Raw genomic sequence first — 57,671 nt, forward strand, 5'->3', positions numbered from 1 at the left:
AAGACCATGTACATCCTGGAACAGCAAGGTTTATATGTTTATTCTTAGGTGCGAAAGTTGAGTGATAAACAAGAGCATGCAAGTTCCTATTTCAACTTATACAGTAAGGGAAATTAATCATAAACTATTCATTTTTATTATAAAAAGAACGTGAGCGTGGGTTTCATAGTTCATTATACTTTCAACGAGTTTACATATTACGCCGGTATTGTCCGCCGACCTCGTAGAGTGCTTTTGTGATTTGGCCCAGACTTGCGTAGCGGACTGTGTACAGTAATTCTGCAAAGATATTTCCATCTGTTACTGCTGTCTGTTTTAATCGTTTTAAAGCTTCTTCTACATTATCTTGATGCTCTGTCTGAAAACGGCGCAGTTCTTTGATTTGATGCATTTTTTCCTCTTCTGTTGCCCGGGCAAGCTCCATTGAGTCAATATCTTCTTCAGATGGAGGATTGGGATTTAAATACGTATTTACGCCTACAATCGGCAGTTCTCCAGAATGCTTCTTCCCTTCATAATAAAGTGATTCCTCCTGAATTTTCCCGCGCTGATACTGACGTTCCATTGCTCCCAGTACACCGCCGCGGTCATTCATCTGCTCAAATTCCTTTAAAACCGCTTCCTGTACAAGGTCAGTTAACTCTTCAACAATAAAAGCTCCCTGTAAGGAATTTTCATTTTTTGCTAATCCAAATTCTTTATTAATAATCATTTGAATTGCCATTGCCCGGCGGACAGATTCTTCTGTCGGTGTCGTAATCGCTTCATCATAAGCGTTCGTGTGCAGTGAATTTGTATTGTCCTGGATAGCCAGTAATGCCTGCAATGTTGTACGGATATCATTAAAATCTATTTCCTGGGCATGCAGGGACCGCCCTGAAGTCTGTACATGGTACTTCAGCTTTTGACTGCGCTCATTTGCATTGTACTTTTCCTTCATGGTAATTGCCCAAATCCTTCTTGCCACTCTTCCAATCACTGTATACTCGGGATCTAAACCATTAGAGAAGAAGAAAGAAAGATTTGGTGCAAATTTATTAATATCCATTCCCCGGCTCAAATAATACTCTACATAGGTAAATCCATTTGCTAATGTGAATGCAAGCTGGGTAATCGGATTTGCACCTGCTTCCGCAATATGATAGCCGGATATAGAAACTGAATAATAATTCCGTACCTTATTATCTATGAAATATGCTTGAATATCTCCCATCATCCGGAGAGCGAATTCTGTCGAAAAGATACAAGTATTCTGGCCCTGATCCTCTTTTAGAATATCAGCCTGCACTGTACCCCGGATTACAGAAACAGTATCTGCCTGAATTCGACCAAATTCCTCCGTCGTAGGCGGGCGTCCGTTTTCTTCTGTAAACTTATCTACCTGCTGATCAATAGCAGTATTAAAATACATTGCCAAAATAATTGGCGCCGGTCCATTAATCGTCATGGAAACAGATGTTAACGGATCTGTTAAATCAAAGCCGCTATAGAGCTTTTTCATATCATCTAATGTACAAATATTTACACCGCTGTTGCCGACCTTCCCGTAAATATCCGGTCGTTCTGCAGGATCTTCTCCATATAAAGTTACTGAATCAAATGCAGTAGAAAGACGTTTCGCTTCTTCTCCCTTAGAAAGATAATGGAAGCGGCGATTAGTCCGCTCAGGAGTTCCTTCGCCGGCAAATTGTCTCGTCGGGTCCTCTCCTTTTCGTTTAAACGGAAACACACCGGCTGTATAAGGAAAAGAGCCTGGAACATTCTCCCTCATTAACCAATACAGACGATCTCCCCAATCCCGGTATTTGGGCAGCACAACTTTTGGAATCTTTAAGCCTGATAAAGACTCTGTTGTTAAGTCCATCGTGATTTCTTTCTCTCTTACTTTAAAGGTAAATGTGTCACCCAGATAACTTTCTTTTAATGTTTCCCAATTATCCAGCAGCTGTTTCGCATCCCCGTCCAATTGCTGTTCATATATTGTAATTGCCCGGTCTAATGAAGCTCCTGCTTCCTCGCCCAAGTCCTCTCTTACTCCTTTTAACTGATAGAGTTTCGTGGCAATCCCCCGCTGTTTCCCAGCACGCTTATCATAATTCCGGACATAGGAAGCGATCTCCCTCAAATAATGCCTGCGCTCATTGGTAATGATTTGATTTTGCTTTTCTGAAATAACATGACGTTGAAATGGAATTTCTGCTTCCCACTGATAATCTTCATTCATCCGATCAATCAATGAAGCAAATAAAGCGTTTGTTCCTTCATCATTAAATTGACTCGCTATTGTACCAAAGACAGGGAATTTGGTTTTATCCTGATGAAATAGCATATGGCTGCGCTCATATTGCTTTCGCACTTGATTAAGCGCATCCTCTGATCCTTTTTGTTCAAATTTATTAATGACGATAAAATCAGCATAATCAATCATATCGATTTTCTCCAGCTGTGTAGGTGCACCAAACTCTGCAGTCATAACATACATAGATAAATCCGTAATATCTGTAATTGCTGCATCGCCCTGCCCTATTCCACTCGTCTCCACAATGATGAGATCATAGTCTGAGGCACGTACCACTTCTATCGCATCCTGAATTGAATCAGAAAGCTCTGTGCCTGAATTTCTGGTAGCAAGAGAGCGCATATAAATCCGGTCGGAAAAAATAGCATTCATTCGGATACGGTCTCCAAGTAAAGCACCGCCTGTTTTTCGCTTGGAAGGATCAATAGATAAAATCGCTATCTTCCGCTCCTGAATTTCATTCAAAAATCGGCGGATAAGTTCATCGGTCAGAGAGCTCTTTCCTGCTCCGCCTGTTCCCGTGATTCCAAGTACAGGAATTTTCTTTTTGGAATGAGCAGAGAACTTTTCTAAAACCTGTTTCTTAGTTTCTTGTTCCCCATTCTCCATTAAGGTGATGAATTTACCGATTGCCAGCCGGTCCCCTTCTTTTAATCGCAAGAAGTCTTTCTCTATATCTATCGGCGGGATAAAATCACATTTTTCCAGCATACGGTCAATCATCCCTTGCAGGCCATATTTTCTTCCATCATCAGGAGAAAACAGCCAGGCAACTCCATATTCATGAAGCTCTTTGATCTCTCGCGGAAGAATGGTTCCTCCGCCACCACCTAAAACTTGAATATGCACCGCATCCAGCTCTTTTAACAAATCAATCATATATTTAAAATATTCGACATGTCCGCCTTGATAAGATGAGATTGCAATCCCCTGTGCATCCTCTTGAATGGCTGCATAGACTACTTCTTCTACCGAACGGTTATGCCCAAGGTGAATAACCTCGGCACCGCTGGCCTGCAGAATACGCCGCATAATATTTATGGAAGCATCATGCCCATCGAACAAGCTGGATGCCGTCACAAAACGAATGGGATGCTTTGGCGAATAACGCTCTTCTGTCATGCTTCATCCTCCCCTTTAACTAGATTCCAAGATTTCTGGACTTTCATATGTTTACAGCCAACAATTCACTTGTTTCATCTGTAATTCTACGTATTCATCAATAGTAAATTCTTTTTGAATCATCCAGCGGCGGAAGCACCACATATGTCCACTGACGACAATATTATTTGCCAAAAAATAAATTTCTTTAGAGCTCAGCTTTTCTTTTAAGGAAACAGTCAAGAGCTCCTCCATCATTCCAACAACCTTACGCTCCTGCTCCAGCACAAACTTGCGCTTTTCTTTATTTAATGATTTCGTTTCCTGATACAGCATTAAAATTTCAGGCTGTATGGTATCCATAAAATAAAGATATTGCCGGATGGCCTGACGCAGACTTTCGTCTGATGGATTATCTACAGAAATCGTTGCTGTAAGCTGATCACGCACTTGATCATGTACAAATTCGCAAACAAGAAAAAGCACATCCTCTTTTGTTCTAATGTATTCATATAATGTGCCAATGCTGAATCCAGATTCTTTGGCAATTTCTCTTGTCGTAGTCCGGTGAAAGCCTTTTTCCTTAAACAGCCGCATGGCCCCTTCAATAATTTGTTTTCTGCGCCGCATTACGAGCTCCTGGTCTTTGACAGAGGAGCGGATCTGATCTTCACTCATCACTCAACCTCCTTTTTGTAAATGAGATTTCATTAAATGGGCGGTTCTCTATGATAAAATCAGTGTTTATTCCTCCATAGCATTCACAAATATTATGTTCAGCTTCAATTACTGAAAGAGAATATATTTATTTTGTCAGCATCCGACCGATAACAAGCCGCTGGATTTCATTTGTACCCTCGTAAATTTGCGTAATCTTAGCATCACGCATGTAGCGCTCCACTGGATAGTCTTTTGTGTATCCATAGCCGCCAAAAATTTGCACTGCTTCTACGGTAATACGCATCGCCGCATCACCTGCGAATAATTTCGACATGGCAGATGCTTTTCCATAGACTTTTCCAGCTGATTCTAGCCATGCAGCCTGGTAGGTTAACAGACGGGCTGCTTCGATATCTGTTGCCATATCTGCCAGTTTGAAGGATATGCCTTGGTTGGCTGCAATCGGCTTGCCGAATTGCTCTCTTCCCTTCGCATAAGCTGCAGCTGCATCCAGTGCTCCTTGCGCAATTCCCAGAGCCTGTGCAGCAATGCCGTTTCTGCCTCCATCTAAGGTGGTCATTGCAATTTTAAAACCGTCTCCTTCTTCCCCCAATACATTTTCTGCAGGTATTCTGCAATTCTCGAAGATTAACTCTGTAGTAGGAGATGAACGAATGCCAAGCTTCTTTTCTTTTTTGCCGAATGTGAAGCCATCTGTTCCTTTTTCAACGATAAATGCAGTAATGCCTTTATGCTTTTTCTCCGCATCTGTTTTTGCAAAAACAATATAGAGATCTGCCACGCCGCCATTTGTGATCCACACTTTGCTGCCATTCAATATATAATCCGTACCGTCTCTTTTAGCTGTTGTTTTCATCGACACTACATCACTGCCGGCCCCAGGCTCTGATAAGGCATAAGCCCCCAGCGCTTCTCCAGTTGCAAGCCGTTGTAAAAAGTTCTGCTTCTGTTCTTCATTGCCATATTTATAAATTGGCCAGCTCGCCAAAGATAAATGAGCCGAAAGCGTTACTCCCGTGGAAGCACAGACACGCGATAGTTCCTCTACTGCAATCACATAGCTCACATAGTCGGAACCTATCCCTCCATATTCCTCCGGCCAGGGGATACCTGTTAATCCAAGCTCTGCCATCTGATTGAAAATCTCCCTGTCAAATCGCTCTTCTTCATCCCTCTCCGCCGCTGTCGGCTCCACTTCATTTTCAGCAAAATCTCTGACCATTTTCCGCAGCATTTCTTGTTCTTCGGTTAATTGAAAATTCATTTCTATCTCCCCTTCAATAGCTCTTTAGATATCACGATATGCTGTATTTCATTCGTTCCTTCATAAATTTCCGTTACCTTCGCATCACGAAACAGCCTTTCAACAGGATATTCTTTGGTATAGCCATAGCCGCCATAAATCTGAACAGCCTCAATTGCATTTTGCATTGCTGCTTTTGTTGCTGTCAGCTTCGCCATAGACGTTTCCTTTATACAGGCTTGATTCATTTCAATCCGTTTTGCTGCTTGATAGGTTAATAGCTTTGCCGCTTCCACCTTCGTCGCCATCTCTGCCAGCTTAAAGGAAATCCCCTGATTTGCTGCAATCGGTTTGCCAAACTGCTCCCTTTCCTTTGCATAAGCAACGGAATAATCCAGCGCTGCCTCCGCAATACCGAGACCCTGGGCCGCAATGCCAATTCTCCCGATATTTAAGTTAGCCATCGCTATTTTAAAGCCCTGCCCTTCCTTACCAAGCAGATTCTCCTTAGGAATCCGGCATTGCTCAAAGGTTAGTTCAACCGTACTTGAACCCTTCAATCCCATTTTCTTTTCATTCTTTCCAATCACCAGACCCGGACTATCTCTTTCAACAATAAAAGCACTGATTCCGTCCTTATCACCACTTGTTCTGGCAAATGTAATAAATGTATCGGCATATTCCCCGTTAGTAATAAATACTTTTGAACCGTTCAATACGTACATATCATCGACCAGCTTAGCCGTTGTTTTTAAACCGCTTGCATCTGAGCCGGAATTTGCCTCTGTTAAAGCAAAAGCACCTAAGTATTCTCCGGAAGCAAGCTTGGGAATATATTTCTTTTTCTGTTCCTCCGTTCCAAAATAAAGAATCGGATTTGTGCCGACAGAGGTGTGTACCGACAAAATAACACCAATTGTTGCACTTGCCTTTGACAGCTCGTGAATCACACGGATATAGGAACTGAAATCCATACCGGCACCCCCATACTTCTCCGGTATAGGAATACCCATTAATCCAAGCTCTCCCATCTTCGCAATAATTTCTTTCGGAAAACGGTCTTCCTCCTCCATCCGCCCGACTTCCTCGGCAATCTCATCGCGGGCAAAGTCTTGAACCATTTTGATTAACATTTTTTGTTCCTCTGTTTGTGTAATAATCAATATGCATACCCCTTCCACGTTCAATACTTGTTCTCTTTTTTAATCACTATATGTGTAAAAGCCTCTGCCTGCCTTCTTGCCGAGTCTTCCTGCCTGCACGTACTGTCTCAGGAGCGGGCATGGACGATATTTACTGTCTCCGAAGCCTTCGTGAAGAATCTCCATAATGGATAAGCATGTATCCAGACCAATGAAATCTGCCAGCTGCAGCGGCCCCATTGGATGATTCATCCCCAGTTTCATTACCTGGTCCACATCTTCTATACTCGCAATCCCTTCAAAAACGGTATAAACTGCTTCATTAATCATCGGCATCAGGATGCGATTGGAAGCAAAGCCCGGAAAATCTTTCACCTCTACATCCTGTTTATCTAAGGCCTCCGACAATTCTTTAACTGTCTGGTAAGTTGCTTCACTCGTTTCCAGTCCCCGAATAATTTCAACCAGCTTCATCACGGGAACAGGGTTCATAAAATGCATGCCGATAAATTGCTCAGCTCTATTGGTGACAGAAGCAATTTCAGTAATCGGCAAGGAGGATGTATTGGTCGCAAAAATGGTATGCTTCGGTGCAAGCTCATCAAGCCGTTGGAATACTTCTTTTTTCACTTCCACTTTTTCAACAACCGCTTCAATAATAAAATCAGCTGTAATCGGATCTGCATCCAGATCAACAACAAGCTGCAGACGATTTAACGCCTCTTTCTTTGTATCCGCTTCCATTTTTACTTTAGCAATATCCTTATCGAATATCTTCTCAATATACTGCTTTCCCCTTTTCAGCGCCTCTATGTTTGTATCATACATTTTCACCTGATAGCCGGAACGGGCAAAAACGAGCGCAATTCCTGCACCCATTTGCCCTGCTCCAATAACCATTACTTCTTTTACAGTCATGATAACACGCTCCTTTTAGAAGTTTTTTTAACGCACACAATTAATCTGCCGGTACTTCAATTAAAACAGCATCTCCCTGGCCGCCTCCGCTGCAGATCGCCGCAATGCCTTTTCCACCGCCGCGGCGTTTTAACTCGTGGATTAATGTTAGGATAATCCGATTACCGCTTGCGCCAATCGGATGTCCCAGCGCGACTGCTCCACCATTGACATTTATTTTTTCCTCATCAATATCTGCAATTTGTCCGCTTGCCAGTGCAACAACTGCAAATGCTTCATTAATTTCGTAGAGATCGATTTCTTCCTGGGATACACCTGTTTTTTCTAACAGACGATTAATTACTAAGCCTGGCGTCTGCGGAAAGTTTTTTGCTTCCACTGCTACTTCCGCATGGCCTAAAATTGTTGCCAGCGGCTTTTTATTTAATTCCTTTGCTTTTTCATCTGACATGACAACTACAGCACTCGCTCCATCGTTCACACCAGGTGCGTTGCCTGCTGTAATGGTGCCGTCTTTATCGAATGCAGGCCGTAGCGCAGCTAATTTCTCAACAGTTGTTCCTTTTCTCGGTGTTTCGTCTTCACTGACAACAATCGGCTCACCTTTACGGACAGGGATTTCTACAGGAACAATTTCATCTGCAAACTTCCCTGATTCGATCGCATTTACTGCCAGCTGCTGACTCCTCGCTGCCCATTCATCCTGGCGTTCACGTGACACTTTAAAGGATGCAGCTGTGTCGTTGCCATAGCTTCCCATATGGTTTCCTGTAAAAGTGCAGGTAAGACCATCATGAATCATTAAATCCTTTACCGATTTATCACCCATGCGGTTTCCCCATCTGGCATCAGGTAAAAAATATGGTGCATTGCTCATGCTTTCCATTCCGCCGGCAACAATTATATTTTCTTCGCCTAACCGGATTAATTGATCTGCCAATGTAACACTGCGCAGCCCGGAAGCACAGACCTTATTAATTGTTTCTGTTTTTACCTCCCATGGAATGCCTGCCTCCACTGCAGCCTGCCTTGACGGAATTTGTCCCTGTCCACCCTGCAGAACGGTTCCCATAATCACTTCATCTACATCTGCACCATCAAGTTCAGCTCTTTCTAATGCTGCTTTAATTGCTGCTGCTCCCAGATTTACTGCTGTTAACGGTGTTAATGCTCCCCCAAATTTCCCAAAAGGGGTGCGCGCCCCCGCAACAATAACCGATTTTCTCATAATATATAGCCTCCCTTTATACTTCGAACGAACGCTCGTTCAATGAACAGTAGAAAGTATAGAGAGGACACCCGCCCTCTCTATACCTTTATGCTGTTTTTTCTTCATTTTGTTCAAAAACAGATAGTGCCAAAATCTCAGCAACATCCATTGTACCAATATCCTCTTCTACTTCTTTTGCTTTTGTGCCATCACTCAGCATTGTTAAACAATATGGACATGCACTTGAAATCATTGACGGCTGTACTTGTAATGCCTGCTCTGTACGCGCAACGTTAATCCGGTTTCCAGTCGTTTCTTCTGTCCACATTAAGCCGCCGCCCGCGCCACAGCACATTCCATTTTCACGGCTACGGTTCATTTCCACCAGCTCCAGGCCTGGAATAGCCTTCAGTATTTCCCGAGGTGGATCGTAAACGCCATTATATCTTCCTAAATAACAGGAATCATGATAAGTTAATCTTTCATTTATTGCTTTTTGCGGCTTCAATTTTCCTGATATAATCAGGTCATAGAGCAGCTGTGTATGATGATATACCTCTGCCTCAAATCCAAAGTCAGGGTATTCATTCTTAAATATATTGTACGCGTGCGGGTCTATCGTGACAATTTTCGTGACGTCATTCTTTGTAAATTGCTTGATATTTTTCTCCGCAATTTCCTGGAATAAAAACTCATTACCAATCCGTCTTGCTGTATCACCAGAGTTTGCCTCTGTATTTCCCAGGATAGCAAAGCTGACATCGGCCTGGTTCATTAATTTTGCAAAGCTGAGTGCAATTTTTTGGCTGCGGCTGTCAAAGGAGCCCATCGAGCTGACCCAGAATAAATACTCGAATGTTTTATCTTCCTTCTTCAATTCCTTCACTGTCGGAATATAAACGGATTCATCTTCATCACGCCATTTAATCCGATCCTTCTTGGATAATCCCCAGGGATTGCCCTGACGTTCAATATTCATGACAGCACGCTGAATATCAGAATCCATTTTTCCTTCTGTCATGACTAAATAACGACGCATATCAATAATCGTACCAACATGCTCATTATTTACAGGGCAGGCATCCTCACAGTTCCGGCAGGTCGTACATCCAGACAGCTCCTCCTCTGTGATTACATCACCAATCAAGCTCATACTTTGAACGGATGCAGCAGCTTCCTTGCTTGCAGAAGCCTGGTTGCCTGCAGCTCCTGAAAAGGCGTAGGAAGGAACCCAGGCTGATTTGCCGGTAACTGCCGCTCCTTTTTCCGTTAAATGGTCCCGGACCTTAATCATAATATCCATCGGCGAAAGCATTTTTCCTGTGCCAGAAGCCGGACACACATCCGTACAACGGCCGCATTCCACACAGGCATAGAAATCTATCATCTGATGCTGCTTGAAGTCTTCTACCTTCCCGACTCCAAAAGCAATCTCCTCTTCACTTTCTTCATCCATATCCTCTAAATCAAAATCAAGCTTTTCTAATTTCCCGGGTACCTGCTTGCTCAGGAATACATTGATTGGTGCAGCAATTAAGTGTGCATGCTTGGACTGCGGCACATACACCAAGAATGTAAGCAATGTTACCGTATGTACCCACCAGGCAATATAAAATAGCACCATCGCTGTACCTGCTGAAACACCGCCAAATAAGCTGGCAAAGATACTGGCAACCGGCTCTGCCCATGTTACTTCATGTCCGTGCCAAATCATAGCCATTCCATTTCCAAACAGTACGGAAACCATTAATGTACCGATAAAAATAAGAACAAGCCCTGCTTTAAATCCCCTTTTCAAACGGACCAGCTTCTCCATATAACGGCGGTAAAATGCCCATACAACTGCAACTAAAATCATCAGCGTCACGAGCTCCTGGAAAAAGATAAATCCCGGGTAGAGCACGCCGAACGGCAAATGGTTTCCAGGGGAGAGCCCTTTGATAAACATATCAATAGCTCCGAACTGAACCAGGATAAAGCCATAAAACATCATGACATGAATCGTGCCGGATTTTTTATCCTTTAATAGCTTCGACTGCCCAAATACATTTTTTATAATGCGCTGGATTCTCAACTTTATCTCGCCATCAAACTCTGATTTTTGTCCAAGTCTGATATAAGTAACCCGTGTTGCAATGACTTTGGCAAATAAGAATAGTGCATAGCCCGTCACAGCTAAAAATGCTATCCAATTAATCATCAGAAATGTATCCAATATCATTTCCCCCTCTATATATTATAATATAAATTGTTAGCGTTTTCATATTTTAATAAAAAATAATTCTATCTCTACTTTAAAACATGAATGAACATTCAGTCAACCTATTTCAAGGGAAATAATGATATTTTTTAGATTGATATATCAAATTGAACGTAAATAAATATCCTTTAACAGGAGAGTGAGATATTATTTTCTCTCGTTACCTACTAATCTTAATAGGAATTAAGTTTATGAATAACCTGCATAAGGAATTCCTTTCAATTACGTGTCCTTAATGTAATCAAAAAATCCCACAAAGAAATCAACCATTTCTCTGCGGGATTTTTTTGATCATCTTCAAATTACATTTTCTCCGGAGCAGTTACTCCCAAAATACCTAATCCATTTGCCAATGTTTGACGCACAGCTTTCATTAAAGCAATACGTGCGCCCGTACGCTCGGGATTATCTGCATCTAATACTTTCTCTGCATTATAGAAGCTATGCAGCGTCGATGCCAAATCAAATACATATTGGGTTACTTTATGCGGTGTTTGTTTATCTGCTGCATCTGCAATCACTTGCGGTAGCTCCCCTATTTTTTTAAGCAGATCCAGTTCCTTTTCCGCTGTTAATAGGGACGCATCGAACGCTTCCTCTGTTGCAAAGCCTTTATTTTTTGCCTGTTCAAGCATTGTACAGATACGTGCATGTGCATATTGAACATAGTAAACCGGGTTATCATTGGATTGTGATTTTGCCAAATCCATATCGAAATCCAATTGCGAGTCATTTGAGCGCGCAACAAAATAATAACGTACCGCATCAATTCCTACTTCATCCATAAGCTCTCTTAACGATACAGCTTTACCTGTACGCTTACTCATTTTAACTTTTTCTCCGCCTTCAAACAGGTTTACCATTTGAATAATTTTCACGGAGAATTTATCGACTGGATAACCCATAGCCTCAAGAGCTGCACGCATTCTTGGTATATAACCATGGTGATCTGCGCCCCATACGTTAATAATCTGATCAAAGCCGCGGTCTAATTTATTTTTATGATAAGCAATATCCGGAGTTAAATAGGTGTAAGCTCCATCCTGCTTGATAAGTACACGGTCTTTATCGTCCCCGAATGCTGTCGTCTTAAACCATAATGCCCCATCTTTTTCATAGGTATAGCCGCCATCTTCCAGCACTTTTAAAGCATCATCAATCTGATTATCCTTAAAGAGTGAACGCTCGGAGAACCAGCTGTCAAATTCAACACGGAAATCTTTTAAATCATTTTCAATATTACGCAAGGAGGCTTTAAGTCCATATTCTTTAAAATAATCCAGACGCTCTTCATGTGATCTCTCCGCCCAGATATCTCCTTCTTCTTTCACAAGCGTTTTCGCAATATCAATGATTGCCTGCCCATGATAGCCATCTTCCGGCATATCAACAGACTGTCCTAATTCCTGCAAATAACGAGCTTCTACCGATAAACCTAAATTATTAATTTGGTTTCCTGCATCATTAATATAATATTCTCTCTCTACTTCATAGCCGGCAGCTGCAAAAAGATTACACAAAACATCTCCAAACGCCGCATTTCTTGCATGACCTAAATGGAGATCTCCGGTCGGATTAACGGATACAAATTCGACTTGCACCTTCTCGCCATTGCCGTCCTTCGAAGTTCCATAAGCATCTCCAGCCTCAAGCACCGTTTCAATCACTTCACCTAAGAAATCCTGCTTCATATAGAAATTAATAAATCCTGGTCCGGCAATATCTACCTTTTCAATGGATGCTTTCTGCTTATCTAATTTCGCTACAATATCATCTGCGATTTGACGTGGTGCTTTTTTTGCAATCCGTGCCAGCTGCATCGCAATATTGGTGGCAAAATCGCCATGCGCTTTATCTTTTGGTTTTTCCAGAATAATATTGGGAATGGTGTCCTCTGTTGCAAGCTCCGCAGCAATGACGGCTGTATGAATTTGTTCCTTTAATGTTTCTTCTGCTTGTGCTAATACGTTCATTTCCTGTTTCCTCCTTGTTTCATCCCCCGCAGGCAGTTTAAGGAACACGCCCGTACCGGTGGATTGCTCTTACGCCAGAAAGGGATTCCACTAACGTTCCGTCCCTCCTGTCATGGCTTTACTTTTGGCAATTCCTCCCCCGCTTACTCTCTTTGCATTTCTTGAAGGCAAGGGGAATTCTTACTTATTTTGTTGAAAATTGCAGCTCGAGCTGATGCTTACGTTCTATTTGGCCATTCAGCTTCATTGTATAATTCATATCAAGCACCCGCGGCGTTGTATCCTCTCTAAATGTGATGGATTCCACAAAAGTTTCCATATGAATATTGCCATGCATATGCTGATAAATATTTTCTGTTTTTTGACCTAACTGAAATTGCTGATTCATTTGGATGGCACCTGTGCGCTTTATAGAAACACGCTCTGGACGAATCATAATCATATTCTGGATGGTTCCGGCTTCTTCAACCTCTTCCTTGTATCTCAGCACATCGATGTCGCCTTTTTTTGTCCATTCCCCAGTAAAAGTCTGCTCCTGGGTTTCCTGATCGCCTGAATCCAAATCAAAAATCAGTGTCTTCAACGTAATATTGACATGTTCGGAATTTTGTTGCATAGGTACTCCTTCTATCATTTTTCTTAATTTAATGTATTTGTTTATTATATCTATAAAACACTATGATAAGCAATACTCTTGCTGTTGAAAAACTTTACCACGGCATAAGAGCCCATAGTCCCCCTTACTTTTATAGAAATATCTATTTTAATCTGGATGTCGAAAATCTCTCGCTAAATCAAGTTTCACTTTACAGGTTTATAAAATCATTTCTTTTTCCATAATGAAAAGAGAGGATATACAAACTCCAGTATCACCATTTTAGTGAAGACACATTATTTTTGGAGACGATGAAGGATGAAATCATTAAAAGAACTGCGCCTAATCTACAAGCTGATTGGCGGTATCATTTTACTGATGATTGCTGGAATATTAGCGATCTACTTATTAGCTTATTTAATGGGACCGCCAAATCTCAGTAATCAATCTCCCGCTATTTTTTATGATCAGGAAGGAGAAATCATTGAAGATAGCTTTGGAGATTCTTATGAATGGGTTTCTTTAGACAATATAGATCCTTCTGCTATTCAGGCAACCCTGGTTATAGAAGATAATCGCTTCTTTGATCATAACGGTCTTGATTTCTTTCGTATTGCGAAATCATTGTGGAATAATTTTGTTTCCGGCTCGTTGAAGGAAGGAGCCAGCACCATCACACAGCAATATGCAAGAAATCTCTATCTATCTCCAAAGAAAACCTGGTCCCGGAAGCTGCAGGAAGCTTTCTATGCCATTCGCTTAGAAATGTTTTATTCTAAGGAAGAAATCTTAGAAGGCTATATGAATACTATCTATTATGGACACGGCGCTCATGGGATTGAAGCTGCAAGTAATTATTTTTTTGGAAAGCCTGCTGATCAGCTGTCCCTGGCAGAAGCAAGTATGCTGGCTGGAGTTCCAAAGGGACCTACCTATTATTCTCCATTAAATAATTTAGAAAATGCCACTAACAGGCAGCAGCTTATTCTTAAAAGGATGCTTGATAATGAGCTTATTTCTGAGGCGGACTATACTGCAGCAATAAATGAAAAATTAAATTATCAAAAACAGACCCCTGTTGAAGAGGCGGCATCTTTTTTTAAGGATCAGGCATTAAAAGAAGCTGCGCAGATTTTAAATAAGGACGTAGAAGAGGTAAAGCTTGGTGGTTACCGGCTCCACACAACTTTAAACAGTGATTATCAGCAGGAAATGGAAGCAGCAGCTGCCCAAACCATCGATGAAAAGAGCGACTTGGAAGCTGCCGGCATTTCTATTGTTCCGCAAACGGGTGAAGTAGTAGCAATGGTGGGTGGAATTGATTATCATACAAGCAGCTACAACCGGGCAGTCGATGCCAAAAGGATGCCAGGCTCTACCTTTAAGCCAATTTTATATTATGCTGCATTGGAAAACGGTTATACAGCCAGTACGACTTTAACCAGTGAAGCTACTTCCTTCCAGCTTTCTGATGGTTCTACGTATCAGCCGAGTAATTTTAACGGGTATTATGCAGATGCGCCAATCACGCTTGCTCAGGCAATTGCTTTATCAGATAACATTTATGCTGTGAAAACAGCACTTTATATAGGCGGGGACCGATTTATAGAAGCAGCGAAAAAATTTGGGATTAAAAGCGATTTAAATTCAGTCCCTTCCTTAGCCCTCGGCACTTCTTCTGTTTCTGTGATTGAGTTGACAAATGCTTATGCCCGTCTTGCAAATGGAGGGAAGGCAGTCACTCCTTATCTGATTGAAGAAATTACAGATGCTGATGGAAAATCCCTTTACTCACATAAACCAGAGGAGGGAAAGGCGGTACTGGATGAGAAAAAAGCTTTTATTCTGACACAGCTTCTTACAGGAATGTTTGACGAGACGTTAAACGGCTATACGAGTGTCACCGGGGCAAATGTCAATAATCAGCTGACTGATATTTATGCCGGCAAATCCGGTACGACAGACTTTGACAGCTGGATGGTCGGATACAGCCCCGTTATTTCTACCGGTATTTGGGTCGGGTATGATGACCATAGAGAAATGACTAATGTAGCAGAAACAGCTTTTTCAAAAGAGATATGGGCAAATTACATGGAGAAAATTGATCAGGATGGAAAAAATGTCTTTTCCATGCCCTCTGGTGTTGTTGGCCTCCCAGTTGATCCTGTCAGCGGATTACGGGCAGATGTAAGCTGTGAAAAAAGCAGAATTATGTTTTATGAAAAGGGTACTGAACCGCTTGGATACTGTCATAATGATGAAGCAGAGCAGCAGGATGAAGAAATAGATAAGCCGGACAGAGGGGTTTTGGAAAAGTGGTTTGAAATGTTATTCTAAGATCATATAAACTCTACTCATATCAGAATAGAAAAACCCTCTAAACGAGGGCCAATTATCAAGTATTCATTTTTAATATATTTAAAGCTGATCTTACCGCAGCATCCTGAAGGTCAAATCCCGGATGCTGTGATTTTTTTTATGTCAAACCAGCTCCTGACTTTTTAATTGCTCTAAAAAATAGTCTAATTGCTTTTGCGTCCTATTCAGCATGGCATCATCTAAAATTGGGTTTTCTCTCGTTTTATCAATTTCGCTATCTTGAAAATATAAACCTTTTAAGTTTTGGCTTTTCAGTGTAGCAAGTAATGGTTTTAGAGCATAATCCAGCGCCAATAAATGAGAGAGGCTTCCCCCTGTCATAACCGGCAGTGAAACAGTTCCCCGTAAAACATCCTGAGGCATAAGATCAAATAATGCTTTCAGCACTCCTGCGTAAGAAGCTTTATATACAGGGGATCCGACAATAATTCCCTCTGCTTTTTCCAAATCAGCTGCTATCTCTTTTATTTTTGAACTTTGAAAGTTGGCAAATAATAAATCTTCAGCATCCACATCTCTGACAGATATATATTTCACAGAAAAGCCTTTCTGCTCCGCCTGGTTACCCAAATAATAAAGAATGCGTTCTGATCTGGACAGTGACGAAGGGCTTCCTGATATAATAACAATTGCACTCACATTCATTCTCCTTTCCTTCTTTAAAGAGGATATTCAAACCGCCCAATAAAATAATCCTGTGAATTTCTCTGTTCTCTTTGAACACGTACTTTTAAAACTAAACTCTATCCGGCAGGTTTTCCTAGTTTTTAAAACGATTTTCAGGAACCGATAATCCGAGATTCCCCCGTAAAGTATCGCTTTTACCATCACTTTGAAAGGAACCTTTCCTCTCCAGCAGCGGAAGCACATGCTTCAGAAAATCATCATATTGCTTCCCTAATACATACATACTAATTACAAACCCATCTGCAGCTTCATTCTCTACCCATTCAATCATTTTGTCAGCAATCTGCTCATAGGTGCCGTAAAATTCATTTCTTGGTGTAGCAACACTTAAAGCAACCTCTCTTAATGTTAAATTCTCTTCTTTTGCCCGCTTTTTGATATCATCCGTTGTGGATTGAAAGCTGTTTTTCCCGACATCGCCAATATCCGGGAATGGCTCATCTAATGGAAACTGACTAAAATCAAAATGGTCAAAGAAACGCCCTAAATAGTTGAGTGCTTCCTCGATACTGATTAAATTTTTAATTTCATTATATTTTTCTTCTGCTTCTTCCTCTGTCGCGCCAATAATCGGAGATAGAGCAGGTAAAATTGCAATATCCTCCGGTTTTCTTCCATTTTCTGCAGCCAGCTTTTTCAATGCACGATAATATTCCTGAGAGCTTTCTAAAGTGGATTTATTCGTAAAAATTGCTTCCCCGTGTTTTGCCGCAAATCGTATTCCGGTTTTAGACGATCCAGCTTGAAAAATAACCGGCTGTCCCTGCCTGGAGCGGTTAATATTTAATGGGCCTTCTGCTTTAAAGAATTCTCCTGAATGATTTAAACGGTGCATCTTCTCCGCATTAAAAAACTGACCTGTTTCCCTATTTCTGACAAAGGCATCGTCTTCCCAGGAATCCCATAATCCTTTGACAACGTCTAAATATTCATCTGCCATTTGATAACGCACCTTATGCTCTGGATGATTTCCTTTATTAAAATTGGATGCTGTTCCTTCCAATGGAGAGGTAACGACATTCCATCCAGCTCTGCCTCCTGATAATTTGTCTAAAGAGGCAAATTGACGTGCAATATTAAATGGTTCACTATACGTTGTTGAAACAGTTCCCGCTAAGCCGATTTTTTCTGTGACTGCTGCCAAAGCCGATAATAATGTTAACGGTTCGAAACGGTTGAGAAAATGCGGAATGGATTTTTCATTAATGTGCAGCCCATCTGCAATAAATACAAAATCCATTCCAGCTGCTTCTGCTTTTTTGGTGACAGATATATAATGGTTCAAATTAACGCTGGCATCATCAGGTACTTCCTTTGACTTCCAGGAGTTCATATGTCCACCCGGTCCTTGTATCATTACTCCAAGTTTCATTTATTTTCTCCCTCTCTATTGTTCTTCTGCTAAAAAGTCGACATCAAACCATTTTAAAGATATTTCAGAAAATGTTCCGTCTTCCTTCAATTTTTCAATGGATTGATTAATTTCCGCGATTAATTCCTGATTTTCTTCTGTCTTTTGGAATGGCAGTGCTACCGGCTGATTCCCAAACGGTTCATCAACAATCTCAAGTGGAATATCCCGCTGACTAATCTGTGCCATCAGCTGCTCTCTGCCATAAATAAATCCGTCTACTTTTCCTGTATTAATATCGGTATAAGCTACATCCGTAGATTCATAAATAACTAATTCATAATCTTCTTCCGGGTAATTTTCTTTTAAGACATTTTCAAAATTGGTTCCTAAAATACTAACTAATTCTTTTCCAGCAAGATCATCTAATGATTCTATCTTCGGGTCTTTACTGGAGGTAGCAACAACTGCTTTTGAACTATAGTACGGATCCGTAAAATCATACGCTTCTCCCCGCTCAGGAGTTGCTGCAAAATTAATTGCTGTATCTACCTTTCCAGACTGCAAATTTGCCAGAACACCATCCCATTCTGTTAAAACCCACTCCACTTCATAGCCTATATCATCGAAAATGGCATTAAATATATCTACATTAAATCCAACAAGCTCTCCATCTTCCTGAAAGGTATGCGGAAATCCATCTGGTACTGCCCCGACCTTAATCACCTTCTCTTCCGATGAATCGCTTCCTTCTCCCTGACCGCAAGCCGCGGCAAGAAGTAAGAATGCAGCAGATACAAATAAAAGTAATTTTTTCATTTATTTCCCCCTTCGATTCATTTAAGAACCATTCGTATTTGACACAGGTTCAAGCCTTTGTCATTGTATATTCACCAATCAATTCCAGTCCAGCACTGGGGCTGTTAACTGTCCTAACAGCTCAAATGACTTGAAACGTTTCTTTCTGCTTTGAATCGGTGTATGCAGAATAAACTCATTAATTTGAAAGATATCTGCCAAACGGTCCAGCTCTTCCTTGATACTATCCGTACTTCCTGCAAGCAGCTCCACTTCCTGTTCCTTCACTTCAAAAGATTCATCTGTCTGGCTCCGGAACAATTCTATTTGCTCAGGAGACTGAACAGAAATAGAACGGCCGCTTTCTAATTGCAGCTTATAAATTTTATAATTACTTGTTTCTTTTTCTGCTTCTGCTTGTGTTTCTGCCGCAAAAGAAGCAATGGCAAGTGCAAATACACCTTTTGGATATATGCTTCGATATTCGCTTACTGCCTCTTGCAGAACTTCATCATTACCATTTAAAAATCGTGCAAATACAAAATTAGCTCTCTGCTCTGCCGCAAGTCTGGCACTATTTTTACTGGCCCCCAAAAGATAAATCGACGGGTTCTTCTTCGTTTCCGGTAAAGCCTTTGCGCCGTATAAAGAATGATCTTGCGGCAATTGATCAGAAATAAATTGCTGCAGCGTCTTGAATCTTTCATCAAACAAAATTTCCGGTCCTGCCCCACCATATTGCAGTGCATTCGTTGATAATGAAAAACCGCCGGGAGCTTTCCCTACACCAAGCTCCACCCGCTCTGGTGCCAATGCAGACAGCACTTTAAAGTTCTCTGCCACCTTATAAGGACTGTAATGCTGAAGCATTACACCTCCTGAACCGATTTTAATAGAGGATGTTTTTGCTAATAAATAAGGAATAAGCACTTCTGGCGAACTCCCGGCTAAATCAAGTGATTGATGATGCTCTGACACCCAAAAACGGTTATATCCCCATTCCTCTGCTTTTTGTGCTAATTGCACTGTTGCTTCTAATGCCTCTTCTGTTGTCTCTTCTGAAAAGATAGGACTTTGATCAAGTATTCCCAGCTTATACCCCATTCCTTTCTCCTCCCATGTTCCAAAATTCTATTACCAGTCAACTAAAATCGCTTAATTGATTTCCATTTTCAATATCAAAAATTATTTTGAGTATACCAAGCGTTTTACAATGATTTATAAATTTAATATAGTATAGCATCCTATCAAATTCCCCACAATAGGCGCTGTTATAAATTATTATTAACCTGCTTATAGACAAAACCTATATGGCTTCGTCCAGGTATTCTCTGTTCACATTTTCTTATGTCATCTTCATATCTGATTACTATACTATGATTTGAGCAGCACCATGTTAACAAAATACACAGTAACAGAGAAGCTTTTTTCAATTTTGTATGGCGGGATAATTTCATTTATTATAAATTCCCTCTCTTGTTTTGCTGGATGGCTCAAAACCGCAGAAGTGATATAACTCTCCTGATCATTTGAATATGAATCATAGTGACATTTTCCAACCCAATGTATATAATATTGATAAAATTACTTCGAATTAGGAGGGTTTTCGTTTATGAATATTGAAAACATCGAGGCCTTTGTACTGGTAAATCATTTTGGAAGTATCAATAAAGCTTCCCGTGCACTTTTCTTATCGCAGCCATCTGTCACCGCAAGAATCCAGTCTTTAGAACGGGAATTAGATACTCAGCTCTTTGAACGTGCAGGCAGACAACTCATCATTACAGAAAAAGCAAAAGAATTCCTTCCTTATGCAGAACAGATTATTGAGTTTTATAAAACTGGGAAAAAACAGTTGAAAACACATGAACTATCCGAACAAATAACTATTGGATGCACGCAGCTCATTTCCAATTATCTGCTTACCAGAATCATTCCGGCATTCTCCAGGAGATATCCGCAGGTTCAGGTAAAAGTAATTACTGGCTCAAGCGAAGCAATTCAGCATAAAGTATTAAATCAAGAAATAGACCTTGGTTTTGTCAAAAAAGGAGACCATCATCTCCTCACTTCTGAAATCGTGCTTGAAAGTCCTATTAATCTATTCGTTGAGCCGAATCATCCTTTTGCGGATGCCAGTTTGATTGATATAAATGATTTGGAAAAAGAGACCATCATCTTTTTTGAGTGCGGCTCCCTGGACTGGTCCATGGTGCGCAACCTCTTTCAGAATCTTAGCTTACAGCCAACCATCCAATATGAAGTAGATAATATGGAGCTGGCGAAGGGATTGATTATGAGCGGTAATGGGATTGGTTTCTTACCGGAAATCAGTGTACGAAAAGAACTTCAGTGTCAAAAATTAGTCCATATTCATTTAGATGTCCTATCCAATCTGTCTTTAAAAACAAACATGATTTCCTATACAAATGAAAAACCTGCTTATTATAATGCTTTGCTGGAAATTGCTCAAGAAGAGGGAAAAACATATAATCTTTTAGAACCTGAAGCAAGTGTTCAACAAAGAAGAGTTCCGGATTTTGAAGATTGAGAAGACATGTTTTAGTAAATAAAAGGAACTCTTCTCACATTATACCCCCGCTGCAAGACACAGCCGATTTATGCAGAAGCAATTATGCCCCCATTCAATACATTTGGTGACTTTTGAACATCCTCTTATAGAAAACCTCTATAAGAACTTCTTTAAATTCCTATAAGAAGAGTTATTGTTAGACGCAAATGCGCGTGATATACTAACCGATAATCTTAAAACCGATTAAATAACTAGGAATAGTTCACTTAATAAAAGAAAGGATGAATTACTCATGATAAAGGTTTCAAACTTACAGAAAAGCTATAAAAGCAATCAAGTTTTAAAAGGTATCAGCTTTCATGTGGATGAAGGCGAGGTTGTAGCAATTATCGGTCCCTCTGGTTCTGGGAAATCAACATTACTGCGATGCCTTAATTTTCTAGAAAAACCCAATGAAGGACATATTGAAATTGGCGGAATTTTCGTCGATACCGCCAAAGCTACTAAAAAAGAGATTCATCAATTACGTTTACAAACATCAATGGTTTTTCAACACTATAACCTTTTTAAAAACATTACTGCTTTAAAAAATGTCGCCCATCCTTTGAGGGTAACTAAAAAATTAGATAAGAAAAAAGCAGAAGAAATCGGCCGCCATTTATTGGAACAAGTAGGATTATCAAATAAAGCAGACCACTACCCCATTTCTCTGTCGGGCGGGCAGCAGCAGCGTGTAGGTATTGCCCGTGCGCTGGCGGTTAATCCAAATGCTATTTTATTCGATGAACCTACATCTTCTCTTGATCCGGAATGGGTAGGAGAAGTGCTCCGCGTCATATCAAGAATCGCAGACAAGGAAAAAACAATGATTATTGTCACACATGAAATGAATTTCGCACGGGAGGTTGCCGACAGGGTCATTTTTATGGATGATGGCTTCATTGTTGAACAGGGTACACCAGAAGAAGTTTTTGATTATCCTGCAAATGACAGAACGAAAAAATTCTTACGGGATTATCAAAGACAAATCACAGGGAAGACAGACAATAAAATGGAGAAATTCGCTATTGTCTAACACTTAAATTAGAAAAGATGGCGGTGTCCAAATATGAATTTCGATTTTAAATATATGTTTGAAATTATTCCTGAGCTTTTAACCTATGTGCCAGTTACGCTGTATATAGCGATTGCTTCCATGATTATAGCTGTCATTATTGCTATTTTTCTTTCTTTAATCCTGGTCAACCGAACTCCGGTTTTACATCAATTGGCGCTGATTTATATTTCTTTTTTCCGGGGGACTCCGCCGCTGGTACAGCTCTTAATGATTTATTTCGGGCTGCCTCAGCTGCTGCCTTCATTCAATTCTATTACTGCAATGACCGCTGCTATTCTTGCGTTTAGCTTAAATGTTTCCGCATACCTTGCAGAAATTTTCCGTGCAGGATTGGAATCGGTAGACAAAGGTCAGGCTGAAGCAGCACTGACAACCGGGATGACCTATCCGCAGGCATTAAAATCAATTATTCTGCCACAGGCTGCGCGAAATGCTATTCCAGCTACTGGAAACACCTTTCTTGGATTGCTGAAGAACACCTCCTTAGCATTTACAGTCGGAGTTACTGAATTACTTGCCCAAGGAAAATTATTGGCTACAGCCACGCTTCATTTCTTTGAAGCCTATATGGCAGTTGCACTGATTTATTGGGGATTAACTGCTTTATACAGCTGGCTGCAATCCTGGTATGAAAAGAAAATCAGCAAAGCATATGTCAGAGAAGTTTAAACATCGTTGTCTGGTCAAAGCTGGGGTGCAGTTATCGTGGAGAAGATAAAATTAAAATTCCAGGGCAAAAAAAAGCAGTCCGTATCGACAAATTCGATACGGACTGCTTTTTGTCCTAGTAAACATGAGTTAGCCCATGTACTCATAGTTTACAAAGTATTTAAGAAAAGTACAAGAATTTCTAAATTTGTTCATAATTCATTCACAATTTTGTCAAAGATCAGCTTTCCATTCCTAATTGATCTTTCAGTTCTGAAGACGAATTTTCCCACATTTCAGGCTTGAATTCTTTCAGGAAGTTTCCTAATAATTTTTTTGAAGGCTCGTCCATATGCTCAACAATAATATGGCCTTTCAATGATTTCTCCATATGCTTCACATGCTCTGCCATGGATTTATAAGCTCGTTTGATTTCCCGATTAACGCGGATTTCACTGCCGGCAACTCCAGCATAATACGGACCATTTTCTCCTTTTTCCACTGTGACCCAGACAATCCAATAAAGCTTCCCGCCTTGTACTTCTTCACGGTCTCTAATCCATTTCACACGGCGCTCTACAGAACTTCTTGCATGCATCGCATCCATATCAACATATGCTTTACCTTCATTCGGATCTACAATAATCGATGACATATTTTCAAGGCTGACTGTTCCAGCTCCATAACCGCCATGACCATCTGTAGAATCGTCTTTTATAATTGTAAATGTATTTTTTTTCTTCTTTCCGTCTGTCAATGTTATTCCCTCCTGCTTCATTCTGACCTTTTTCCCATTCTACCACGTTCTAACAGGCTTTTTTAGTGAGAAGACTTATCCTGTAATTCATCAATAAATTGGAAGGCTTCATTCATTTCTTCATCTGTATATTTCAGCTTTGGTTTTACCGTATGTACTTTATCAATTATTTCCTCCCGCGGTAAATAAGAAAAATACAGCACCGTAGAGACAAGCTCCAAAAAGCGGGCACTGCAATCCTGCAGCACACTGATTCTGTCTTCTATTTCAGGAATATTCACTTTAAATTGATTTAAAAAAGTAGCTCCATCCTCTGTTATTGAATAGTGATATTGATGGTAATTACTTTTTTCTTCCTTTTCTTCATTTAAAAAGTTTAAATTACAGAGCTCCTCCACCCGCAATGTCAGTTCTTCTGAATAAGGTCCATAAAAATGGAATTGATATTTTTCTTCAAAGGGGACCCGGCATTGCTGCAAGATATAAATCATTTTCTGTAATTTCTTTCTTCCAGTTACTTGCTTGGCTTTAGAGAAAAAATAGAGCAGTTTCGCATGATTGTCTAACACAAATGGTCATTCCTTCCCGTACAATATATCTAGAATTCTTTTCTTCAAATCAGTATCTTCTATCGCTTGAATCCTATCCTTAGGAAAATACAGCTTATGGTCTGTCCTTTTTTTACCTGAAATCGCCTCGACAATATCAGAATGACGGGATAATTCCTTCAAACCGCCATCCGGCATCAAAAGGTGTATCGGCAGACGTTCCTCTTCTTCACCTGGACGATAAAAATCATACGGTAAATCAGAAGATGAATCCACCACTAAATAATATTCTGGATTAATACCCGCTTTTTTAAACAGCTGATAAAGCTCCATTCCTGCATTAATCTGAGGATCTGGGTTGTATTCCACATACTTAAATAAATGACGGTTAATAAACCGGTAGCATAAATCAGCTAAAATATCATCTTTTTCTTCCTGCCACTGCTGGAAATAGTAATATACAATCATATCATCCAGCTTTAAATAGTCTGACAGCTTCACTTTTTCTTCAAAAAATGAAATAAAGTGTGTCGGCTCCAGCTGAAATTGATAGGAATCATCTTCATAAAGCACCTTTGCACGTTGAAAGATTTTTGACAGGATAACCTCTGCACTTCTGGTTACAGGATGGAAATAAACCTGCCAGTACATTTGATAACGGCTCATAATATAATCTTCCACCGCATGCATCCCTGTTGATTTAATCACTACCTGATCATCCATCGGCCGCATAACACGCAAAATACGCTCCATATCAAAATGGCCGTAGCTCACTCCGGTAAAATAAGCATCGCGCTGCAGATAATCCATTCGATCCGCATCAATTTGACTGGATATCAGACTCACCACAAGCTTGTCTGAATACGTCTTGGCAATAACATCGGCTACCTTCTCAGGAAAATCAGCAGAAACTTTCTTCAATATCTGATTTACCTTCGTATCTCCCAGGATAATTTTTTGTGTAAACTGCTCATGATCCAGCTTGAATACTTTCTCAAATGAATGCGAGAATGGTCCGTGCCCTAAATCATGCAATAACGCTGCACAAAGGCATAGCAGCCGCTGTTCTCTATTCCATCTTTCACGATCTGCAAAATTATTGGTAATCCTTCTTACAATTTCATAGACTCCCAGGGAATGGTTAAAACGGCTATGCTCTGCACCATGAAAGGTCAGATTGGTGGTTCCCAGCTGTTTTATCCGGCGCAGCCTTTGAAATTCTGGTGTGGCAATCAAATCCCAGACAGCCCGGTCCCGGACATGAATATACCGGTGGACTGGATCTTTAAATACCTTCTCTTCTATTAATTGTTCATCTTTATATGCCATATATTTGTCCCCATCCGTATTTTCCGAAAAATTTTTCGCATACCTTTTTCAGAAAAGGTCCAGCGTATTTGTTTTCATATTTTTGATGAAGTGCTTTTTACTTCTTTTCCACATATGCTTTTATTATATTATAATATAGTTAATTAGCTGACGAAAGGTTTAGGATAAACTTATGAAAAATTGGAAAGAAATTATTCGACATAAAATATTTCGATACGTAGACCACACCACAGAGAATATGGTTGCAGGAAAGCCTAACACAGCCCTGACATCATTCGCTATTGATGACGCACTGGCAATTTCAGTCAGTGAGGAAGCTTCTCCTCCTGTGCTTCGTTTATGGATACACCCGGATACGATTGTTTTAGGTATTCCAGATTCACGCCTCCCTTATATCAATGATGGGATGGCGTTTCTAAAAGAAAAGCATTACCAGGGGATTGTCCGTAATTCAGGAGGGCTGGCTGTTGCTCTGGATGGAGGCGTACTTAATATTTCTCTCATTATTCCCGGGGCAGATAACTTATCCATATACGATTGTTATGAAGCGATGGTCCGTTTTGTTCAGGCAATGTTTGCAGATATAACAGAAGCTATTGAAGCATACGAAATTGTCGGTTCCTACTGCCCTGGGGATTATGATTTAAGTATTAACGGAAAAAAGTTTGCAGGGATTTCGCAGCGCCGGGTGAAAAGTGGCATTTCCGTTCAGATTTATTTAGATATTGAAGGAAACAGCAAAAAACGTGCTTCGTTAATACGGAAGTTTTATCATATTGCGAAACGCGGTGAAGATACAGCCTTTACCTATCCTGAGGTAAACCCTGAAGTCATGGCTTCCCTCTCTGATTTATTGGGGGTTTCATTGACTGTTGAAGAGGTCAAGCGGCGTGTAAAGGACACATTAAAAGAATTCTCCGACGAAATAGTTATAATTCCGATACAGGATAAGGAACAGGAAAATTTTGATAAACGTTATCAGCAAATGATAAAACGGAATGAAAATATATAAGTGAATTTAACGAAGTATGAAAAAACAGCCCAACCGAATTCAGTTGGGCTGTTTTTTATTTATAAATTATTCAGCTGCTGCCTGCGCTGCAGTAATAAGTGCAAGGTTGTACACATCTTCTGTGCTACAGCCTCTGGATAAATCATTTACCGGTTTATTAAGACCTTGAAGAATCGGACCGACCGCTTCAAAACCGCCTAAACGCTGAGCAATCTTATAGCCGATATTACCAGCTTCCAGACTTGGGAATACAAATACATTTGCGTCCCCTTTAATCACAGAGTCAGGCGCTTTTTTCTCTGCAACACTTGGAACAAATGCAGCATCAAATTGGAATTCACCGTCAATTACGAGAGAAGGATCTTTTTCTTTTGCAATTGTCAATGCATCTGTAACCTTTTCTGTCTCTGGTGATTTCGCAGAACCGGCAGTGGAAAAGCTAAGCATCGCAACACGCGGATCCACATCAAATAATGCACCTGTTTTTGCGCTTTCTACAGCAATTTCTGCCAAGTCATTGCTGTCTGGAGCAATATTAATTGCGCAATCAGCAAATACATATTTTTCTTCATCTCTTACCATAATGAATACGCCGGAAGTTTTCTTCACGCCTTCTTTTGTTTTAATAATTTGTAATGCCGGACGCACTGTGTCTGCAGTGGAATGCGCCGCACCACTTACAAGACCATCTGCTTTATTCAAATAAATCAGCATTGTACCGAAATAGTTTTCGTCTAAAAGAATTTTCTTCGCATCTTCTTCCGTTGCTTTCCCTTTTCTTCTTTCAACAAAGGCATCAACCATTTCCTGAAAGCCTTCATAGTTTGCAGGATCAATAATCTCAAGTCCAGATACTTTTACATTAAGATCTGCTGCCTTTTGTTCCACCTCTTGCTTATTGCCAATGACAACGGGTGTAAGCACACCATCTTCAGCCAGACGGCCTGCTGCCGTTAATACACGTTCATCTAATCCTTCAGGGAATACGATACGTTTGCCTTTTCCTTTTACTTTCTCTGTTAATTGTTCAAATAAACCCATGTTGAAACCTCCTATGATTGTTAACATATTAAAATGATAGTTACGGACTTTTTGCTTGGAAAAACCGATTCATTTTACCTTCAAATTCTCTTTAATGATATACCATTTAACCGCACAAATAAAGCCTTGAACCCTGAAAAATCAATGAAAAGGATTACAACTTCCTTTTATCTCCAACTGGTGATTTCTCCTCTATTTTGCAGATCAGGAAAGTACAAATTTTTCAGCAAAGCGGTCTTCAATACTTCTTAATTTTGACAAAGCCTTGACAATACAAAAAATAACATGATTTTGTACTTTTTTTATATGATTCGCACCCTATGGTTATGCTATAGTTAATATTGAATCAGTATTTAACTAAGAGTGCGTGTTCAAAAAGTAGCCAAATTAGAAGCAAGAAGATCAAGGCAACGTGACTTTTACGAACGCAGCGTATGTTTTTAAATACGTGAGTGTCGGAAAAGTCACGTTAACGCAGAGATTCGCCGCCTATCATTTGGAGACTTTTTGAATATCCTCTAATGTGAAGGAGTGTATATACAATGGCAGAAGCAGTAGTAACTGTAGACGGCTGGTCCGCATTACATGATACTCGTCATTTTGATTGGACATCTTGGAAATCAATCTCTGAGGACGAACGAAATAAAGCAATAAAAGAGTTTGAGGAGCTTATCAAACAGTGGGAAACAGTAGAAGAAAATAAAGAAGGTAGTCATAGTATATTCAAAGTTGTCGGAAATAAAGCAGATCTTATGTTTATTTTCTTACGCGAAACAATGGATGAGCTGGAAGAAATTAAAACAGCAATCAATAAATCTGTATTAGGTGATTTCTTAATTCCTGCCTATTCTTATGTATCCATAATTGAAATGACGATGCACGATCCAATGAAGGCTGGTAACGACCGGGAACTTTCTCCATACGTAAAAGAACGCTTAAGACCAATCATGCCAAAATGGGAGCATGCCTGCTTCTATCCAATGGCCAGACGTCGTGAGCCTGAAGCAAACTGGTTTGCAATTGATAAAGAAGAACGTACAAAATTACTTTACGAACATGGTATGACAGGACGTAAATATGCTGGTAAAGTCAAAGAAATCATTACTGGATCGATTGGACTTGACGAATGGGAATGGGGCGTAACGTTATTTGCTCATGACCCATTACAATTCAAGAAAATTGTTTATGAAATGCGCTTCGATGAAGTTACAACAAAATATGCAGAGTTCGGTGATTTCATCATGGGTAATTACTTAGCAACAGATGAACTAGCCGGTTACCTTGCATTATCTTAATGTTTATTTAAGAAGAGACTCAAAAGGGTCTCTTTTTTTGTGCAGAAAATAATCATGAAAAAACACTTACTTACATACATATCATTAATGAGCTTGCACCGAAGTTTTTCAGAAATGAGGTTGGTTTATGGCAGTTGTTGCTCATAACGAAGCGGAGGTTGATTTACTCGCCCGCTTAATGCGTGCAGAAGCAGAGGGAGATGGTGACCTCGGCATGCTGATGGTCGGTAATACAGGTATCAATCGTGTACTTGCCGATTGTTTAGACTTTACGGATATTCGAACGATAACGAATATGGTTTTTCAAAGTCCAGGCGGGTTTGAGGCAACGCAAAAGGGCTATTTTTATCAAAGGGCCAGAGAATCAGAGAAACGCCTTGCAAGAAGAGTCATCCAAGGCGAGATGCAGCATCCAGCTTCCAATTCACTTTGGTTCTTTATGCCTGAAGGGGCATGTCCTGCTCAATGGTATGGCCAATGGAATACCGGCCGATTCCTATCGCACTGCTTTTATGCTCCAGCTGAAAGTGAATGTCCTGCTGTGTACCGGTAGAAAATTTCATTTAAAGTATAGCTCAATTTTTTATAACGGGGGAGAGTGAAATCATGAGTGATCAAGCAAATCCAAATCAGCCAGTGAATAATAATCAGGCATACTATCCCAATCCATACTATTATTATCCACAAGCAACCGGAAACTTTTATCCATCCTATTCATTCAGGCAATATGCACAGCCGCCAAGCGGAAGTGGAAGTGGAGGCGGACAATTAACAAATCAACAATCCTTTATTGAGAATATCTTACGCTTAAACCGTGGGAAATTAGGCACTTTTTATCTGACATTTGAAGGTCAGCAGCCGACCTCATTCCGCGGCTATATTGAAGAGGCTGGACGGGATCATATTTTGATTCGTGAGGAAGACTCTGAACGGCGTTTCTTACTATTAATGGTGTATTTAGATTATGTACTATTTGACGAACAAATCAATTATTCCTATCCATATGGGAATCCTGGTAATCAGGATCAGTTATCCAACTACAACCCCAGGTAAAGTATTTGAAACAATAAATAAAGCGTAGACACAAACGACGTCTACGCTTTATTTTCTTAAACTGATAACTGTATTGTGAGGAGATAAAAATGCGACATCCTCTGGAAAAGTTCATACGAATTGAAGCTATTGCTATCATGGGCGGTCTATTCATTGGCATACTAGCCTGGATAACAGGTTGGATGCTCTTTTTATTCTTTGCCTGTTATCTTTTTGTGCTTAGCATGCTTGCGGATGCTTTGATTTTGATGCATACGCGCAGGAGCTCTGATGCTGTCAAACAGATTATTCGGGCAGTGCTGCTGTTTTTATTTATCACTTCTTTATATTTTTATTAAGTGTTTTCAGTTGCTTATTTTTTTCAGAGGTCTCAGAAATACATTAACTTCTTATACTAATCATTATAGGAATTCCAAAGATTCCTCCATCTTGTTTACCAGCAATATAAGTCATATCCATACTTATTTTTCTTAAACGCAGGAAGAATAAAAAAGCTCTATTCTCATCTATTAACAAAGATAAAAACAGAACTTCCTCATGTTATATATTTATTTTTTCTGCTACAACCATTTCACAGCACCAATCCCTAATAACACCCATCCTACTAAAAAGGATAAGCCTCCAATTGGTGTAATCATCGCAAGTGTTTTGACACCTGTTAAAGAATAAAGATATAAGCTCCCTGAAAATAAGACAATACCAGCTAAGAAAAGCCAGCCACTTGATGCAAAAAGATTATTTCCTTCAAATTTCCCTAAGAGAATTGCCACAGCAACAATAGCCATTGTGTGGAACATTTGATAATCTACTGCTTTGCCCCAATTTGTTAAAGCTTTTTCAGATAATCTTCCTTCCAGCCCGTGTGCACCAAATGCTCCCAGTGCAACCGCTAAAAAGCCAAGGACAGCTCCAATTATTAAAAATAGTTTCATCTTTTCCAACTCCAATCCTTACCATTAATAAAAATACATTCTCAATAGAATTAAAATCTCTCTTATTCTATATATCCTTAAAAATCAAAAATTGAGTCTCCATTCGCATCTTCGTCATTTAGTCTTTTCTGCTCAGAATTGACTACTTTGACACTGGATTGTTTACCAAGCATTGCTTTCATTTCTGCTTCCGAAATATGCTCCTCTGTATCTTCTATATTTACCTGTACCTTATTCGCAGTATTTTGATCTTGCTTTCCTGAGAGAAACAGCTCACTTAATAAATGGATATTCTCCATATGTTTTTTTACTTGGTCCTGCTGATGGGCTTTTCTGTTGGCTTCTTCTAATTCATGCATCATTTTATTAATTATTATTTCATTGCTCACAGCCATATAACCCCTCCTTTTACCGTCACTGCCTTCCATTATGAATTATAGCACAGAAATCGTTCAGAAAAAGCTTTCATGTCTGCAAATAAAAAAGAGCTTGAGACGTTTCCCGTCTTTCTGCTCTTTATCGTAATATACGTTTTTCACTTAGCTTCTGCCTTGTTATTTCCTCCACCGTATAGCGCTCATACATCCATTTCAAAAATGTAACCTCTGTGTCTTGAAGTTCTCTTCCTAATTGTGTTGAAGTTTGCCGATATAGATGAAAAAAGTTTTTCATACTTGAAAACTCCCCCTATACTGATGCAGTAAAATATAAAAATATTATAGCATTGTCTATTTTTATCTTCAATAGGAGAATATTACAAGTAATTTCATAATAAAGAAAAATTCCACCTCAAGTACAGGAATTAAGTTTCAGTAAGTTCAAGTCATACATTATATTAGTCCTGATAGCGCAAATATTTTTGGTATATAATGTGTATTAATGCTCCTTTTCTTTTCCATAGGGAGGAGAGTATCTTTTTAATATGACTTTTTTTATTTTCCTTCTATTTTTGATTGTAATGTGTAGAGCTTCTCATTCATTATTTCCATCATCTCGTCCATTGCTTCTCTACGTGGAACATCTTTAGACAAGTAGATTGGATCACCAAAAATTATTTTTGGTTTTTTAAACTTGATAAGTTCTTTAAAATTATTCGGACCTGTATAAGCCGCCGGAATAATTGGCACGTTACTATATGCAGCAATGGTAACAGCGCCTCTTTTTAATGGAACCTGATTTGTTGTCCTTGTACCGCTCGGGAAAATACCGATGACTTTTTCTTCTTTTAAAAGCTTGCGGGGCACTTTGATCGTGCTTGGACCTGGATTTTCCCTGTCTACAGGAAATGCATTCAGTTTTTTCATAAGCCATTTCAAAGGACCGGATTGGAATAATTCCTTCTTCGCCATATAATGAATTTTTGTGGGTAAGAGGCTGACACCTAACCATAAGATATCTACCCAGCCTGAATGTGTACATGCGATAATATATCCGCCGGATTCCGGCAGTTTTTCTTTTTGAAATACTTTTACACGTCCAAATAAACTTAATATTACCTTTAAGGCATATGCGGCAAAATAATACATGCTTTTTCTCTTCCTTTTTCTTATATTTAGTACCTGGTGCTTACATAAGATACTAATAGAAATAACGATAAATTACAAGATGTTTCTATGAAATTGGTTGGGTCATGAGCAGGTTTGAATCATTTCATTTATACACCATTACCTTTTGCAGCTTACTTCATAATCAAAATATAAATGATAATGTTTTTGACAGCCTTCATTAAATGGAGATTCACAATACAGACACTGATTCGTATTTAAATACTGATTAATCGTATGTTCTTTTTTACAAACGCCGCATAGAATTGCCAATTCATCAAATTCTTCTTTTTCCCAGACAGAGGCTTTGTGATCTTCACATTCCTCGTGACACTGATAACATGGATAATACTTATGACAGCATTTAAATTTAATTGCAATAATATCCTTTTGACTATAATAATGCTTACATCTTGTCTGGTTATCAATAGTTCGTCCATAGACTGTCACCATTTTATCCCCCTTGCTTTACAAATAAATGCTTTCTGCAAAAAAAGAGGGCAACATACTTTCATCAGACCTGAAAGCATCTTGCCCTTAAACATTAATCCTGCTTTTCTTCTACTGCTTCCTCTTTAGCTTCTTCCGCCAAGGAAACACCTAATTTTTCTTCTAATACATTAACTCTGGCACGCAGTTCATCAATTTCATCAGTGGTTGCAAGCCCGGACTCTCTTGCCAGGGTTTTCTTCTTCTCTTTGCTTTTTTCGTCCCACTCATCTTTTTTGCTGCTGCCTTTTTCAATAAAATTATCTAAAACAGTTTTTGCCTGCTCCTGTGTTAACTCATTTTTTTCCACTAATTCTTTTACTTTTTGTTCAAATTTCTCTTTTCCGCTTACTGCAGCACCCAGCCCCAGTAAAAATCCTTTACGTAAATATTCACTCATCATTTATACCTCCTATAGTATGTCTGTATGATGGTTCGTTTAAAACTGGATGAACCGCGTCCTTTGAACCCGTCATCCTTACAATACGTGAAACAGGATTATTCTATACATTTTTTGGGTACAAAGAATAAAATAAAGTTTCTTACAATATTATTATATAAAAAATTCTGCTGTCACGTAAATAATTTTGGCGCTAATTTTAGCTGCTATATTTTATGTTCCCGTTTCATACTATAAATAATCATTATCTGATCATCTACCATTGAATAAATTTACGTTTAATTGTATAATCATACAGTCGCATTTTTTAGTATTATTTAGGAGGAAAATAAATGACGTCCTATTCCTTTAGCAATATTATCAAATTTATTATCCCGTCTTTATTAGGGTTGTTCCTTTTCTTATACCCCTTACCAACAGAAGAAGGCTTCACAATTCCCATTGCCTATTTAGCAGGCATGCTGGAGGGAGCTATCGAAAATTATTTATCACTTATTATGATGATTGTTATTATATTGACTGCCATCTTCACCATTTCGGCAAGACTTGGCGGTAAATCATCTTTTAAAAGGTTCCCTTTTCTACAACAGTTATTCTATACAACCTGGTTTTGGACAATTACGCGTTTTCTGGCTGCTGTATTTGCAGTGATGGTTTATTTCCAAATTGGACCGGAATTTGTTTATAACGAAGATACAGGCGGTATGCTTTTAGACAGTTTATTGCATACATTATTTGTCACCTTTCTGTTTGCAGGTCTCTTTTTACCTTTTTTAACCAACTTTGGCTTGCTGGAGTTTTTCGGGGGAATCATGAGAAATGTCATGCGGCCTCTATTTCGATTGCCGGGCAGAGCTTCTGTTGACAGCTTAGCTTCCTGGGTTGGAGATGCTACAATTGGGGTATTGCTGACAAATAAGCAATATGAAGAAGGCTATTATACAAAACGGGAAGCTGCTATCATTAGTACAACCTTCTCTGTTGTTTCTATTACATTCACATTAGTCATTCTACAGCAGGTTGGTCTGGAGCACATGTTTTTACCTTTTTACCTGACTATCCTTATCGCAGGGGGAATTGCTGCTTTCATTATGCCGCGAATTCCACCACTTTCTAGAATGGCAAATACCTATATCGATGGAAAAGAAAGAACCGATGATGAAAAAATCCCTGAATCTGAGACTGCAGTTACTTTTGGCTTCAAAAATGCTTTAAAACGAGCAGAGAAAGAAACGAGCTTCCGTACTTTTTTTGTAGATGGCGGAAAAAATATTTTAGATATGTGGTTCGGTGTTACACCTGTTGTAATGGCTTTTGGAACAATCGCAGTAATGATTGCAGAATACACCCCTTTATTCCAATGGCTCGGAATGCCGTTTGTTCCTATTTTAGAGCTGATGCAGATTCCATTTGCCCACGAAGCATCTGAAACACTGCTAATCGGTTTTGCAGATATGTTCCTGCCGGCAATTTTAATTACTGGTGTAGAAGCGGAAATTACACGGTTTATTATTGCTGCTTTATCTGTTACACAGCTGATTTTCATGTCAGAAGTCGGAGGACTTATCCTGGGAACTAAAATCCCGGTATCCTTCCGTCACCTTGCTATTATCTTTTTGATTCGTACAGCGATTACGCTGCCGATTATCACTGTCATTGCTCATATATTATTTTAAATAAAATAAAAACAGCGGAGCCCCTCTCAGGGGAACTCCGCTGTTTTTATTACCATATATATCTTTTACGAAGATGTCTCTTTATGCTGGCGTTTAAATAACGATTGGACTTTTGCTAAACGTCCTTCAATTAACGGCTGTGATACCGTTAGAATAGGTTTACTGGACAGTACAATCACAATCAATGCAGATAAACCTGCAATCCCAACAACATCAAACCAGTGATTTACAGTTAATAAATCAAATTGACGTAAGAACTGGACAATGAAACCATGAAGTAAATAGACATATAACGTTCTTGTACCGAGTTTTGTTACCCAGCCCAGGTTTCTTTTAGGAACCCAAGCCAATATACTGATTGTCATCACTGCTGCAATCGCATAAACAAATAATCGGAGTATACCGCCATAACTGTCTGCACCTAAATTACTGTAAGATTGTGATGCAAGCAGCCAGCCGGTGTCTATTGCCGGAAGTGTATAGACTATTACAAACAGGACTGCCATTACGGCAACAGATGCTACCTTCACTTGCCGTTTTTTCACCATCATCATCTGATCTACTGTCAGCCAGTAGCCAATTAAAAAGAATGGGAAAAACACAAATGTTCTTGATAAGCTGAATGAATGGCCAATTTCTCCAAAATAGCCGACAATAACTCCTATGAATATAGATAGAGCAATACTCCACCCTGCCGGAATTTTTTTGAACAGCACAAGCAGGATATGCCAGCTGAACAGACTGAACAGAAACCACAGCGACCATTGAGGGTAGAAAACCCCTGTCTGCCAATCTGCTTTTCCTATTAAGAAATAATAAATTGTATATAACGTCTGAAAGATTAAATATGGAATAATTAACTTCTTCATTAAATTCCATATATATTTTTTGTTTCCTGACCCTTTCGCAAAGAACCCGGCCAATAAAATAAATGCCGGCATATGGAAAGTGTATATCCATATATAAATTGCTTCCGTCGACTTCGAATCCCCAACAAAGGGTTGAATCATATGACCAAAAACAACAAGGAAAATTAAAATCACTTTCGCATTATCAAAAAATGCATTTCGCTCCATAACTCATCCCTCTATTTCGTACACATTTAAAGTTGCATATTCTACTTTACCCCACTTGTACTAAAAAAATCTCCTAAAAAACAGAATTTTTATCGTTTTGTAATGGTTTTGTTAGGGACTCGAAAAAATGTAATACAATTTAATCGACTTGTTAAATATCTATATCGAGGCAATACTTTTGGCATCAATAAAGCCATGTGAAACCAATTCGATCTTTGGATTTCCTTGTTCTTATGACTGTCGTTCAACATTATTCTCCTATTCGAACAACTGGTTCCAATCCTAATTCAACATTCCCTCTAATAGCTTTCGAAATCATACATGTCTTTTCCGCTTTCTCAACAAGTTTTTCAGTTAAGCGGATTTGTTTATCTGGTGTCCCCTGTTTCAATGTCACATGAGGCCGGTGGATGATTTTTTCGTATGTGAAAATACCATCTGTTACATCTACAATTCCTTCTGAAGTCATACTCATCCCGGCAATTGGAAGCTCTGCCCGTTCAAACATGGCTCCCAGAGAAATGATATAGCATGTTGCAGCCGCTCCAAGCAGCATTTCATCTGGATTTGTACCAATTCCAGGTCCGTCCATTTCTGGAGGGATGGATATTTTGGTTTGAAGATTCCCTGCGCTTATATAACCCTCACTGTTGCGTCCACCGGGCCATTCTGCTTTCAAATGAAAATGGTGCAATGTCATTATAATCTCTCCTCACTTTATTCCTCTTTCTCATTATTATGGCGTATAACAATTTTTTTTACAAAAAATACAAGTTTCAAATTTCAAATGAAAAACCGCACTGACCATTTTACAGGTCAGCACGGCTCTTTAAACAAACAACATAAGCATTTGTAATTCCCAAAACTGTTTACAGAAGGAATGCCCTAATTTGTTTCGGAAAGCAATCATTACATTCCTGATTAATACGTCAGGAGTTAATCTTAACTTGATTGTTCTTTATTTCTCTTCAATTTCGGACTAGATGCAAACCACCCGGCAACTGCAATTCCTACAAGAACGATATAGAAGGAAGCCTTCCATATTGTTGAATGCGGGAAGTGCTCTGGAAGGACTGCTAAATCCGGATTTGCTAATACGATAACAGCTAATTTCACTCCGACCCAGCCTACAATAAGAAATGCGGCTATTTCTAATGTCGGGCGTTTATGCAGGAGTCCTACAAATATATTGGCAGCGAACCGCATAATAATTAAACCAATCATACCACCGGCAAATACCACAGCAAACTGACCTGTATCTAAACTCCCGATATGGCCAAAACCTGTTGGCGGCAAAGCTACTGCTAAGGCAACAGCTGCTAAAATGGAATCTACAGCAAAGGCTAAATCTGCGAATTCCACTTTCAAAACAGTCATCCAGAATTCCTTTTTAGATACCTGCCCGGTCTCTGGATCTACAGCATCAGCTTTATCCTTCTCCGGCGTCTCCGATTTGTCCGGTTCCTTCTTCTTAAACCTGTCATATAAGTTCTTTCCTGATATAAATAAAAGATACGCGGCTCCTAATGCCTGTACGAGCCAGAAATCGACCAGGAATGAAATAACAAATAAGGATGCAAAACGCATTATAAATGCTCCTGCTAGTCCATAAAATAATGCTTTCTTCCTCTGTTCTTCCGGCAGATGTCTTACCATGATTGCTAATACAAGTGCATTATCTGCTGCTAATAAGCCTTCTAACGCAACTAGCACCAGCAATACCCATAAATACTCGAGCAGTAATTCTGTTCCCATGATGTATTCTCCTTTTCTACATGTATTTTGCAGAAAAGGTCATAAAAATAGACCTTTACCTGCAATCGGTAAAGGTCTCGCTAACAACTTTTCTGGTTGCCACATAAAGCCGGGGATAATTATCCCGTAATGACGACTTTACGTGTACAGCTACTCCCCTTTAGGAATAAATGTTCACTAATAATTTTATGATGACGTTTGATGACTTCTGCAAATTTTTGCATGTCCTTTTCGCCATTTATTAAGTATACCTTATTAAAACCTTTTTTATGACCTTTGTCAATATCTTTTACAATCACTTCATATTTATTACTTGAAAATATATGTAAAAGCTACATCAACCGGCTTTTAGAGGTCTTCTGAAATCTCCTGCAGATGTTTATGGCTTTCTTAATTCGGTTAATGTAAAATAAAGTATAGCATAACATAGAAAGAAAGTAGTGTGATTCAATGACGCAGAAACGCTGGTTTCAATTTTTTATCTTTTTCATCTGTTTATTTACATTAATTTTTCTAATCTCCATAACTCATTTTATCTTTACACCTGTTTTGCAGTTAGTTGGCGCTGTAGCTCTTCCAATTATCGGTGCAGGTATTCTTTATTATTTAACCAGACCGCTGATGAATCTGCTCGTCAAATATAAAGTACCGCGAATATTATCCATTATTATTGTATTCCTGGTTATCATCGGGGCAATTACGCTGTTTATCGTATTTATCTGGCCGATCGCCCGTGATCAGTTTGACCGTTTAATGGACAGTATTCCCGGAATGGTTCAGATGGTGGAAGGATGGATTAATTATTGGCAGGATAATATTGCTTTAGTTCCTGATCAGGTAATTGATGCCATTAATAATTTCGCCAATGATATTCCTGGACATATTGAGAGTGTATTGAATAATGTTTTTGGATTTCTGGGAAGCTTTATCGGTCAGCTGGTTAGCATAATTGCCGGAATTGTCCTTGTTCCATTCTTCCTCTTCTTTATGTTAAAGGATGGAGAAAAGCTTGTTCCTTTCATTCTGCAATTTTTCAGCAAGAAAAAAGCAGAGAACCTGCATGATTTATTAAAAAAAATTGATAATGTGTTGTCTGCCTTTATCCAGGGACAGCTTTTAGTCAGTTTTGCAGTAGGTGTCTTATTGCTGATTGGTTACTTGATTATCGGTTTAGAGTATGCTGTTGTACTCGCATTATTCGGTATGATGATGAACGTAATCCCGTTCCTGGGACCTTATATTGCAGTTGCTCCTGCCTTATTGGTCGGAGGCTTTCAAGACCCGATTAACTTATTCTGGATAGCTATTATTATGTTTGTTGCCCAGCAAATTGAAAGTACATTTATTTCGCCAAATGTAATGGGACAGGTGCTTAATCTGCATCCGTTGACCGTTATTACAGTCATTCTTGCAGCCGGAAGTATTGCCGGATTCCTGGGAATTTTATTCGCTATTCCTGTATATGCAGTAATCCGTACCATTGTCATTCACTTTTATCAAACCTTTGTGAATTCCAGAAAGAATAAAGACGATGCATTAATTTAGGATAGGAGGGGTTTTCTTGACAACAAAAGCCAAGCTGGAACAACAGCTAGATGAATTAAAATCGGATTATGTCCGTATTCAAGGGGATTTAGATAAGCTCGAGTTTGTTAAAGGACGTGTCTCCTCTGCCGAAGAGCAATTAATACGTATAGAGGGAGAAATTGCGGCGGTGAGAAAAGAACTGGAGCGATTTAACTGATAATAAAAGAAGCTGACTCATTCATGACGAGTCAGCTTCTTTTATTATCTTCATCTTAGCTTTGAGCGGGTTGTCTCTCTGATTCTTTTCCTTTGGTTAAGCTGACAATCTTATCTCCGGTTGCAGGTAAGGTACGCATTTCTTCAGAGAAAAATTTCAACTGTCCGGAAGGCTTAATTAAGAACAGATAGACTGTCTCCGGATCCTTCGTCTGTTTATAATTTTCAAACGTGAATTTATCAGTAAGTGTTGTTTGCCGGACAGTGAATCCATTCTCCACCTTGTCAATTAAATCGTCCAGGGAGAATTTCTTATCAAATAAAATACGGCCGCCAACCTGTGATACAACACCTGTAGAATATCCATTATCCTTAAAAGCTGTGTATGGACTGACTTTAAACACATTTGTTCTTCCATATTCAGGAAGAAATGTTGTGCAGAGAAGCGAATTATATGATTTATCATGGGTTAACGTTAATAAATATTCATATGGAATCGTATCCAGGTGATGCTCCGTCTGCTCAGACAGCATACTTCCATGATAGCTTTCCAAGCCTTCTTTTCTTGCCAAGGAAAGGTTTTCCCATGATGAATCGACAAGAATAGAAGGATAATTTGCCTCTTTTAATGATTTAGCTAATTGAACAGTAAATGGATTACTGCCGACAATTAACGCTCCTGGATTGCCCTTATTAGACAGATTCAGCTTTTTAGAAAGCCAGCCGATAGAAAAACCATGCGCTATTACAGTGAAAATAACAAGAGCAAAGGTCAATGCTGTCAGGATAGAAGCATCTTCATAACCGGCATCTGTTAATACACCAGCAAAGTAACCAGAAACTGTTAATGCCACAATTCCGCGCGGTGCAATCCAGCCAATCAACACTTTTTCATTTAAGCTGAGACCTGTTCCAATCGTCGACAGGAAAATAGACAGCGGACGGACTGCAAACATCATCAATAATACATAGCCGATAATGTGCGGATTAAAAATCTGTATAATTGTTGCCACATCAAGAGATGCTGTCAGCATAACAAAAATAGTTGAAATCAAAAGTACAGAAATATTCTCCTTGAAATGACGCATATCTGATACAGAACGAATTCCCATGTTTGCTAAGGTAATCCCCATCGCTGTCACAGATAAGAGCCCTGTTTCATGCATAATAACATCTGCTATTGTAAAACAGAACAGGACAACAACGACAACAGTCGGCGATTTTAGGAATTCAGGTACATGTCCCATCTCGAACATCCAGCCGAGTCCCCGTCCCAATATCCAGCCAAGGAAGATAGCAAAAAGAGAGCCTGCAAAGAAAAAAATAATCTGGCTTGCTTCCGGGTTAGATGCTGTCATAAAAGTAATAATTTCAAAAGCAAAAACAGCAAGCAAGGCTCCGATCGGATCAACAATAATTCCTTCCCATTTCAAAATCTTCGCAGGACGCGCTTTTAGCTTTGCCTGGCGTAAAAGCGGCATAATTACTGTTGGCCCTGTCACTACAAATAAACCGCCAATAACAAAGGCAACTGCCCAGGATAGACCGGCAATATAATGAGCTGTTAATGACCCTAAAATCCAGGCAATGAATGCACCTACTGTAGATATCCGAAAAATAGGCCTTCCTACTCCACGCAGCTCTTGAAAGCTTAAATTTAAGCTTCCTTCAAATAATATAATTGCTACAGCTACAGAGATCAGCGGACTATACAGGTCTCCAAAATCCTGTTCCGGGTTAATAAATCCAAAAACAGGTCCAATCATCAGTCCTGTAGCCGCCATTACAACAATAGCCGGCATACGAAAACGCCATGCAACCCATTGGGAAGCAACGCCTAATATACAAATTAACATTAGTTCAAATAGCAAAGAAGGAACCATACATTCCCCTCCTTTTCAAAAAAGTATAGCGTATTTCTCACGCTGTAACAGGCTTCATGAATTTTTGGGTTTAGTCACTGCCCCAAGTCCTTCAATGAAAGAATAAGAAAAACCAAGAAAATCACTTAGTCTTTAAAATACTGGTGTTCTTGCCAAGGAAATGTCCGCTGCGACGGTTTTCGATGGGACGAGTAACCGCAGTCCCAGTCCCAGTCCCAGAAGAAATACACGAAGACTCCTGTGGGAATGTGCAGAACAGAATAGGAAGTTCGGTTAAGTTCGCGACGTCGTGGGGACTAAGATTACTCACCCCATGAAAACTGTTGGAGCGGCTATCCTCAACATTTTATACTTTCTTACTCTTGAACAAAGAAATCTCACGTAAGGAAGTTTTATTTTATAGATGAAATAAGAAAAAGTAAATTCATATGAAGTTATATGCAGAAAAATTTACATTCCCCTTAGCAATCGTTGTGTTTTGACAGTGTTTTCAACTGTTATTTACGATTTTTCAATACTTTACTTTCCAATTAAAACGTTCTAGGATAGAAGATAGAAAATTATTAAATGAAATATTTATTCCTCTCTTATTTTTTTATATGCAACTAATAAGAAAGGTTAAATAACAATGTCTAAATCATAAATGATGTATTCTTATTTTATAAAATGAAAAATGTATTTAATCATTCAAATTATATGGGACAGTTAATCATTCATATTACATAACCCTGAAATGAAATTTCCGCTATTCTTCTGCGCATTACATTTTTTAATGGGGAGAGTAATCTCAATCCCAATTCAACCTCTAAAAGGGAGATTTATCTATGGAAAAGCATCTAAATATTTTACAGAATTACTTCGGCTATACCAGTTTCCGTCCTGGACAGGCTGAGGTTATTAACAATATCGATCAAGGTAAAAATACCCTTGCAGTAATGCCAACCGGCGGCGGAAAATCACTCTGTTACCAAGTACCTGGACTCGCTATGAATGGTACAGCAATTATTATTTCACCGCTTATTTCATTGATGAAGGACCAAGTAGATGGTTTGCATGCACTTGGCGTCGCAGCTACTTATATTAACAGCTCTATTTCTTCAGCTGAACAGCGCCAGCGCTTAATTGCGATGCAGCAAAATCGTTATCAATTTGTTTATGTTGCTCCCGAACGGTTTGAATCTGGTTCTTTTATTCATGCACTGCAGCAAACCAATCTTTCATTAATTGCTTTTGATGAGGCACATTGTATTTCCCAATGGGGGCATGATTTTCGTCCAAGCTACCGCTCTATCGTCCCTATTCTTCAGCAGATTGGCGGCAATCCAATTATTATGGGGCTCACTGCAACAGCAACACCTGAAGTTATTGAAGATATTCAGTCTCTTTTACACATAGCCCCTGCAAATACAGTGCACACTGGTTTTGAGAGAAAGAACCTCTCCTTTTTTATCGAAAAAGGAGTAAACAAAATAGACTACATTCTTTCCTACTTAAAAAAGCATCAGGGAGAAGTAGGAATTATCTATGCAGCTACGAGAAAGCAGGTTGAATATGTCTATGATGTCCTAAACGAGAAAGGCTATGCCGTTTCCAAATATCATGGCGGGTTATCCGAACAGGAAAGACAGGATGCACAAACAGCTTTTATTTTTGATCAGACAGAATTAATGGTTGCCACCACTGCATTCGGAATGGGAATCGATAAGTCAAATGTTCGTTTTATTATCCATTATGCTATCCCGATGAACATGGAATCCTACTATCAGGAAGCAGGAAGAGCCGGACGGGACGGCGAGCCAAGTAATTGTGTTTTATTATTCTCCCCTCAGGATATTCATACGCAAAAGTTCTTAATTGAAAAATCAGAGATGGAAGAAGAAGGCATGCAGCGTGAATATCAAAAATTGAATAAAATGGTTAATTATTGCCGTACACAGAGCTGCTTAAACAGCTATATCCTCAACTATTTCCAGTTGGGCTCTGCCACTGCATCCTGCGGGCGCTGCAGCAATTGTTTACAGCAAGGGGAATTAGAGGACATTACGGAGGAGGCACAAATGATTTTATCCTGTGTCAAACGTATGCGCGAACGTTTTGGTGTTGGTTTGACAGCCAAAGTCTTAAAAGGCTCGAAGGATAAGAAATTGATTCAATTTGGTTTAACAAAATTAACTACTTATGGCATCCTATCGAAATATACGGAGAAGGAAATTACAGAAAGAATTCACTTCTTACTTGCTGAAGAATGTTTAGCAGCAGAGGAAGGACAGTTTCCTATCTTAAAATTAAATCAAAAATCAATGGATATCCTTACCGGTAAAGAAAATGTCACGATGTTCATTCAAGATGTTCCAACTGTTGAAAAAGCAGATTATAATACAGATCTATTTGAAGCACTGCGTCAGCTTAGAAGGTCAATGTCGCAAGAGCTGGAGCTGCCTCCTTATGTTTTATTTTCAGATATGACGTTAAAGGAAATGGCCCGGTATCTTCCGGAAGATAAGGATGAATTCTTACGATTAAAAGGTGTCGGTCAAAAGAAATATGAATTATACGGAGAAGCTTTTCTGGAAGCTATTGCAGATTGGAAAGAAGAAAATCCCGATTACAAGGCTCCGACAGCCATTCATTATCAAAAAGCAGGGAAAGCAAAAGAGTTGGATGACCGGCCTTCTTATCAAATATCCTATGAACTGTTGCAGAAAGGAAAAACAATTCGGGAAATTGCAGCTATCCGTGATTTGAAGGAACAAACAATAGAAGCCCATATTTTTCAAGCTTCTCAAAAAGGCTTTAACCTCAATTGGAGCCTATTCTTTAACAATAAGGAAGAGGAAGAGGTTTTATCCACGCATGAGGATATAGATGCTGCTGGATTAAAAGACTTAAAAGAAGCTTTGCCAGAGGAATACACCTACAGAAAAATTAAAGCTGTGCTTGTAAAAAATGATAAATTCGTGGTAAGAGAAGGATCTTAACGGGCCTTAACTTTCAGGAGATACGCTTAGCTTATATAACAAAACGGCAATAAGACGAATCATCTTATTGCCGTTTTGTTTACTTTTTTACTTAATATCCAATGCCCATGTTCCATTACGGAATACCGGCTCTGATTTGCCATCTGCTGTAATACCGTCAATGTCCATTTTATCAGATCCAATCATAAAATCGACATGAACAAGACTGTCATTTACTCCATGCTTGTCCAGCTCTTCTAAATCCATAGCAGCTCCGCCCTTCAGATTCGTCGGATAAGCTTTACCCAATGCAATATGGCAGGATGCATTTTCATCAAATAGTGTGTTGTAGAAAATAAGCCCGGACTGTGATACCGGCGATTCGTCTGGTACCAAGGCAATTTCGCCAAGACGGCGGGCACCTTCATCAGAGTCCAGTAAATGCTTCAAGACTTCTTCCCCCTGCTCTGCCTGGAAATCAACTACTTTTCCATCCTTAAAGGTTAAAGAGAAGTTATCAATTAAGCTTCCACCATAGTTTAACGGCTTGGTACTTGATACTGTCCCATTGATACCATATTTATGCGGTACAGAGAAAACCTCTTCTGTCGGCATATTCGGGTTAAAGGTAACGCCTGTTTCTGCCTCAGCAGATCCGCCCTTCCATATATGCCCCTCCGGCAATTCCATTTCTAAGTCTGTACCAGGTGCTTTAAAAATTAATTTCTTATAGTTTTTCTTATTTAACACTTCTCTGGCTGTTCTCAATGTTTCATTATGTTTATCCCATGCTGCAACAGGATCATCCTGATCAACACGGACAATCTTCAAAATAGCTTCCCATAGACTGGAAACAGCTTCATCTTCTGATTTATCAGGGAAGATTTTTTTCGCCCAATCCTTTGAAGGGATAGAAATAATGGTCCAGGGAATGCGGTCATTCATCGTATATTTGCGGAAATTGACCATCGCTTCTGCAGCTGCTTTATTTGCTTTTGCTACGCGGGACGGGTCAATATCTTTTAATAAATCCGGATTTGTAGAACGAATGTTTACAACTGCTGCTCCGTCCTCTGCAAATGTATCATGCAGTTTCACTTTCCATTCCGGATAATCTGCGATTACTTCATCTGGTGCATTCTCGTATTTTAACAGAGTAAGCTCATCGTCAACCCAATTAATATGGACATCCTTCGCACCCATTTCATATGCTTTACGTGCTACAATCCGTGTAAATGCTGCTCCTTCAATCGGCGCATTAATCATGACTGCCTGCCCTTTTTGCAGGTTAACACCCTTTTTCAATGTTAATTCTGCGTACTTTTCCTGTACCTGTACTTGAACCATAAATATATACCTCCATATGCCCAATTTTAATTTCCCTTTTATTATTCCATATTCCCTTAAATTTTTCCAAAAATATTTCCTTTTAAAGGCCTCTTTTATCCCCATCATTGCAGCTTTCATTTACTAGTACTCCCATTTATGATACCCTATATTAAGATTACTTTTCGTAACTAATGTATATACACATTTTAGGTACGAAAGGTTCTATGGAGGTGGAAAAATGAACCAATTATGTCCACGTTTTGAAAAAGCAATGGTCTTATTGAGCACCCGTTGGGTCGGGCTCATTTTATTTGAATTATTAAAAGGGGCAAAACGTTTCTCAGAGATGGAAGCAGATCTCCCTATCAGCGGCCGCTTACTTTCAGATCGTTTAAAATTACTGGAAAAAGAAGGTATTGTAGAGCGGAATATATATTCGGAATTTCCAGTTCGTATTGAATATACATTATCAGAAAAAGGAAAAGCGCTAGAGCCTGTGATTAAGGATATTCAGCGCTGGGCGGAAGAATATATTTCCGCTGAAGAGATAGCGAGTAAAGAGGAAGAGTAATCCTTTTGTCATACAAAGACAGATGTCTCTTATATTATTAAAATCCAAATATACTGTAGATCCTTCACATATCTTTTAAATGAAAATAAGACACAGATAGAATTTGGTATCACTGATATATTTGGATTTTCTTAAATCTTTTCGAAGCTTCCTCCATTTGTAGTATGATGGAAGCAACCTGAAAACAAGGAGTGCAAATGCATGCGGGAACAGCCTAATATAAAAATTGCCACAGATGCTATTAAAGCATGGCAGCTCACAGCACACATCTATACCCTTATCTTTTTATTAATCACAATCGGAGCTATCGCCGTTTATATTATTTTCGATTTTCTGCCAATCTGGATTATTTTTATCATAGCTGGGCTTACTATTGTGGAATGGATTATTACAGCATGGATTATCCCCAAGCTGAGATGGCGCAGATGGCGTTATCAGGTTTATGATCAGGAAATATACATACAGCATGGGATACTCATTGTAACCCGAACTATTGTACCCATGATTCGTGTCCAGCATGTTGATACACAGCAAGGTCCTATCCTAAAGAAATATAAACTGGCAACTTTGGCAATATCCACTGCAGCAACTACCCATCAGATACCTGCTCTATCAGAAGAGGAAGCATCCGATTTACGTGATCAAATCTCTGAATTAGCAAGGGTGGAACAAGATGATGTCTAATCCGAAACGGCTGCATCCTGCTGCAATCCTATTTGATATTATCCGGGCCTTGAAACAATCAATTCTTGGTATTTTGCCAATTGCTATTATTGTCATCAGCAATGGCGCTTCATTTTACCTGATGATTGGTGCAGCGGTTATTATTGTATTAATTATTTTATCCAGTGTTTTATCATGGCTTCGTTTCACCTATCAATTAGAGGAAGACCAATTACGTATCGAGCGGGGCATTATCGTCCGTAAAAAGCGTACTATATCCAAGCATCGTATTCAGTCTATCGATTTATCACAGAATGTTATTCATCGAATCTTCGGTTTAACAAAGGTCGCTATTGAAACAGCTGGTAATGATTCGTCTACAGATGCTGCATTATCCGCTGTCAGTATGGAAGAGGGACGCAGGCTTCATGATGAGTTAAAATATAAAAAACAAGTTTCAGAGGCAGGATCTCCAGAAGTACCAGAAGAAGCTGATATAGAACGGACAGAACTCGATGAGTCCAGCCTTCCTAAGAGAACCATTGCGCTTAAAGCGCTTATTATTACCGGTTCCACTTCAGCAAGCTTTGGAATTTTAATTGGATTATTCGGTGCCGCCTTCTCTCAGGTGGAAGCATTAATCCCTGATCAGTTTTATAATGATGCCGTGCGCCTGGCTCTGTCACTTGGCATGCAAATTATGATTATTTTTGCAATCATCGTTATTTTATTTTTATGGATATTGAGCATTCTCTATACGGTGATTAAGGATTGGAATTTCACCATTACACGTTATGAAAAAGAATTGTTTATTACACGGGGCTTATTAGAAAAGAAACAAACAACTATTCCGCTGAAACGAATACAAGCTGTCGGAATAAAAGAATCCCCTATTCACCAATTATTTGGTTTTGCAAGAATTTATGTTGAGATTGCCAGTGCAAACACAGATAATAGTCAGGAAGTGAATACGGTTATTTTTCCGTTACTGCGTAAAAAAGAATTTACATCTTTTTTATCTGAATTTTTACCGGAGTACAATTACAGCTCGGAGAATTTGATTCATCCTCCGAAAAAAGCATTACCTTACTATTTGTGGCGCTCTATCAATATTCCATTATTAGCCGTTATTATCACAGGAATCTTCTTTTCATCCTATATTTGGATACCTGTTATTATCATGCTGGTCTTTGGAGTTATGGGCTTTGCCGTGTTTCAATCCATCGGCTATGCTATTGATGCACAACAGATAACCGTTCAGACACGTATAATTAGCAAGGATACTGCTATTATTCCGCATCGCAGAATCCAAGCTTTACAGCAAAAACAGCATCTGCTTCACCGAAAGCAGTCTCTGGCTACACTTGATATGGCTATTTTAAATAAAGGCAGTGGCCGGCATTTTGTGATCAAGGAGCTTCGTACAACGGACAGTGATTACATTGCCGACTGGTATTCCTATCAGGAGAAAACTTCCTCTGACATAAACCATTAGAAAGCAGAATGGGAGAGATATGACCCATTAATGGTACTTGGTGAGAGGTGATATAGAAAAAAGAATCTTTCATCTAATTATGGCATCATAAAAACTCTGATTAAATATAGCGTAAAAGCCATTTAATCAGAGTTTTTATATGTTTACTTTATATTGGAACTCTTTCAGTAGATGTAAGCTTTTTAGTTACCACTTCATTTGAAAGTAATCGCCCCCTAGGGTTATAAGTTTTTACTCGGATTTTATAATTTTTAGTTACTTTGTATTCCTTAAACTTTTTACTAGAGGAGCTAACCGTCTTACCACCAAATGAAATGTTAATACCTTTATACTTAAATTCAAGTTTCATAGATAGAGTTGTGCTTCTTGAAAGTGTGACTGTGCCTGTATATTTTCTTGAAATTAATGTTTGAGAAACTATGCTACTCTTATATTGATTACATGAAGCACATGCTATGCTAGGGCCTTCATTAATTTCATTTTATTGGACGCTTTCATCAATCACCTCAATTTCATAAGTATTCTGATTGCTTTCTTCAGCGGAAACGTTTGTTGAAAAGCTAATTAATAAAATAATTGAAAGTAACAAGATTGAAAGATTAAGTATTGTAATTTTATTATATATTGTATTCACCTCCTTTTGAGTAATATGTAAAATATACAAAATCCGTAATCAAATAATACCAGGTATAATTATATATATATTAATTTTATGAACAAAAAGAACTATATACTAGTAGAATAACTTACTAAATGGAGGTATAATAGCTTCATGTTTATTTTTAATATATTGAAAGCGATGAAGCTGCTTATGGAAAAAACACAAAAGCGGAATCTTATTTTTTGTACTTCGCTATTCACTATCATTCTTTTCCTATTTATTATTTTTCAAGCTTTATTTAATTCTATTATCCTCGATTATATTGGGGATTCAGTCGTCATCGGTTTTTTCTTTATCATTATATTCTTATCATTAAAACAAAGCCGTGCTTTCTTTTCTGAGAAACTGACATTTGATTTTTTTCGAAGTATAAAAAATTATATTTATGTCTTTGTGGGTTATTTACTCGTAGTTGTTTCGTCGGGGGCAGTTTCATATCTTCCTGTCAACAGTCAGGATTATGAGGTAGAAATCGTACAGATCACTTCTATACCGATTATCATCTTGTTTATAATAGCAACTGGTATATTTGTTCCCGTTTGGGAAGAGTTATTCATGAAAAGAGTCATTTTGGATTTTTCACGCATTTATCTTCCGTTTTGGCTGGGAATGATGATTACTTCACTAATTTTTGCTTTAATGCATAATGTTCCTCTGCCGCAGAGACTTTTTATATTTATGGTAAGTATTATCACATGCTTCGTTTATAAAAAAACAGACGCATTATATGGTCCAATTCTAATTCATATTTTATGGAATTTTACAAGTTTGGTATAAAGGATAAAATAGAAATCTAATACAAATGATAAGATAAATCCTACTATCTAGATGCAAATATATTTATCATGGAGAACTGTCCGTGAAACTTTCGCCTCAAAATAAAGCGTAAAAATAAATTTATCGAAGTGTAACTGGCCAGGAATGTAACTGCGATTACTCGCTCCACTGGAAACATTTGTGCGTCAAAAACTCCCTCTGAATGAAGTTTCGTTTTATACTTCCTTATCTGCCTAAAAAACCAGTTAAAATCGACTGTTTCGATTTTAACTGGTTTTTTAATATAATATAGCCTTATTTCTCTGTCCGATAGACTGTTCCAAAAGTTTCTGCCAGCTGTTTAGACTGCTTTCTTCGCTCTGCACGGCGATTGGCACGAAGCGGAGCACTTTCATGAAGCATTTTTTCATCTTCTGTTTTTGGATAAACAGGAGGTACTTCTATTGGTTTCCCATTTTCATCGATGGCAACAAATGTCATAAAGGCCGTTGTACAAACCGTTCTCTCTCCCGTCCGGATGTCTTCTGTAATTGCCCGTATAAACACCTCCATCGAAGTATGATGTGTCCAGGTTACAAAAGCTTCAATCGAAATATATTGTCCAACTCTTACAGGTGCTAGAAAATCCACAGAATCCGTAGATGCTGTTACAACGGGATTATTTGCATGCTTTACTGCTGCAATTGCAGCAATGTCATCAAGATGCGCCATTAATTTCCCGCCAAATAAGGTTCCATATTGATTTGTATCGGGTGGTAATACATGTGTTGTTTTTAAAGCCAAAGATGCTGAACAAGGTTTTGCATTCATCTTTTATTTCCTCCTGCTGTGTTTATTTATTAATGTTTTTATTGCACTTTCGCAACTTTACGTTTATAAAACTGGTGAAATTAAACGTGAGACGGATTCCTTAAAACGGATCCCGATAGAACGTTTATCATATAATTTTTTCGTCATTTGTGTAGAGTGCAATAAATCTTTGTCGAACTCGACAATCAACCGTTTGACAACTTCAATATCGTATAAGAATGCATTGACTTCAAAGTTGAGACGGAAGCTTCTTACATCAATATTTGCAGTACCGACAGTAGCTATTTTCCCATCGACAATTACTGTTTTAGCATGTAAAAATCCATTCTGATAAATAAAAATCTCTGCACCGGCACTGAGCAAATCTCCACAATAGTACATGGTTGCCCAGTAGACAAAGGGATGATCGGGCTTATTCGGAATCATAATCTTTACATCCACTCCAGATAATACAGCAATGCGAATTGCATCACGTAAGCTTTCATCTGGTATAAAGTAAGGCGTCTGGATATAGATATACTTTTCTGCTTCCATAATCATTTTAATATATCCATTTTTAATTTGCTCATACTCCGAATCAGGACCGCTTGAAACAATCTGCATACCTGTGTTGCCTCCAGAGATCGTTTGAAAATGTTCCTCTTCATAGGAAATCCTCTGCTTGGAAGCTTGGTTCCAGTCTAATACAAAGCGGGTCTGCATACTTTGAACGGCATCTCCAACCACCCTCAGATGCGTATCACGCCAATATCCGAATTTCTTCTTTAACCCCAAATATTCATCTCCGACATTAAAACCGCCAATATAGCCAATCTCTCCATCAATAATGGTTAATTTTCGGTGGTTCCGGTAATTAATTTTAAAATTAATTACAAATTTGGATGGGAAGAACGCTTCAACTAAAACGCCCGCCTCCCTCAATTTCTTTATGTAGCTTTTCTTGAGTGATCTGGAGCCCATATCGTCATATAAAAGTCTGACACATACTCCTTCTTTTGCTTTTCTAATTAATGCATTAGCAAGTCTGCTTCCCAATCCATCGCTCCGCATAATATAGTATTGTACATGAACATGGTGTCTTGCCCGGCTGATGTCTTCCAAAAGCGCTTCAAATTTTTCATGACCGTCTGTAAGAATATCTACTCCATTGTTTTCTGTATAAACAGCATTATCATTACGAAGATGAAGATAGACCAAATCCTGATGGCTTTTTAAGTCTTCATGATTTAATTGGAAGGTGTCATCCTCAATGGCATTAATTTGTTTTTGTACAGCCTTCTTCACATCCATCCGGCTCCGCTGATCCCATTTGAATATACGGCGATTGCTGATAGGTCGTCCAAAAATTAAATAAAGAATAAATCCTAAAACAGGAATAAACAATAGTACCATTACCCAAGCCCAGGAAGAAGTTGGATCTTTCCGCTCCAAAAAAATAATGGATATAGCTAATGCAATATTTATAATAAAAATTAATCCAATAACTATTGAGTAAACACCCATATATCCTGCTCCTATCACTTCATCTCCAACAAAAAGGGAGTTCTGCTCTTATAATAGCACAAAATAAAATTTCGTTCAGTGAAAGCCCCCTTTTCTCCCATTTAATTGGAATTGTAAGTACGCTTTCTCAAAAAAAAGTTGTCAGCTTGAATCAGGAGAATACCCTCTTCTGTACCCTCCTGCCTTAATGGAATTATTTTCCTGATTATCCAAAAGCGTCAGAGGATAGCTTCTGGTAATTCCTCAGTTGTCACTATTCCCCAAAAACTAACAGATTATTTTAGCGATTCAAAGCTTGATCCAAGTCTTCCCAAATATCCTGCCACGCTTCTATTCCTACTGATAATCGTATCAAAGAGTCTGTGATTCCCATTTTCCGGCGTCGTTCATCAGGAATCACCGCATGTGTCATTGTAGCCGGGTGCTGAATCAATGTTTCTGTATCGCCAAGACTTACTGCAATGCTGATAAACTGCAGTTTATTAAGAAAGCCCTGTGCTTCTTCCTTCCCTCCATCAATCTCAAAAGAAAGAGTTCCTCCTCCCGATTTCATTTGCTTCCTCATAACAGAATATCCCAATGCATCCGGGTCACCCGGATAAAATACCCGCTTAACCTTTGGGTGCTGTTTCAGCTTTTCTGCAATTTCTAAGGCATTATCAGAATGCCTATCCATTCGAAGCGGTAATGTCTTTAACCCGCGAATAACCAGCCAGGCGTCGAATGGTGACAGCACACCGCCAATATCCTTTTGCGTGGTTGCTGCAATTTGCTCCATTAATTCTTTTTTCCCAGCTGCTAACCCTGCAATTACATCACCATGCCCGCTTAAATATTTCGTAGCACTATGCACAACAACATCTGCTCCTAATTCTATCGGACGCTGTAAATACGGTGTGGAGAATGTATTATCTACCACGACGAGAACATTATGCTTCCTGGCAAGATTTATTACAAGCTCCAAATCAATTACTTCCATTGTCGGATTAATCGGTGTTTCAATATAAAAAACCTTTGTCTCCGGCTTGATTTTAACTTCTATATTTTTTACATCAGACATGTCTACATAGTCTGTTTGGATATTATACTTTTCATCCATCATAGACAGTAAACCAAAAGTGCATCCATATAATCCAGACGAGCAGATAATATGGTCATTTGCTTTAGTGAGAGCGATTAAAACTGCTGAAATTGCAGCCATCCCCGAAGAAAATGCCAGCCCTTTCTCCGCCTTTTCAAGTGCTGCCAGTTTTTGTTCCAGCACCTGCACAGTCGGATTGCCGATACGCGAATAAACATGTCCCTCTTCTTCTCCGGCAAATCGTGCCGCTCCCTGTTCCGCTGTATCAAAAGTAAATGTAGAGGTTTGAAAAATTGGCGGTGTTAAGCTGCCGAGCAGTTCTTTTGAATCATACCCCTCATGAATTATTGCTGTTTCCATATGTTTAAACTTTTTACTCATTTATTCTCTCTCCCATCCTTTATATAGATGATAAATTCTGATGAGTCTATACACTTATAATAAAGTATTCCTGTTCTGTTGGAAATGTTTCAGGTTCATAAATTTACCTGACTTTATTGAACAGAGGTGTTCTTGTTATGAAAATAAGTATTAACTTATTTAAAAAAGCCATTGATTCCTTCCTGATAAAGTTTTACTATTAGATTTAGTTTGATTTTTTCAGAAGGTAGGAATAAAAGATGGAAAATAAACCTTTACAGCAAGGGGCGATTATTACCTTTGTTGCTTATTTATTATGGGGGATATTCCCAATATATTGGAAGTTTCTCGATAATGTCCCTGCCGGTGAAGTACTTGCTCACCGGATTGTGTGGAGCCTGGTATTTATGATTTTCTTAGTACTTGCTACTGGCAACTGGCGGCATTTAATGGAAACAGTACAGCTGTTGAAAAAGGATAGAAAGAAAGCACTTGCTATTATTACAGCTTCTATTGTAATATCCATCAACTGGTTCTTGTTTATTTTTTCTGTACAGCACGGGCATGTGCTGCAGGCCAGCTTAGGATATTATATCAATCCTCTGATCAGTATTTTATTGGCGGTCTTTGTATTGAAGGAAAAGACAACCAAAGGACAAGTTCTGTCCTTTATTCTCGCTGGTATCGGTGTACTTTATTTAACTTTAAGCTATGGCGTGTTTCCCTGGATTTCTCTATTATTAGCGATGAGTTTTGGTTTTTACGGACTCATTAAAAAGACAATAAACCTCCATGCTATGTATGGACTTACTATTGAAACACTGGTCGTTGCACCGATTGCATTATTATACTTGATATTTATTCCATCAGAAGGGTCATTTACTTTTTCTCCCCTGTTTGCATCAGATAATCTATTATTAATTGGGGGCGGTATCGTAACTGCAGTTCCTTTACTGCTATTTGCAGCGGGGGCCAAACGGATTCCATTAGCAATGGTCGGATTTTTGCAATATGTTGCACCGACGATTATGTTCTTCTTGGGTGTGTTCTTATATAATGAAACATTTACGGTACATCATATGATTACATTTGCCCTTATTTGGATAGCTCTTATTATCTATATGGCAAGTATTTATCGGGATGCACCGCGTGCAAGAAACAAAGCTAAAAATGAAAAAGCTTAATGAAAGGGTATTTTAAACCGGACGAAGAAAAGATCCTTTTATAGGTATAAAGATTTAATTATCCGAAATAAGCTTAACTAATGTGTTCATAGCTATCCAAAGCAACAGGGAATGAAAACTCCACTATTAGTTGCATACCAAATTTATAAAGCTGCTCCGATTAATTATATTGGGGCAGTTTTGTTATTTATTGCTGTTTTTCTTTTCATTTAATACAGGAAAATACTATTTTAGCCTACCCTTAATCCAGAATGCACCTTTCCGAAAGAATCCAGCTATTAAATCCAAATGAAGAATATATCTTATAGTAACGATAACCATTCTCCTTGATATAATTATTTAAAATAATCAGTACTTTTATAACATATAGACCATCAATAATATTTTTCCTTCTCTAACAATTCTTTATTCTCTATAGTAAATAAATCGGTTCTCTCTTCGACTATATCTAAAAGGATGCTATCAGGCAGTTGCGTTTCAAAATGAAAGGCTAAAAAATTTTCAAATAAAATATTCAACTGCTTCTCTTGCACAGTTATTACCTGCATTTCCATTTATGAATTCTCAAAATCTATTTGATAGTTCAAAATTTTACTCATCAGTAATCCCCTTCCATCCTTTTTTTAAATGAAACTTTATTAATTCATAGTAAACTACTTGACATTTAATCTCTATAATTATATACTCTCTAGTAATTTCTAAATATTTAGCATAATCTCTTATCAAGAGCGGCGGAGGGAATAGGCCCTGTGAAGCCCGGCAACCTGAACAAAAACTGGTGCCAAATCCTACAGATTAATCTGAAAGATAAGAGAGAGTTCCAAGTCGATGACAAGAGCTCTCTTCTTTTAAGAAGAGGGTTCTTTTTAGTAACAGAGGATATATCTAAAAGGGAGGAAATAAAATGTCAAAACATTCAATCCAGCAGGACGAGACAATTTTATTACATGGAGGCCAGGTTCCTGATCCAACAACCGGGTCCCGGGCAGTGCCTATCTATCAAACTACTTCTTACGTATTCCGGGACACGGAGCATGCACAGAATTTATTCGGGCTGGCAGAGCTGGGAAATATATACACACGAATTATGAATCCAACTGTAGATACATTTGAACAGCGGATTGCCCAATTAGAAGATGGTGTTGGAGCCTTAGGAGTAGCATCGGGGATGGCAGCCATTACCATGGCAATTCTCAATATTACACGTGCCGGTGATGAAATTATTGCAGACAGCAATCTATATGGCGGGACGTATAATTTATTTGCCAACACACTCCCCCGCTATGGCATCAATGTAAAATTTGTAGATGGAACAGATCCTGAAGCAATTGAAGCTGCGATTACAGATAAAACAAAAGCAATCTTTGGTGAAATCATTACTAACCCGAGCCTATATGTTTTTGATATAGAAACCGTTGCGGACATTGCCCATAATCATGGTATTCCTTTAATTATTGATAATACTTTCGCTACACCTTATGTTGCAAAACCATTAACATGGGGTGCGGATATTGTTGTGCATTCTGCAACGAAATGGATTGGCGGACATGGTACAACTATTGGCGGTATTGTGGTTGACAGTGGCAGATTTGATTGGAACAACGAGAAATTCCCAGATTTTATCGAGCCGGATGCAAGCTATAATGGCTTAAAATATGCTGACTTAGGACCGACTGCTTTTATAACAAAGCTGCGTGTCCAATTATTACGTGACATCGGACCTGCTCTAAGCCCGCAAAATGCCTTTTTATTACTTCAAGGATTGGAAACCTTACATTTACGTATCAAAAGGCATAGTGAAAATGCAGAAAAGCTGGCAGCCTATCTGGAAAAACATCCTGCTGTAGAATGGGTCAACTACCCCGGGCTGGCATCACACCCATCTCATCAGCTTGCCGGGAAGTATTTAAATGGCGGTTTTGGTTCTGTTATTACCTTTGGCATTGAAGGAGGCCGGGATGCAGGCCGTATCTTGATTGATAATGTAGAACTCTGGTCTCACGTTGCCAACGTCGGCGATGCAAAATCACTTATTATTCACCCTGCTTCTACGACCCATCAGCAATTAACAGATGAGGACTTGGCAAAAAGCGGTACTACAGAAGAATTGATTCGTCTATCCGTCGGTCTGGAAGCATTTGATGATATTGTAGCTGATCTGGAACAGGCAATAGATAAAGCGACCGGAAAATCGCATGGCAGTCAGAAATCTGCGGAAGAAATAGCAGTGAAAAACTTACTGCAATCTCCATTTGACCGCAGTGAAGGTGTCCGTAAAAAACGCATTGTAGCTGTCGGCATCGCGGATGACGATATTGCGCCTCTTTATAAATTAGGCTATGAGGTTATTCCCACAACAGATATAGATGAGGTAACAACAGATATACTATCCGGGGCTGATGCAATTTGGCTGCAGGAAGGTAAGCCGGCACCAGAAGAAAATGCAGCTTATCAGGGAACTATTTTGTTCACAGACACAAGCTCTGAAGTAACATCTGAAGTATTTATTCTTTCAAATATCCAGCCGGCACAGTTTGCCCTGGAATTACGCAGCTTCAGAAATTAGTTAAAATAATTATACAGTATCCGCCTTTCTTCTATTAGAACATTTGATGTTTTATCGTGAAGAAAGACGGGTACTTTTATGTTATAATGAGGTTTAGTCACGTCTTCTACATAAAATTAGAAGGCGTTTTTCATTTAAACCTGTTTATTATTTATAATCCTTGATTAAAATAGGAATATAAATAAAAACATCTACTCTACCAAATTATTTTACAAATACGTACACATCAAATAAACTTTTTACATG

Annotated in this window: 52 protein-coding genes and 1 riboswitch; of the genes, 19 read left to right on the top strand and 33 right to left on the bottom strand. The window is 38.9% G+C overall.

Annotated features, from left to right (window positions below; translation table 11 throughout):
- Positions 1–190: 190 nt before the first annotated feature.
- From icmF to OSO01_RS20235, 9 genes are all read right to left on the bottom strand, one after another.
- Positions 191–3,421 carry a fused isobutyryl-CoA mutase/GTPase IcmF gene (icmF, locus tag OSO01_RS20195; RefSeq protein WP_147212279.1) on the bottom strand — a complete coding sequence of 1,077 codons (3,231 nt, stop codon included), beginning with the start codon at positions 3,419–3,421 and terminating at the stop codon, positions 191–193.
- Between the two features lie 51 nt (positions 3,422–3,472).
- A complete protein-coding gene (locus OSO01_RS20200) occupies positions 3,473–4,078 on the bottom strand; it encodes a TetR/AcrR family transcriptional regulator (RefSeq protein ID WP_147212280.1) in 606 nt (201 codons plus the stop codon).
- Positions 4,079–4,205: 127 nt separating this feature from the next.
- Entirely contained in the window at positions 4,206–5,345 is a 1,140-nt protein-coding gene (locus OSO01_RS20205; RefSeq protein WP_147212281.1) for an acyl-CoA dehydrogenase, read from the bottom strand.
- A 2-nt stretch (positions 5,346–5,347) separates the two neighbouring features.
- Complete coding sequence (locus OSO01_RS20210) at positions 5,348–6,481, bottom strand: acyl-CoA dehydrogenase (protein WP_371863314.1); 1,134 nt, start codon at positions 6,479–6,481, stop codon at positions 5,348–5,350.
- 45 nt (positions 6,482–6,526) lie between these two features.
- The gene (locus OSO01_RS20215) at positions 6,527–7,384 is read right to left on the bottom strand and encodes a 3-hydroxybutyryl-CoA dehydrogenase (RefSeq protein WP_147212282.1); all 858 of its coding nucleotides are present in this window, start codon (positions 7,382–7,384) and stop codon (positions 6,527–6,529) included.
- A 40-nt stretch (positions 7,385–7,424) separates the two neighbouring features.
- Positions 7,425–8,612, bottom strand: coding sequence for an acetyl-CoA C-acetyltransferase (locus OSO01_RS20220; RefSeq protein WP_147212283.1), 1,188 nt, complete (start codon positions 8,610–8,612; stop codon positions 7,425–7,427).
- 88 nt (positions 8,613–8,700) lie between these two features.
- Positions 8,701–10,809 carry a (Fe-S)-binding protein gene (locus OSO01_RS20225; protein ID WP_147212284.1) on the bottom strand — a complete coding sequence of 703 codons (2,109 nt, stop codon included), beginning with the start codon at positions 10,807–10,809 and terminating at the stop codon, positions 8,701–8,703.
- Positions 10,810–11,156: 347 nt separating this feature from the next.
- Positions 11,157–12,827 carry an arginine--tRNA ligase gene (gene argS / locus OSO01_RS20230; RefSeq protein ID WP_147212285.1) on the bottom strand — a complete coding sequence of 557 codons (1,671 nt, stop codon included), beginning with the start codon at positions 12,825–12,827 and terminating at the stop codon, positions 11,157–11,159.
- 184 nt (positions 12,828–13,011) lie between these two features.
- Complete coding sequence (locus OSO01_RS20235; RefSeq protein WP_147212286.1) at positions 13,012–13,443, bottom strand: YwiB family protein; 432 nt, start codon at positions 13,441–13,443, stop codon at positions 13,012–13,014.
- A gap of 297 nt (positions 13,444–13,740) precedes the next feature.
- Here OSO01_RS20235 and OSO01_RS20240 point away from each other — a divergent pair, with 297 nt between their 5' ends.
- Positions 13,741–15,759: a transglycosylase domain-containing protein gene (locus OSO01_RS20240; RefSeq protein WP_147212287.1), complete on the top strand. Its 2,019-nt coding sequence runs from the start codon at positions 13,741–13,743 to the stop codon at positions 15,757–15,759.
- Between the two features lie 144 nt (positions 15,760–15,903).
- Here the strand turns inward: OSO01_RS20240 and ssuE are convergent, their stop codons facing one another.
- The 4 genes from ssuE to OSO01_RS20260 all read right to left on the bottom strand — a co-directional run bounded on the left by ssuE (position 15,904) and on the right by OSO01_RS20260 (position 19,741).
- A complete protein-coding gene (gene ssuE / locus OSO01_RS20245; RefSeq protein WP_147212288.1) occupies positions 15,904–16,440 on the bottom strand; it encodes an NADPH-dependent FMN reductase in 537 nt (178 codons plus the stop codon).
- Between the two features lie 121 nt (positions 16,441–16,561).
- Entirely contained in the window at positions 16,562–17,860 is a 1,299-nt protein-coding gene (locus OSO01_RS20250) for an LLM class flavin-dependent oxidoreductase (RefSeq protein ID WP_147212289.1), read from the bottom strand.
- Between the two features lie 15 nt (positions 17,861–17,875).
- Entirely contained in the window at positions 17,876–18,658 is a 783-nt protein-coding gene (locus tag OSO01_RS20255) for a transporter substrate-binding domain-containing protein (RefSeq protein WP_147212290.1), read from the bottom strand.
- A 78-nt stretch (positions 18,659–18,736) separates the two neighbouring features.
- The gene (locus tag OSO01_RS20260; protein WP_147212291.1) at positions 18,737–19,741 is read right to left on the bottom strand and encodes an MsnO8 family LLM class oxidoreductase; all 1,005 of its coding nucleotides are present in this window, start codon (positions 19,739–19,741) and stop codon (positions 18,737–18,739) included.
- A 508-nt stretch (positions 19,742–20,249) separates the two neighbouring features.
- Here OSO01_RS20260 and OSO01_RS20265 point away from each other — a divergent pair.
- The 3 genes from OSO01_RS20265 (at position 20,250) to OSO01_RS20275 (ending at position 22,956) form a co-directional block, all read left to right on the top strand.
- Positions 20,250–21,188, top strand: coding sequence for a LysR family transcriptional regulator (locus OSO01_RS20265; RefSeq protein ID WP_147212292.1), 939 nt, complete (start codon positions 20,250–20,252; stop codon positions 21,186–21,188).
- 274 nt (positions 21,189–21,462) lie between these two features.
- On the top strand, positions 21,463–22,245 hold the full coding sequence (locus tag OSO01_RS20270; RefSeq protein WP_147212293.1) for an amino acid ABC transporter ATP-binding protein: 783 nt from the start codon (positions 21,463–21,465) through the stop codon (positions 22,243–22,245).
- Positions 22,246–22,278: 33 nt separating this feature from the next.
- Entirely contained in the window at positions 22,279–22,956 is a 678-nt protein-coding gene (locus OSO01_RS20275) for an amino acid ABC transporter permease (protein ID WP_147212294.1), read from the top strand.
- A 220-nt stretch (positions 22,957–23,176) separates the two neighbouring features.
- On the opposite strand, the gene OSO01_RS20280 is transcribed toward OSO01_RS20275, so the two are convergent.
- The 3 genes from OSO01_RS20280 to OSO01_RS20290 all read right to left on the bottom strand — a co-directional run bounded on the left by OSO01_RS20280 (position 23,177) and on the right by OSO01_RS20290 (position 25,569).
- The gene (locus tag OSO01_RS20280; protein WP_246145257.1) at positions 23,177–23,692 is read right to left on the bottom strand and encodes a YwhD family protein; all 516 of its coding nucleotides are present in this window, start codon (positions 23,690–23,692) and stop codon (positions 23,177–23,179) included.
- Positions 23,693–23,754: 62 nt separating this feature from the next.
- A complete protein-coding gene (locus tag OSO01_RS20285) occupies positions 23,755–24,261 on the bottom strand; it encodes a YwgA family protein (protein WP_147212296.1) in 507 nt (168 codons plus the stop codon).
- A 6-nt stretch (positions 24,262–24,267) separates the two neighbouring features.
- Positions 24,268–25,569, bottom strand: a complete 1,302-nt coding sequence (locus tag OSO01_RS20290; protein WP_147212297.1) for an HD domain-containing protein — start codon at positions 25,567–25,569, stop codon at positions 24,268–24,270.
- A 172-nt stretch (positions 25,570–25,741) separates the two neighbouring features.
- Here OSO01_RS20290 and OSO01_RS20295 point away from each other — a divergent pair, with 172 nt between their 5' ends.
- Complete coding sequence (locus OSO01_RS20295) at positions 25,742–26,581, top strand: lipoate--protein ligase family protein (protein ID WP_147212298.1); 840 nt, start codon at positions 25,742–25,744, stop codon at positions 26,579–26,581.
- A 66-nt stretch (positions 26,582–26,647) separates the two neighbouring features.
- On the opposite strand, the gene pta is transcribed toward OSO01_RS20295, so the two are convergent.
- The gene (gene pta, locus OSO01_RS20300) at positions 26,648–27,622 is read right to left on the bottom strand and encodes a phosphate acetyltransferase (protein WP_147212299.1); all 975 of its coding nucleotides are present in this window, start codon (positions 27,620–27,622) and stop codon (positions 26,648–26,650) included.
- 542 nt (positions 27,623–28,164) lie between these two features.
- On the opposite strand from pta, the gene hemQ reads away from it, so the two are divergent.
- The 4 genes from hemQ (at position 28,165) to OSO01_RS20320 (ending at position 30,308) form a co-directional block, all read left to right on the top strand.
- A complete protein-coding gene (hemQ, locus tag OSO01_RS20305) occupies positions 28,165–28,917 on the top strand; it encodes a hydrogen peroxide-dependent heme synthase (RefSeq protein WP_147212300.1) in 753 nt (250 codons plus the stop codon).
- A gap of 127 nt (positions 28,918–29,044) precedes the next feature.
- Positions 29,045–29,470: a cell wall hydrolase gene (locus OSO01_RS20310; protein WP_147212301.1), complete on the top strand. Its 426-nt coding sequence runs from the start codon at positions 29,045–29,047 to the stop codon at positions 29,468–29,470.
- 53 nt (positions 29,471–29,523) lie between these two features.
- On the top strand, positions 29,524–29,970 hold the full coding sequence (gene gerQ, locus OSO01_RS20315; RefSeq protein ID WP_147212302.1) for a spore coat protein GerQ: 447 nt from the start codon (positions 29,524–29,526) through the stop codon (positions 29,968–29,970).
- 89 nt (positions 29,971–30,059) lie between these two features.
- Positions 30,060–30,308: a hypothetical protein gene (locus OSO01_RS20320; protein ID WP_147212303.1), complete on the top strand. Its 249-nt coding sequence runs from the start codon at positions 30,060–30,062 to the stop codon at positions 30,306–30,308.
- A 222-nt stretch (positions 30,309–30,530) separates the two neighbouring features.
- Here the strand turns inward: OSO01_RS20320 and OSO01_RS20325 are convergent, their stop codons facing one another.
- The 6 genes from OSO01_RS20325 to OSO01_RS20345 form a co-directional block, all read right to left on the bottom strand.
- Entirely contained in the window at positions 30,531–30,902 is a 372-nt protein-coding gene (locus OSO01_RS20325) for a DUF423 domain-containing protein (protein ID WP_147212304.1), read from the bottom strand.
- A gap of 77 nt (positions 30,903–30,979) precedes the next feature.
- A complete protein-coding gene (locus OSO01_RS20330; RefSeq protein ID WP_147212305.1) occupies positions 30,980–31,297 on the bottom strand; it encodes a YwdI family protein in 318 nt (105 codons plus the stop codon).
- Between the two features lie 121 nt (positions 31,298–31,418).
- The gene (locus OSO01_RS23480; RefSeq protein WP_186813721.1) at positions 31,419–31,574 is read right to left on the bottom strand and encodes a hypothetical protein; all 156 of its coding nucleotides are present in this window, start codon (positions 31,572–31,574) and stop codon (positions 31,419–31,421) included.
- A 260-nt stretch (positions 31,575–31,834) separates the two neighbouring features.
- Positions 31,835–32,428 (bottom strand): lysophospholipid acyltransferase family protein, encoded by a 594-nt coding sequence (locus OSO01_RS20335; protein WP_147212306.1) that lies wholly within the window; start codon positions 32,426–32,428, stop codon positions 31,835–31,837.
- A 138-nt stretch (positions 32,429–32,566) separates the two neighbouring features.
- Complete coding sequence (locus OSO01_RS20340; protein ID WP_147212307.1) at positions 32,567–32,899, bottom strand: CHY zinc finger protein; 333 nt, start codon at positions 32,897–32,899, stop codon at positions 32,567–32,569.
- Between the two features lie 91 nt (positions 32,900–32,990).
- Entirely contained in the window at positions 32,991–33,335 is a 345-nt protein-coding gene (locus OSO01_RS20345) for a phasin family protein (RefSeq protein ID WP_147212308.1), read from the bottom strand.
- Between the two features lie 332 nt (positions 33,336–33,667).
- On the opposite strand from OSO01_RS20345, the gene OSO01_RS20350 reads away from it, so the two are divergent.
- Entirely contained in the window at positions 33,668–35,011 is a 1,344-nt protein-coding gene (locus OSO01_RS20350) for a YjiH family protein (protein ID WP_147212309.1), read from the top strand.
- A 65-nt stretch (positions 35,012–35,076) separates the two neighbouring features.
- Here the strand turns inward: OSO01_RS20350 and OSO01_RS20355 are convergent, their stop codons facing one another.
- From OSO01_RS20355 to OSO01_RS20365, 3 genes are all read right to left on the bottom strand, one after another.
- Positions 35,077–36,087 carry an acyltransferase family protein gene (locus OSO01_RS20355; RefSeq protein WP_147212310.1) on the bottom strand — a complete coding sequence of 337 codons (1,011 nt, stop codon included), beginning with the start codon at positions 36,085–36,087 and terminating at the stop codon, positions 35,077–35,079.
- Positions 36,088–36,337: 250 nt separating this feature from the next.
- Complete coding sequence (locus OSO01_RS20360; protein WP_147212311.1) at positions 36,338–36,787, bottom strand: OsmC family protein; 450 nt, start codon at positions 36,785–36,787, stop codon at positions 36,338–36,340.
- A gap of 242 nt (positions 36,788–37,029) precedes the next feature.
- Positions 37,030–37,842: a TerC family protein gene (locus OSO01_RS20365; RefSeq protein WP_147212312.1), complete on the bottom strand. Its 813-nt coding sequence runs from the start codon at positions 37,840–37,842 to the stop codon at positions 37,030–37,032.
- A gap of 450 nt (positions 37,843–38,292) precedes the next feature.
- On the opposite strand from OSO01_RS20365, the gene OSO01_RS20370 reads away from it, so the two are divergent.
- Together OSO01_RS20370 and OSO01_RS20375 are read left to right on the top strand one after the other, a co-directional pair.
- The gene (locus OSO01_RS20370; protein ID WP_147212313.1) at positions 38,293–39,387 is read left to right on the top strand and encodes an AI-2E family transporter; all 1,095 of its coding nucleotides are present in this window, start codon (positions 38,293–38,295) and stop codon (positions 39,385–39,387) included.
- A 16-nt stretch (positions 39,388–39,403) separates the two neighbouring features.
- The gene (locus OSO01_RS20375; RefSeq protein WP_147212314.1) at positions 39,404–39,586 is read left to right on the top strand and encodes an SE1832 family protein; all 183 of its coding nucleotides are present in this window, start codon (positions 39,404–39,406) and stop codon (positions 39,584–39,586) included.
- Positions 39,587–39,641: 55 nt separating this feature from the next.
- On the opposite strand, the gene OSO01_RS20380 is transcribed toward OSO01_RS20375, so the two are convergent.
- Complete coding sequence (locus tag OSO01_RS20380) at positions 39,642–41,468, bottom strand: cation:proton antiporter (RefSeq protein ID WP_147212315.1); 1,827 nt, start codon at positions 41,466–41,468, stop codon at positions 39,642–39,644.
- An 824-nt stretch (positions 41,469–42,292) separates the two neighbouring features.
- Between OSO01_RS20380 and recQ the strand changes: the two genes are divergently transcribed.
- On the top strand, positions 42,293–44,446 hold the full coding sequence (recQ, locus tag OSO01_RS20385; protein ID WP_147212316.1) for a DNA helicase RecQ: 2,154 nt from the start codon (positions 42,293–42,295) through the stop codon (positions 44,444–44,446).
- A gap of 87 nt (positions 44,447–44,533) precedes the next feature.
- Here the strand turns inward: recQ and OSO01_RS20390 are convergent, their stop codons facing one another.
- On the bottom strand, positions 44,534–45,772 hold the full coding sequence (locus tag OSO01_RS20390) for an aminopeptidase (RefSeq protein ID WP_147212317.1): 1,239 nt from the start codon (positions 45,770–45,772) through the stop codon (positions 44,534–44,536).
- A gap of 220 nt (positions 45,773–45,992) precedes the next feature.
- On the opposite strand from OSO01_RS20390, the gene OSO01_RS20395 reads away from it, so the two are divergent.
- The 3 genes from OSO01_RS20395 to OSO01_RS20405 all read left to right on the top strand — a co-directional run bounded on the left by OSO01_RS20395 (position 45,993) and on the right by OSO01_RS20405 (position 48,483).
- Complete coding sequence (locus OSO01_RS20395) at positions 45,993–46,325, top strand: winged helix-turn-helix transcriptional regulator (RefSeq protein ID WP_147212318.1); 333 nt, start codon at positions 45,993–45,995, stop codon at positions 46,323–46,325.
- 201 nt (positions 46,326–46,526) lie between these two features.
- Entirely contained in the window at positions 46,527–47,009 is a 483-nt protein-coding gene (locus tag OSO01_RS20400) for a PH domain-containing protein (protein ID WP_147212319.1), read from the top strand.
- On the top strand, positions 46,999–48,483 hold the full coding sequence (locus OSO01_RS20405; protein ID WP_147212320.1) for a PH domain-containing protein: 1,485 nt from the start codon (positions 46,999–47,001) through the stop codon (positions 48,481–48,483). The genes OSO01_RS20400 and OSO01_RS20405 overlap by 11 nt, the downstream gene beginning before the upstream one ends.
- A 148-nt stretch (positions 48,484–48,631) precedes the next feature.
- Here OSO01_RS20405 and OSO01_RS24105 read toward each other — a convergent pair whose 3' ends face one another.
- Positions 48,632–48,958 carry an LMxysn_1693 family intestinal colonization protein gene (locus tag OSO01_RS24105; protein WP_371863315.1) on the bottom strand — a complete coding sequence of 109 codons (327 nt, stop codon included), beginning with the start codon at positions 48,956–48,958 and terminating at the stop codon, positions 48,632–48,634.
- Between the two features lie 297 nt (positions 48,959–49,255).
- On the opposite strand from OSO01_RS24105, the gene OSO01_RS20415 reads away from it, so the two are divergent.
- Positions 49,256–49,921 carry a CPBP family intramembrane glutamic endopeptidase gene (locus OSO01_RS20415; protein ID WP_147212321.1) on the top strand — a complete coding sequence of 222 codons (666 nt, stop codon included), beginning with the start codon at positions 49,256–49,258 and terminating at the stop codon, positions 49,919–49,921.
- Positions 49,922–50,215: 294 nt separating this feature from the next.
- Here OSO01_RS20415 and OSO01_RS20420 read toward each other — a convergent pair whose 3' ends face one another.
- The 3 genes from OSO01_RS20420 to megL all read right to left on the bottom strand — a co-directional run bounded on the left by OSO01_RS20420 (position 50,216) and on the right by megL (position 53,696).
- Positions 50,216–50,731 (bottom strand): acyl-CoA thioesterase, encoded by a 516-nt coding sequence (locus OSO01_RS20420; protein WP_147212322.1) that lies wholly within the window; start codon positions 50,729–50,731, stop codon positions 50,216–50,218.
- 63 nt (positions 50,732–50,794) lie between these two features.
- The gene (gene cls / locus OSO01_RS20425; RefSeq protein ID WP_147212323.1) at positions 50,795–52,234 is read right to left on the bottom strand and encodes a cardiolipin synthase; all 1,440 of its coding nucleotides are present in this window, start codon (positions 52,232–52,234) and stop codon (positions 50,795–50,797) included.
- 280 nt (positions 52,235–52,514) lie between these two features.
- On the bottom strand, positions 52,515–53,696 hold the full coding sequence (megL, locus tag OSO01_RS20430; protein WP_147212324.1) for a methionine gamma-lyase: 1,182 nt from the start codon (positions 53,694–53,696) through the stop codon (positions 52,515–52,517).
- A gap of 239 nt (positions 53,697–53,935) precedes the next feature.
- Here megL and rarD point away from each other — a divergent pair, with 239 nt between their 5' ends.
- Positions 53,936–54,859: an EamA family transporter RarD gene (gene rarD, locus OSO01_RS20435; RefSeq protein ID WP_147212325.1), complete on the top strand. Its 924-nt coding sequence runs from the start codon at positions 53,936–53,938 to the stop codon at positions 54,857–54,859.
- 374 nt (positions 54,860–55,233) lie between these two features.
- Here rarD and OSO01_RS23815 read toward each other — a convergent pair whose 3' ends face one another.
- Complete coding sequence (locus OSO01_RS23815; RefSeq protein WP_246145259.1) at positions 55,234–55,413, bottom strand: hypothetical protein; 180 nt, start codon at positions 55,411–55,413, stop codon at positions 55,234–55,236.
- A gap of 162 nt (positions 55,414–55,575) precedes the next feature.
- Positions 55,576–55,673: riboswitch (SAM riboswitch) on the top strand.
- A 90-nt stretch (positions 55,674–55,763) separates the two neighbouring features.
- Between OSO01_RS23815 and OSO01_RS20445 the strand changes: the two genes are divergently transcribed.
- Positions 55,764–57,425 carry an O-acetylhomoserine aminocarboxypropyltransferase/cysteine synthase family protein gene (locus tag OSO01_RS20445; protein ID WP_147212326.1) on the top strand — a complete coding sequence of 554 codons (1,662 nt, stop codon included), beginning with the start codon at positions 55,764–55,766 and terminating at the stop codon, positions 57,423–57,425.
- The last annotated feature ends 246 nt before the right edge of the window (positions 57,426–57,671 follow it).

The sequence above is a fragment of the Oceanobacillus sojae genome (assembly GCF_007991515.1).
GTDB classification, from domain to species: domain Bacteria; phylum Bacillota; class Bacilli; order Bacillales; family Amphibacillaceae; genus Oceanobacillus; species Oceanobacillus sojae.

Bases quoted from the DNA above. Each gene is read 5' to 3' on its own strand.
- icmF (WP_147212279.1), bottom strand. From the start codon at position 3,421: ATGACAGAAGAGCGTTATTCGCCAAAGCATCCCATTCGTTTTGTGACG.
- OSO01_RS20200 (WP_147212280.1), bottom strand. From the start codon at position 4,078: ATGAGTGAAGATCAGATCCGCTCCTCTGTCAAAGACCAGGAGCTCGTA.
- OSO01_RS20205 (WP_147212281.1), bottom strand. From the start codon at position 5,345: ATGAATTTTCAATTAACCGAAGAACAAGAAATGCTGCGGAAAATGGTC.
- OSO01_RS20215 (WP_147212282.1), bottom strand. From the start codon at position 7,384: ATGACTGTAAAAGAAGTAATGGTTATTGGAGCAGGGCAAATGGGTGCA.
- OSO01_RS20220 (WP_147212283.1), bottom strand. From the start codon at position 8,612: ATGAGAAAATCGGTTATTGTTGCGGGGGCGCGCACCCCTTTTGGGAAA.
- argS (WP_147212285.1), bottom strand. From the start codon at position 12,827: ATGAACGTATTAGCACAAGCAGAAGAAACATTAAAGGAACAAATTCAT.
- OSO01_RS20235 (WP_147212286.1), bottom strand. From the start codon at position 13,443: ATGCAACAAAATTCCGAACATGTCAATATTACGTTGAAGACACTGATT.
- OSO01_RS20240 (WP_147212287.1), top strand. From the start codon at position 13,741: ATGAAATCATTAAAAGAACTGCGCCTAATCTACAAGCTGATTGGCGGT.
- OSO01_RS20250 (WP_147212289.1), bottom strand. From the start codon at position 17,860: ATGAAACTTGGAGTAATGATACAAGGACCGGGTGGACATATGAACTCC.
- OSO01_RS20255 (WP_147212290.1), bottom strand. From the start codon at position 18,658: ATGAAAAAATTACTTTTATTTGTATCTGCTGCATTCTTACTTCTTGCC.
- OSO01_RS20260 (WP_147212291.1), bottom strand. From the start codon at position 19,741: ATGGGGTATAAGCTGGGAATACTTGATCAAAGTCCTATCTTTTCAGAA.
- OSO01_RS20265 (WP_147212292.1), top strand. From the start codon at position 20,250: ATGAATATTGAAAACATCGAGGCCTTTGTACTGGTAAATCATTTTGGA.
- OSO01_RS20270 (WP_147212293.1), top strand. From the start codon at position 21,463: ATGATAAAGGTTTCAAACTTACAGAAAAGCTATAAAAGCAATCAAGTT.
- OSO01_RS20275 (WP_147212294.1), top strand. From the start codon at position 22,279: ATGAATTTCGATTTTAAATATATGTTTGAAATTATTCCTGAGCTTTTA.
- OSO01_RS20290 (WP_147212297.1), bottom strand. From the start codon at position 25,569: ATGGCATATAAAGATGAACAATTAATAGAAGAGAAGGTATTTAAAGAT.
- OSO01_RS20295 (WP_147212298.1), top strand. From the start codon at position 25,742: ATGAAAAATTGGAAAGAAATTATTCGACATAAAATATTTCGATACGTA.
- pta (WP_147212299.1), bottom strand. From the start codon at position 27,622: ATGGGTTTATTTGAACAATTAACAGAGAAAGTAAAAGGAAAAGGCAAA.
- hemQ (WP_147212300.1), top strand. From the start codon at position 28,165: ATGGCAGAAGCAGTAGTAACTGTAGACGGCTGGTCCGCATTACATGAT.
- OSO01_RS20310 (WP_147212301.1), top strand. From the start codon at position 29,045: ATGGCAGTTGTTGCTCATAACGAAGCGGAGGTTGATTTACTCGCCCGC.
- gerQ (WP_147212302.1), top strand. From the start codon at position 29,524: ATGAGTGATCAAGCAAATCCAAATCAGCCAGTGAATAATAATCAGGCA.
- OSO01_RS20320 (WP_147212303.1), top strand. From the start codon at position 30,060: ATGCGACATCCTCTGGAAAAGTTCATACGAATTGAAGCTATTGCTATC.
- OSO01_RS20325 (WP_147212304.1), bottom strand. From the start codon at position 30,902: ATGAAACTATTTTTAATAATTGGAGCTGTCCTTGGCTTTTTAGCGGTT.
- OSO01_RS20330 (WP_147212305.1), bottom strand. From the start codon at position 31,297: ATGGCTGTGAGCAATGAAATAATAATTAATAAAATGATGCATGAATTA.
- OSO01_RS23480 (WP_186813721.1), bottom strand. From the start codon at position 31,574: ATGAAAAACTTTTTTCATCTATATCGGCAAACTTCAACACAATTAGGA.
- OSO01_RS20335 (WP_147212306.1), bottom strand. From the start codon at position 32,428: ATGTATTATTTTGCCGCATATGCCTTAAAGGTAATATTAAGTTTATTT.
- OSO01_RS20340 (WP_147212307.1), bottom strand. From the start codon at position 32,899: ATGGTGACAGTCTATGGACGAACTATTGATAACCAGACAAGATGTAAG.
- OSO01_RS20345 (WP_147212308.1), bottom strand. From the start codon at position 33,335: ATGAGTGAATATTTACGTAAAGGATTTTTACTGGGGCTGGGTGCTGCA.
- OSO01_RS20350 (WP_147212309.1), top strand. From the start codon at position 33,668: ATGACGTCCTATTCCTTTAGCAATATTATCAAATTTATTATCCCGTCT.
- OSO01_RS20355 (WP_147212310.1), bottom strand. From the start codon at position 36,087: ATGGAGCGAAATGCATTTTTTGATAATGCGAAAGTGATTTTAATTTTC.
- OSO01_RS20360 (WP_147212311.1), bottom strand. From the start codon at position 36,787: ATGACATTGCACCATTTTCATTTGAAAGCAGAATGGCCCGGTGGACGC.
- OSO01_RS20365 (WP_147212312.1), bottom strand. From the start codon at position 37,842: ATGGGAACAGAATTACTGCTCGAGTATTTATGGGTATTGCTGGTGCTA.
- OSO01_RS20370 (WP_147212313.1), top strand. From the start codon at position 38,293: ATGACGCAGAAACGCTGGTTTCAATTTTTTATCTTTTTCATCTGTTTA.
- OSO01_RS20380 (WP_147212315.1), bottom strand. From the start codon at position 41,468: ATGGTTCCTTCTTTGCTATTTGAACTAATGTTAATTTGTATATTAGGC.
- recQ (WP_147212316.1), top strand. From the start codon at position 42,293: ATGGAAAAGCATCTAAATATTTTACAGAATTACTTCGGCTATACCAGT.
- OSO01_RS20390 (WP_147212317.1), bottom strand. From the start codon at position 45,772: ATGGTTCAAGTACAGGTACAGGAAAAGTACGCAGAATTAACATTGAAA.
- OSO01_RS20395 (WP_147212318.1), top strand. From the start codon at position 45,993: ATGAACCAATTATGTCCACGTTTTGAAAAAGCAATGGTCTTATTGAGC.
- OSO01_RS20400 (WP_147212319.1), top strand. From the start codon at position 46,527: ATGCGGGAACAGCCTAATATAAAAATTGCCACAGATGCTATTAAAGCA.
- OSO01_RS20405 (WP_147212320.1), top strand. From the start codon at position 46,999: ATGATGTCTAATCCGAAACGGCTGCATCCTGCTGCAATCCTATTTGAT.
- OSO01_RS20415 (WP_147212321.1), top strand. From the start codon at position 49,256: ATGTTTATTTTTAATATATTGAAAGCGATGAAGCTGCTTATGGAAAAA.
- OSO01_RS20420 (WP_147212322.1), bottom strand. From the start codon at position 50,731: ATGAATGCAAAACCTTGTTCAGCATCTTTGGCTTTAAAAACAACACAT.
- cls (WP_147212323.1), bottom strand. From the start codon at position 52,234: ATGGGTGTTTACTCAATAGTTATTGGATTAATTTTTATTATAAATATT.
- megL (WP_147212324.1), bottom strand. From the start codon at position 53,696: ATGAGTAAAAAGTTTAAACATATGGAAACAGCAATAATTCATGAGGGG.
- rarD (WP_147212325.1), top strand. From the start codon at position 53,936: ATGGAAAATAAACCTTTACAGCAAGGGGCGATTATTACCTTTGTTGCT.
- OSO01_RS23815 (WP_246145259.1), bottom strand. From the start codon at position 55,413: ATGGAAATGCAGGTAATAACTGTGCAAGAGAAGCAGTTGAATATTTTA.
- OSO01_RS20445 (WP_147212326.1), top strand. From the start codon at position 55,764: ATGTCAAAACATTCAATCCAGCAGGACGAGACAATTTTATTACATGGA.